The sequence below is a fragment of the Streptomyces sp. NPDC002206 genome (assembly GCF_053593595.1).
In genome coordinates this window covers 1-57,671 of sequence record NZ_JBSFCW010000033.1, presented here as the reverse complement: position 1 = coordinate 57,671, position 57,671 = coordinate 1, and the positions used below count along the sequence as shown (strand labels likewise).

Genomic DNA, 57,671 nt, shown 5'->3' with positions numbered 1-57,671 from the left:
GGAAGGCCTACACGCGGGCCGGAGCACGCTTGCTGATCGGAGCCCGCGCCTTCGTCGCCGCGAAGCCGATGGAGGTCTTGCCTGACGGGACCTATCTGACCCGGATGAATCTCGCCGGGCAGCGGCGTTCCCGTCGGGGCGGGGTGACAGTGAGGGTGATCGACTACCAGGTCGACGGCGGCGAGACAATCAGGCTGCTGACCGACCTGCTCGATCCCGAATTCTGGTCCGCCGAGGAGCTGGCAGCCGTGTATCACGAGCGCTGGGAGGTGGAATACGCCTGCCGGCAGCTGAAGACCTTTCAGCGGGGAAAGGCCGAGGTGTTGCGGTCGGTGTCGCCGGAACTGGTTCGGCAGGAGACCTGGGCTCAGCTGACCCTCCATCATAGATTGATCTGATGGGCATCTTTGACAAACTGACCGGCACCAAGCGCCCCAGTAGTGGTGTCGCACCGCGTTCCGCCGAGGAAGTCCGGGCCGCGCTTCTCGCGATCAACGGCCCGGACGTGCCGTACCGCGTGCGCAATGCCACCCCCAAGGAGGGTGACGGCCTGGTGGCGGAGTGGCGGATCCTGGAACCTGCCCTGCGCACGTTCTTCGTCCGTACGCGACTAGACCGGACCATCAAGACCCGGATGCGTCTGGTCCCGGAGAAGCACGAGGTCCGTACCTTCGACGAGCAGTGGGAGGTCACGTGGGTCGGGGATACGCCCAGCCTGCGGGCGTCGCGCGAGTACTCCCGTGACACCACGGCCCTGGCCGACTGGAGCCAGGAACGGTGGCGTGAGCTGCTGCGGGTGGGGCGGCCCGGCAGCACGGCAGGGGAGCTGGATTCCGCGTAACACGGCGCCGCGGAGCGCGATCTGCGCGAGGTGAGTGAGCGGAGTGGTACGTGAGGGTGGCGGGGTCCGCGTGCTGGGGGCTTTCGGAGCAGGTCCTGCCGCTCTTGGGCCGCCCTCAGAGATCTTGCGGGCGCGGTGAGCGGCCGCATCATCCGGAAGTGGCGGAACGTGGCAGCGAGCACCACGGTCATCGCGCCCGCCAACTCCCCCTTGGCCGCCGTCTGCGTCCTGGTACGCGCGCATGACCACCGTGACGCCGCGCAGACGCGGCGTCACCTCGGGCACTTCCGGACCAGTCGCCTCGGCGAGGGCACTGCCGATGGAGGAGTCGACCTCGCGGAGGCTACGAGTGCGCGGCCTCAGCCGGTACTGCCACAGTTGTCAGAGGGTGGACGAGTTCGCGCAGCTTCTCGCGCGTCTGCGCATCGGTGGAGTAGATCACCGTGCCGATCATGCCGCGGGTCAGCAGCACCTTGTAGGTATTACGAATGAGCCGATCCACGTCCGCATCCGACGTTGCACGCTTGAACACAGGGTCCTTGGACTTCGTACGGTCGACGGACCAGCCATCGGTCCGCCACACAAGATCCGGACCGAGGATCACACCGCTCCAGTCGTACTCGAAGCCCTGAGCTGTGTAGACGCAGCCGATCTGACCGAAACCCGCTGGGTCGGTCGCCCACAGGGCTGACGGGGGAGCGCCCATCACGGACCGGTCGCCCTTGAGATTCCAAGGGCGAGCCCAGTCTTCGATCTGTACGTCCGCGGGGAGTGGCTCGCCCGGTTTCGCGTCGGACCACTTCCAGCAGTAGCCGGCCGACATCCGAGCCCCGTAGCCCTTCGACTGGCGTTCCTGGAGGAACTTCTCCAGTTCCTCGGGGGAATCGACAACCTCCAACAGCATCCGATCGTCCGGCTCCCATTCCACCGGGCCTCCGTCGGCCAGCCCAAGCAATCGCACTACCCACCTCAGATAGGCGTCCGATCCCCCGCACCGGAACTGGGAGCCCAACGGCACAACACGGCAGTCAAGCCCCTTCTTTGCAGCGGCAGCGCGAATCTCTTCAACGGTGCCCATCTCCCCGGGGCGTACGACTTGGTGCTCGTCGAGCAGGAAGACCGGTACACGGGCCACGTCGATCAGTTCCTCGATCTGAGGTCTGCCGGTGCGGTTCTCGGCCCGCGTGTACCGATTCGCGGAGGACTCCCGGATACGGTGCGCCTCGTCGCAGATCAGCACGTCGAGGCTGTTCTTCCGGGCGGTCATGAAGCTGTTGAAGTACTTGAAAAGGTCCTGCACCGCTCGTTTCCGATTCCCGGCGACCCGACGCATGGTCGTGGTGAACGCACTCGACCCCGTGGCGTGCAGGGCGGGAATTCCTTGCCGGTAGAGCTCGCCGAGCAGTGACAGCGCGATGACGCTCTTGCCGGTACCGGGACCACCCGTGACGATCACGATTTCCTTGTGGTCGGAACCAGAGGCCCGCTGCACGGCGTTCATCACCAGGCGGTATGCCACCTGCTGTTCGTCGAGCAGTACGAACTGCTCCCGCTCGCGGACTTCTTCGGCGGCCACGGCCATCAGCTGCTTCGAGGGCACGGCTTTTCCGGCAAGCAGAGCGTCAGCAGCCTTGGCGCCGGACGTGGGCCCGAATCTTGTGCGAAGGAAGTCGATGAACTTGCCGCGGTTGTCCTCGGTGAACAACTGGCCGTACGGGCCGTCCTCCACGACACGGAGTCCGCCGGTGCCGAATTCAGTTGCGTTGTGGAGGTACGCCGCACCGGCGATACGTCCCGGGTGGTCCGCCAGAGACCCGTTGAAGTTGACCAGGTATTCGCAGTACCTGCGCACCTGCTCGATGGGATTGAGTACGGGATGGGAGTACGCGTCGACGTGGCACAGCGTCGGGTCGTCCTCGGACGGCAGGGCCTGACTCCATTGCTTCAGCTCGACGACGACGTAGGACGGCTCGCCGGTCTTCGGGTGGACACCAGCAAGTACGGCGTCGGCACGCTTGCTGTTCAGCGGCAGCGCGTACTCCAGCAGCACTTCCACGTCGTCGAGACCTGCTTGGATCAGAGCACTCATCAGCACAGGGATGCTGCGTTCCCAGGAGCGTGCCTCGGAGGCGCCGGGACGGTAGCCATGGTGGTGGACGAACTGCTCCGTCAGACGGAGAAAGAGCGAACCCTCATGGGCCATGGCGGCGACCGACGCGGCAGAGGCGCGGAACAGCAAGACTTGCTCCCAGGCAGCACGAAAGAACTCGTGCGGGTGGGGGCATGTCCTTCGATACTCCGCTGCGTGGAGACGGAAGCCCGGCGGGCCGCAGTGACAACAGGCGAATGGTATCCGCATACACGGTCGAATCCCTAAGATCATCGGTACCGGTTGCGGCCCGCCGGGCTTCCCCTGCGAGGACATGCCCCCACCCGCACGAGTCACTCGTGCTCTGGGGGAACCACCTCGTGTCCATGCTCCTGCTGAAGCTCTCTGCAAGGGACCTGCTCACCCTGAACTTACGGCGCCGGATGGTGCCTCACCTCGCGGCCAGATGGAAGTACTTCCGGGGAAGCGAGGCATCGCTCACCGAACGGTCCGCCTGGGCGGAGAGCGTGGTGGAACTGGCCAAGGACTTGGTGGCGGCCGGCCGCGGCAACGTGGAGATGGTTGTCGAGTGTTCGGCGACGGTCAACGAGCCGGACAACCCCGATGAGGCAAGGCGTATTGATGTCGTCCTGGTCGGGCGTCATCCGGAGACGCGACATCTCTCCCTGCAGTTCGTCGAGTTGAAGCGCTGGTCGACGGTGACCAGAATCGAAGCGGCGACGGCCGAAATGGTCCACGTGCCGGGCATGGGCCAGAAGAAGCACCCAGCGCTCCAGCTGCGCGAGTGCTACGACCTGTTCACCAGCGATGCGGGCCCGCTCAGTGGACTTTCCTTCGAGTGCGACGGCTTCACCTACCTGCACAATGCGACCGACGAATCCGTCAGACCTCTGATCGGTCTGGACGCCCCCACCGGTGTGCTCACCGCCGAGGACACCACCGATGAAGGCCACCGTGTCGCTCGGCAGAACGTCATTCATGAGATCGGCCTTTTCCAGGGGCGCCACGGATTCGACCGCGTTCTCGTGCTGGCCGAAGACGGCTGCGCGACCCTTCCCGAAACCGCCGACGCACGCACCGCGACCTTCCCGCACCACGCCATCGACAAGGCATTCTGGTCACTGGACCAGGCACTGCGCCGCTCCGGGTTCTCGCACGCCTGACGCTCGAACGGTCTCAGGCTTCAGTGCCGGACAGAGGAAATCCGGCCGGTCGAGGCTGATTGGCAGCGCTGCGTCGGCGCGCTCGGATTCGGGACGTGGGGTGGTGGACGTGGGTGTGGGCGTGGGCCGCCGCGCGGGGATTCGGTCCAGGCCCAGGCTGATGCGAAGGGCCTGATTACCTGGGACATCAACGTCGACTCCACCGTCTGCCGAGCCCGCCAGCACGCCGCCCCGCATCGGGCCGGGAAGGCCCCGCGTCCGGCCCGACCGCGTGCGCGCCGACAAGGCGTACGCCTCTCGGAAGAACCGGGCTTACCTGCGCAAACGCGGGATCCGCTGCACCATCCCTGACAAGGCCGATCACGTCCGAAACCGCAAGAGGCTCGGCTTCCGAGGCGGCCGTCCGCCGAAATTCGACAAGACCGACTACCGCCAGCGTCACGCAGTCGAGCGCGGCATCAACCGCCTCAAGAGGCACCGAGCCGTGGCGACGAGGTACGACAAACTCGCGGTCCCCTACGAGGCGACCGTTCGCATCGCGGCCATCAACGAGTGGCCGTGACCAGCAGTCATGCGAAACCGGACAGGATGGCGCGTGAGCTTCAGGAACTCATCGCGGCTCGGTCGGAATCGCTGCGAAGAACACAGAATTCGTTGCCTTCAGGGTCAGCAAGGACTGCCCAGCCAGAGCCATCAGGATTCCGGTGATCGGTGACAACGGTGGCACCGAGGCCCAGTAGCCGTTCCACCTCCTGCTCACGCGAGGTCTCAGGGCGCAAACATAGATGGATCCGGTTCTTGATCTTCTTGGACTCGGGCACCTGGTTGAAGTGCAGCACTGGGCCCTTCGCCAGCAGCACCTGAGTCTCCCGGTCACCCGGTTTGTCCTCCGGATGCAGTGGACGGCCAGTCACCCTGCTCCAGAACCGGGCCAGCTCGTAGGCATCCGCACAGTCAATCGCCACGTTCTGCAATACCGAAATCATGCGCGCAAGCCTTCCTGACTTCCACTCCAGACGCCACCGAGTTGCGCTCAGCCTTCGCGCACACAGCTCAGGCGCCCACGAAAGAGTGACGAGGGCGGTGCCGTAACTCGGGTCTCGTAACCCGGGTTTCGGGACCCGGAACATGGCGGCACGACACACTCTTCCGCCCCGCACCTATGGCTGCCCGCCCCATGGGAAGGTCCCCCGCACCGTCCTACCGTGGCGGACTCGAACCGCCGAGTCCGCCCCCCGGACGGGAGAGCCGCGATGCACAGAGCAACGAGCACTTTGCTCGGCCTGCTTCTCACGCTGCTGAGCCTCGGAGCAGCAACCACACCGGCCCACGCGGCCCCACCCAGCTACCTCACCCTCGAAGCCACCTACACCACCGTCGCCAACGGCTGGGACCGCGTCGACCGCTACCTCGACACCACCAGCGGCTTCCATGCCGAGCAGTACCCCCAGGACGGCCGTGGCGACCAGGACGGTCAGCGACGCACCTTCTTCGGCGGCGTCAAGCAGCCCTACTCCGGCCGCTTCCTCCTTTACTCCGCCCCCGGCTGGAACAGCGGCAGTCGCCAGACCCCAGTCCTCCTCGTCCACGGCGCCAACGACAACGCCGACCGCGCCTGGGCGAACCCCGGCGAAGCCGGTGGCTACGGCTGCGGTACGGCCTCCTGCCCCAGCACCGGACTCATGCAGTACCTCGCCGCCCGCGGCTACCGCGTCTTCGCCGTCAACTTCGCCCATAAGCAGGGCGACAACCTGATGCAGGCCCAGCAGGTCGGCGACGCCATCGCCGCCATCAAGGACCGGCTCGGCGTCAGTCAGGTAGACCTCGTCGGCTGGAGCAAGGGGGAGATGTCGACACGAGCCTACGTCTCCTCACTGCGCCCCGCCTGGGGACGCCCCTACGCCGGAGACGTACGCCGTCTCATCACCCTCGGCGGCCCCAACGGCGGCTACGACTACCCCTACGCCCACGGCTGGGCCCACGACTTCAGCATCTGGCCCCAGTGCGGCGGCAGCGTCAACGCACCCTCGCCCCACCTCTACATGACCTGCTACGGCACCTACACCGCCCACCCCGAATTCGCCTTCGCCCCCACCGACGGCTACGACGTCTACCCTGGACAGCGTCAGATGCTCGCCCGCTGGGACGCCACCTACGGCATCGACACAACCCAACAGGACTGGTACACCACCTACAACGGTGGCCAGGGCTTCTACACCTCCGGCAGCGGCATCCAGACCGCAATCGACGCCGGTTCCCTGATCACCCCCCTCCACAAGGCAGGCATCCCCGGCACCGTCGCCACCTACCTTCTCGCCGGTGGATCCCCCAACGTCCTCGGCATCTACAACGAGAACCGCGGCCCCAGCGACGGCGTGGTCTTCGTGAACAGTGCCCTCGACCGCACCGGCATCGCCAACGTTGCCGGCACCGCTCTCATCACCACCGCCAACCACCTCCAACTCGGCTGGCACTCCTCCGCCAGCGCCCAGATCGCCGCCTGGCTCGGCTGACCCCGCCACTCCCAAGGACGGACCATGACCTCGCCCGCACTTCTCCCCGGCATCCGCGCTCGACGGATCACCACCCCCCGGCTCACTCTCAACCTCCTCGAACTCCGCGACCGGACCGGCGAACCCGTCCTCTTCGTCCACGGCAACGTCTCCGCCGCCACCTTCTGGCAACAGACCATGCTCGACCTGCCCCACCCCTACCGCCCCCTCGCCGTCGACCTCCGCGGCTTCGGCGACACTGACGCCCTCCCCGTCGAGGCCACTCGCGGCGTCCGGGACTTCAGCGACGACCTCACCGCCCTTTGTGACACTCTCGCTCTCGACCGCGTGCACCTCGTCGGCTGGAGCATGGGCGGCGGCATCGCTCTCCAATACCTCCGCGATCAACCCGCTGCCGTCCGCAGCCTCACCCTCGTCAACCCCGTTTCCCCGTACGGCTTCGGCGGCACCCACGGCCCCGACGGCCGACTCAACCACCCCGACGGCGCCGGATCCGGCGCAGGCACCGTCAACCCCGAATTCGTCCAGCGCCTCAAAGACGGCGACCGCAGCGAGGACTCACCGCTCTCCCCCCGCGCCGTCCTTGCCTCCAGCTACGTCAAACCGCCGCTCCGCCCTGCACTTGAGGATGCCTTCGTCGACGCCATGCTCTCCACCCGCACCGGAGACGACCACTACCCCGGCGACACCCGTCCCAGCGACCAATGGCCCGGCACCGCCCCCGGCCCCCGAGGTGTCCTCAACGCCATGGCCCCCACCCACTTCCGCATCGACGACCTGCACCGGATCGATCCCAAACCGCCCATCGGCTGGATCCGCGGCACCGACGACCTCATCGTCTCCGACACCTCCCTCTTCGACCTCGCCCACCTCGGTGCACTCGGCGCCGTCCCCGGCTGGCCCGGCGCCGAGCACTGCCCCGCCCAGCCCATGGTCGCCCAGACCCGCCACGCACTCGATCACTACGCCGCCACCGGCGGCCCCGTCCGCGAAACCGCCATCCCGGACGCCGGCCACGCCGTACACATTGACAAACCCAAGGAGTTCACCGCCGCCCTCCTGGACACCCTCGCCGCGGGCCGGTGAAGCGGCCGGGCCGTCCACCCCGTACGGTCCTCTGTCGACGTCGAGGTCATTAAGCGCCATCCCGGCGCCAAGGGTCCTGGCCGGTACCCGAGCGCCGGCGGTCGAGCAGACCTGGGCTCATCCGCGGCCAGGCGCTGCCCGTCTGGCACCCCACCCGTCTCAACTCCTGCTACCACCACGCCCTCCACCTGGCCGGCGTCGTGCTCGACGGGGCTTCACCCGAGCATCAGGCCGGTGGGCTGCGTATCGACGGCTATCTGTTCAACATGAACAAGCTCTTGTGCCACGCCGCGCGCCTACGCCGCGGTCCGTGTTGCCGCGTCCTGCTCGCCAGGTACTGGGACCCACAGGCCGGGCAGCGCCGTACTGATCGGTGATCAGCTGTGTGGCTACCAGAAGGGACATGCTTTTCCGAGTACCCGGCGGCAGTGTCGGCGGCCACCGCGTCGAACGACCGGGGCGGTGCGGTGCTTGCGGCGCAGTCGGACCGGGGATTTTGCGTCGAGTAGCCGGACATTCCTAGATTGATCTGATGGGCATCTTCGACAGACTGACCGGCACCAAGCGCCCCAGCAGTGGTGTCGTACCGCGTTCCGCCGAGGAAGTCCGGGCCGCGCTGCTCGCGATCAACGGCCCGGACGTGCCGTACCGCGTGCGCAATGCCACCCCCAAGGAGGGTGACGGCCTGGTGGCGGAGTGGCGGATCCTGGAACCTGCTCTGCGCACGTTCTTCGTCCGTACGCGACTGGACCGGACCATCAAGACCCGGATGCGTCTGGTCCCGGAGAAGCACGAGGTCCGTACCTTCGACGAGCAGTGGGAGGTCACGTGGGTCGGGGACACGCCCAGCCTGCGGACGTCGCGCGAGTACTCCCGTGGACAGGTGACCGCGGTCTCCCGGAAGTGGGAGGTCGAGCGGGGGACCGACGGCCGCCTGCACAAGACCGAGGTGTTCCGCTTCGACCCGGGAGAGATGAAGGATCCCCTGCGGGCCGCGGTCCTCGACGCAGGATGGACATGGCGCGGAGTGATGTTCAAGCTGTGACCCGCCTGCGCCATGTGGTGCAGCGGATCAGCCGTTCGCAGAACGCCGCAACTGGGTCCTCCTGCGGAGCTGCCGGCCGGGTCGTGTCGATCACCAGGCGATGATCGGCGGCGCTGGGGGCGGGGTTCCGGGCCGGTGGGGTGGGGCGGTCGCGCGGTGGATGTGCGATTACGACAGGTCCACGTCCAGAACGGCCCACACCGTTTTGCCGGGCCCGTCGATGCACGGATACCAGCCCCAGCGGTCGGTGAGTGCGGCCACCAGGAGGAGGCCGCGGCGTCCGTCCAGTTCGTTGGACGGTTCGGCCAGGGCCGGGATGCTCTCGCCGCGCGAGTCGGTGACCTCCACGCGCAGGGTCGTGCCCTCGGCCGAGAGCCGGAGGCGGAAGTCGCGGCCGGGTACGCGCCCGTGACGTACGGCGTTCGCGCTGAGCTCCGCCACGATCAGCGTCAGCACATCGTGGGCGTCGCTGCCGTAAGGGATTCCCCAGGCGTCGAGGCGTTCCCCGGCCAGGCGTCGGGCGAGACGGGCGCCGCGTGGGGTGGAACTGAAGCGCATCGTGAAGTGGTGCCAGGGAAAAAGGGGTTGGCCGGTGCGGGTGAGACGTACGGGGAGTGGCTGCTTGCTCGTCATGCCTTCACGGTGACGCTCGGTGGCGTAGCGTGACCAGCAGTGACGTGCCGTCGGGTGTGGGTTGTACGCGACGGCGTGCGGTGTGTACGAGGCGCGCCGCGTGACGAAGTTCGGGGCGCGGCGTTGGGCCGGTGAGGTGGTGGGGCCGATGGACTCTTCGGAGTCGATGGAACAGGGCGAGCACGGCGTACGGGATGGCGCCGGGACCCGGCCGGAGGACGAACCGGGATCGGGCGTGGTGGCCGCGTTCGGGAAGCAGTTGAAGTTGCTGCGGATTCGAGCGGGGCTGGAGCGGTCCGAGTTCGGGAAGCTCGTGGGCTACGCGGGACAGTCGGTCGCGTCCTTCGAGCAGGGGAGGCGTATCCCGCCGCCGAGGTTCATCGACCGGGCGGATGAGGTGCTGGATGCCGGGGGCGTTCTCAAGGCGCTGAAGGAGGAGGTGGGGCGGGCGCAGTACCCGGCCTTCTTCCGGGACATGGCGCGCTTGGAGGCGGAGGCGGTCGAGCTGTGCGCCTATGACACGCACGTCGTCAAGGGGCTGTTGCAGACTGAGGAATACACGCGGGCGTTGCTCGCCATGCGGCGCCCGTTGCTGGACGAGGAGACGATTGAGCTGCGAGTGTCAGCCCGTCTCGCTCGGCAGGAAATCTTCAATCGCTGGCCCGCGCCACTGCTCAGCTTCGTGCTCGAAGAGACCGTTCTACGTAGGCCACTTGGCGGGAAAACAGTGTTGCGAGGGCAGCTCGAACAACTGTTGCTCATCGGTCAGAAGCGCAATGTCGAGATCCAGGTCATGCCCCTCGACCGTGAGGACAACGCGGGTGTGGACGGCCCATTCACCGTCATCACGCGCAAGGGTGGTGAGCAGCTCATGTACATGGAGGTCCAAGCGCGAAGTAGCCTGCTGACGGATCGTGAAGAGGTCCGTCTCGCCGCCGCGCGCTATGGGATCATCCGGTCCCAGGCTCTCAATCCGCGCGAGACCCAGGGATTCGTCGAGAAGTTGCTGGGAGAGCTATGAACATCGCAGAGACTTCGGTCGCAGCTCCGGAACTTGCCTGGTTCAAAAGCAGCTACAGCGGCGCCGAGGGGGGCGACTGCGTGGAGGTGGCCAACGCCACCGGAGCCGTACACATCCGGGACTCAAAGGTCGCCGCCGGACCGGTCCTGACCGTCTCCCCCCACGCGTGGGCCGGGTTCGTCGGATTGGCCGCCGACCGGTCGCTCTGAGTCCTGCGCGCCCCGTGGGACCTGCCGCGCGCCGCCGCGGCAGGTCCCACGCGTATGTCTGGCCCCAGGGGGTCAGGCCGCGTCGTCCCCCCTCGTCACGGCGGAGCATCCGCCACACGGCGCGGCGGGCGCTGCGGTCGAGGGAGGACTGGAGGCCCTTGGTCGGGCGAAACCGTGCTGCGCGTCGTTCGGGTCACAGCGGTAGAAGGTGTCGGCGAGGTCGATTCATTCGTCGATCCGGGTCTCACCGATGAACGTAAACAACTCGCATGGATCCAGGGTGAGTTGGGTCCGATGGCCCTGTGGCTTCGCCTCGCTTTTGCGGCGTGGGTGGCACATCGAACGCCACCGCCGGCATAACCGGATCAGACAGTCGGCCTTCTCCACAAGTAACTTGCAATTTCTTCACATTGTCTGACACCATCCCGCATCCGGCGTGCATTGAGCCGTCGCTGAGCTGGGGGGACCAGCCACGTGCAGATACGTACCTGCCTTCGTCGTGCCCTTAATGCCGTACTCGCGCTACTCATCGCATCGGCTGCCCTCTGGATTGGTGCGCCGTCCGCGGCCGCGCACCGGGACGGGTGCCACCGCTGGCACTCCTGTCCGTCCGACAGCGGGTCCTACATCTGTGGGGACCTTGGGTACTTCACCTATTGCGGCTACAGCTCTCTGCCGAGCTCCGGCTCCGGCTCCGGCTCCGGCTCCGGCTCCGGAGCCGAAGACGAAGACGAAGAAGCCGAGGACATCGAGGCGCCGGACCGGCCGAGGACCAAGAGCGCGAAGGCCGTGGCCGGTGGCCGCGTCACTGTCATCGTGACCGCCGAGAAGGGATCGCGGATCGAGGTGCGGGACGCCGAGGACTCGGTCGTGAGCAGAGCCACGGCCACCGGCTCCGCGCAGACGGTCACCTTCGCCGCGAAGGACGGTGACCACACCTACTCCGTCGTGGCCGTCGATTCGGCCGACAACGCGAGTGAGGCGAGCGAGGAGTTCTCCGTAACGGTCGACGCGAGCCGGCCCGAGGCGGGCAAGCCGGTCGTGACTGCGGCCGACGCGGTGACGGGTGCGGTCCAGGTCTCCTTCGAGGCCGAAGCGGGTGCACGGTACGAAGTGAGTGTCGAGGGCCGCAAGGAACAGCTCAGCGGCACGGTCGGTGACGACGGCATGGTGCGGGATTCGCTCTGGCTCCCCAACGGTTCGTACCGGCTCACTGCCGTGGTGCGGGACGAGGTGGGCAACCGGACGCGTATCGAGGTCGCCGCCACCGTGTCGCTGGACAAGCTCCGGCCCCAGGTGCATGTCGAGCCTCCGGTCGGCGGAGGAACGACGCAGGTCGAGGTCGCGGGGCCGCCCGGTGCGGCAGGCATCGTTTCCACCGGAGGCGAGTCCGAGCCCGTACGGCTCGACAGCGACGGGCGCGCCGCTGTGTCCATTTCGGTCGACGACGGCTCCCACCGTGTGCTGGTGAACCTGAATGACGCCTTCGGACGCTCGGGCACCGGGAGCTCGGGCACCTTCACTGTGGACACCATTCCGCCAGCACTGAGGCTTGTGTATGACGCCGAGCGTGCCAAGTACGGCGACGTAGTCCTCACCGTGACCGGCGAGCGGGGCGCCCGCCTGGCGCTGTCCGGCGCGGGCGAGAAGCGGACCGTCACCCTGGGTGCGGAGCGCCGGACGTTCCGCTGGCATGCAGCGCCCGGCAACCACAGGCTGGTCGCCCGACTCATCGACGCCCACGGCAACATCAACCGCACGGATCTCACCGTCCACGTCTCGGACGACTGGACCGCCGCACGGATCCGCAACACCCTGCTGTGGACGGCCGGCGTAGTGCTCGTCCTGGTTATCGGCGGGTTTCTGTTGTGGCGGCGGCGCAGAGCGGTCATCGCGTGGTGGGCCCGTCGGCGGGAGAACGCACGGATGGCCGCCGAGCAGCGTGCGGCTCGTGTCCGCGTGGCACGGCAGGAGGCCGATGCGCGCCGTCGCCGGGAAGCACTCCGGCGTGCTCGGGAGGCATATGAGCGCGAACTGGCCGGCTGGCAGCGAACCCGGGACAGGCTCGCGGCCGACCACGATTTTGTACGTCAACTACGGGGTACGGAGTACAGCGCGGCGGACTTCCGCTGGGGTGCCCGCAAACGGGACGAGAGGGTGCTCCTGATCGCGTCCGCGTCGCTGGTGGAGGTCCGCACGCGACAGGGCGTGAGCCACACGGAGAACACGTGGGCGGGCGAGATCGCCGTCACCGACAAGCGCGTTCTCTTCGCCGGTGTGGCCGGCCGACGTGAGTGGGCCTACGGCAAGTGGCTCCACCATGAACATCATGAGGGCGCGGCCCAGACGCTGATCACGGTGAGCAGCCGGCAGAAGACCTCCGGCGTTGCTTATGGCCACGGGGAGGCACCCAAGGTGCGGCTGGCGATCGACCTGGCGCTGGCGCAGGCCCAGGGTCGTCATGGCGAGGTGGTCCACGGGGCCCGCGCAGCACTGGAGGCTCATGACCGGAAGCGGCCCACGGCGCCGACGGGGGACTGACTGGACAGCTGTGGGAAGACGGCGTCTGGCGTTCCGGCAGGACTTCAGTGTCCGGATGTTGAGGGAACGCCTCTTCCACCGCCCCGGCGAGATCGTCGTCGGCGGTGCAGGCGGCATCCAGCTGGATCGGGAGGGTGAGCATCTGCTTGCCGAGCGCGTCCTCGATCAGCGGCGGCTGGTGGGCCCATCCGGCGGCGGAGGCGCCGGTACCAGCGCCGATTGCTCTCAAGGGAGGAGCGGACGTCCTTCGCGCGCGGCGGTGAAGTGCTCAGGGGTGAGCGCGTCCTCGCCGTGCTCGGCGGTGAACGCCCGGATGCGCCCGAGCGGGGACGACGGGTCCGGAGGTTCGTTGCTCACCGTGGCGCCCATGATCATCGCGCCGAAGGCGATGCCTATCTCTTGCGGATCTTGCATGTCCATTCGCGCACTGTAGAGCAGGGGACTGACCGAGCCAGTGTCGCCGGAGCCCCCTTGCGGGGGCACAAAGAGGGGGCGATCACGCATAGCGTCAGGGGCCCCACCCTGGAATCCTGGCCCTCTCCCGGTCCGCCCAACACCTTGCGGAGTTCCTCGGGGGCGGGCTGGAGCAGGTGAAGCTCGTGCAGTTCCATCCCTCGTACTCCTACGAGGACTTCTTCGAGGGCTTCAGGCCGCAGGAGGACCCCGAAACCCGGGAGGTGGCCTTCCGGCTGACCGCGGGGCCGCTGCGTGAGCTCGCAGATCTGGCGTCGCGCGGGGCAACCGGCACATCCCGCACTTCCTGATCATCGACGAGATCAACCGGGCCAATCTCGCCAAGGTCTTCGGCGAGCTGTACTTCCTGCTGGAGTACCGCAACAAGTCCGTACGGCTGACCTACTCCGGCGACGACTTCGCACTGCCGCCGAACCTCTTCGTCATCGGCACCATGAACACCGCCGACCGGTCCATCGCACTCGTCGATGCCGCGATGCGTCGGCGGTTCGCGTTCGTGGAGCTGTCCCCGCGCACCGAGCCGACCAGCGGGCTGCTGAGGCGCTGGCTCGCGAAGGAGGGCAGGGAGAGTGAGCCTGCAGACCTGCTCGACGCGCTCAACCACCGTATCGACGAAGCCGACTTCCGTATCGGGCCCTCGTACCTGATGAAGCGGGGCGTCTACCGCGAAGGCGGGCTGGAGCGCACCTGGCGCACAAAGATTTTGCCGTTGTTGGAGGAGCACCACTACGGCGAAGGTGTCGACATCGAGCAGCGGTACGGCCTGGCGGCGTTGCGGAAGGCCGCGGAAGGCCCCGCCTCCCCGTGACGACCGTCGAGCTTGTCGAGCATGCCCGGGCTGTGTCCGTTCCGCTGCCGGACGCAGCCGGCCGAGCGCTGGCCTCCTCGCGGATCGTGGACGCCGCCCCCGACCCGTACACGGAGGGGCGATGGGTCCTGCGGGCCGGTAGCAAGGTGGGAGCCGTACGCCTGGAGGTACCGGGAGGCGAGCCCGTCACCGTACGCATCGCACCCAAGGTGCCCATCGCCCGGCTCTTCTTCCTCCTCGGCTACAGCCTCGACCCGCGCGCCTGGCGCGACGGCGGGGTGGAGGTCGGGGATCACCGTGATTTGCTGCCTGCCCTGGCGCACGCCGTCGAACGCCAGGTGGACCGGGCGCTCCGGTGCGGGCTGCTCCAGGGCTACCGGGCCACGGAAGACACGTCCCTCGTCGTGCGGGGCCGCATCCGCGAGGCCGAGCAGATCCGGCGGCACTTCGGGGCGACTCTGCCCGTCGAGATTGCGTACGACGAATTCACCACCGACATTGCCGAGAACCGGATCCTGCGTGCCGCCGTCGAACGCCTGCTGCGGCTGCCCGGCGTCCCGCACGAGGTACGCCGCCGTCTGATGCACCAGCGGGCGAGGCTCGCGGACATCACCCCGCTCATCCGCGGCCAGGCGCTGCCCGTCTGGCACCCCACCCGCCTCAACTCCCGCTACCACCACGCCCTCCACCGGGCCGGCGTCGTGCTCGACGGGGCTTCACCCGAGCATCAGGCCGGTGGGCTGCGTATCGACGGCTATCTGTTCAACATGAACAAGCTCTTCGAGGACTTCCTGACGGTCGCGCTACGGGAGGCCCACCGGGGTAGCGACCGCAGCTGCCGGTTCCAGGATCCGCACCACCTCGACGAGGCGCACGAGATCCGGATGAAGCCGGACTTCGTCCTGTACGGGCCGGATGGCGAACCGCAAGCTGTGGTCGACGCCAAGTACAAGGCGGAGAAGCCGGACGGATACCCGGACGCCGACCTCTACCAGATGCTGGCTTACTGCACCGCGCTCGGGCTCTCCGAAGGGCACCTCGTCTACGCGAAGGGCAACGCCCCGCATGCCGCCCACCATGTGCGGCACGCAGGCATCGTCATCCACCAGCACGCACTGGACTTGGACCAGTCACAGGCTGATCTGATGGCCGCCGTGGGCGACTTGGCTCGGCTGATGGCCCGCGACCTGCCTGGGTGATCTTTGTCCTTCCCCGAGAGAACCGGTGAAATACCAGGGAGGTGAAGACCCAACCGGGCCCCGGGTGTGAGCCTCCCGGAGCGAAGCGGGACGAAGTCCCTTACCACTCCGTCAGGGTGGACTTTCGGTCAGTGCTCCGACATTCTGTGCGGACCTTGATCGCGGCTCGGCGTCGATCCGCGAGTCAGTCCGCGAGTCCGTCCTTCGTGCACAAGGGGAACTCTCATGAGCTCGTCCCGCCTGCCCTCCCGCCGGATCGCCGTGATCTGCGCGGCCGTCGCGCTTGCACTCCCGCTCAGTGCCTGTAGTAGCAGCAGTGACGGCGCGACCGTCAAAGGTGCGAAGCTGATCAAGTCCGGCCAGATAACCACCTGTACGCACTTGCCGTACGCGCCCTTCCAGTCCGAGAAGGACGGAAAGGTGGTCGGTTTCGATGTCTCGATGATCGATCTTGTCGCCGAGGACCTGGGCGTGAAGCAAGAAGTCGTGGACAAGTCGTTCGAGACGATCAAGACCGGTGCCGACCTCAATGCCAGTGTCTGTGATGTGGCCGCCGCCGGCATGACGATCACCGACGAGCGCAAGCAGAATCTCGACTTCTCCGTCCCGTATTTCGACGCCACCCAGGCGCTGTTGGCCCGCAAGGGCGTCAAGGCGGCGTCCGTCGAGGACATCACCAAGCAGAAGCTCAAGCTCGGTTCCCAGTCCTCCACCACCGGCGAGGACTTCGCCCATTCGCACGGCGCCGATCCGCAGTCCTTCGAGAGCTCCGATGCCGAGCTCAATGGACTGCGTACCGGCCAGGTCGATGTCATCGTGCAGGACTACCCGGTCGTGCAGAACTGGCTCAAGGACCCCGCCAACTCGGCCAAGTTCGAGATCGTGGGCAATCTCGACACCGGTGAGCAGTACGGCTTCGCGGTCCGCAAGGATGGCAACCCCAAGCTTCTCGCGGCGATCAACCAGGCCATCAAGGACGCGAAGTCCGACGGCACGTACAAGAAGCTGTACGAGCAGTGGATCGGGCCCATGCCGAAGGGTGCCGACGCCCAGTGACCGCCCTGATCACCGGTAAGGACCGGGAGGAGCCGGCTGCGCGGCCCCGGATGTCGCCACGACGCCGGCGCCGTATCTCCCGTGGGGTGCAGTACGCCGTCTTCGTGGTCGCGGTGGTGGTCGTGGGCGCGCTGGCCGACTGGCAGCAGCTCCAGGAGCAGTTTCTGGACCTGTCGGTCGCCCAGCGGCTTTTCCCCGAACTCATCACGGTCGCGCTGCTGAACACCGTGGTGTACACGCTGACGGGCTTCGGTGTCGGACTCGTGCTGGGCCTCGTGGTGGCCCTGATGCGGCTGTCGTCCGTTGCGCCGTACCGCTGGCTCGCGATGGCGTACATCGAGTTCTTCCGCGGCCTGCCCGCCCTGCTGATCTTCATCTTCGTCGGGGTGGGTGTCCCGCTGGCCTTCCCGGGGCTCGTCTTCCCCGGGGAGACCTACGGGCAGGTCGCCTGCGCCCTGGGTCTGGTCTCCGCCGCGTACATGGCGGAGACCATCCGGGCGGGCATCCAGGCCGTACCGCGCGGCCAGCTGGAGGCGGCGCGCACGCTGGGCATGTCGCACGCCACCGCGATGCGGTCGATCGTGATCCCTCAGGCCTTCCGGATCATCGTGCCGCCGCTCACCAACGAAATGGTCCTGCTCTTCAAGGACTCCTCGCTGGTGCTCTTCCTGGGCGTCACACTGCAGCAGCGTGAACTCACGAAGTTCGGGCGCGACTTGGCCAGTACGACGGCCAACACCACCCCCATTTTCGTCGCGGGCCTGTGCTACCTCCTGGTCACTGTCCCGCTCGGCTATCTCGTACGGCGCCTCGAGGCCCGTCACGCACAGGCGAGGTGATCACGGGATGGCGGACATGACTGCGGCGATCGAGATCCAGGGGCTGCACAAGTCGTTCGGCGACGTCGAAGTGCTGCGCGGTATCGACTTCACGGTCGCGCCAGGCGAGGTCGTATGCGTCGTCGGCCCCTCGGGGTCGGGGAAGTCGACCCTGCTGCGCTGTGTGAATCTGCTGGAGGAGCCGACCAGCGGCACAGTCACCGTCGGCGGTGTGGACATGACCGATCCGGACATCGATCTGGACGCGATGCGCCGGCGGATCGGCATGGTCTTCCAGCAGTTCAACCTGTTTCCTCATCTGAACGTCCTGGACAACCTGACGATCGCTCAGCGCCGGGTTCTCGGACGCGGCAGGGAGGAAGCCGGCCGCATCGCCCGGGAGAACCTGGCCAAAGTCGGCCTGGCCGACCGTGAGGACAGCTTCCCCTCCCAGCTCTCCGGCGGCCAGCAGCAGCGTGTGGCCATCGCGCGGGCCCTGTCGATGGGGCCAGGGCTGATGCTCTTCGACGAGCCGACCAGCGCGCTCGACCCCGAGCTGGTGGGCGACGTACTGGGGGTCATGCGCACCCTGGCCGACGAAGGCATGACGATGCTGGTCGTCACCCACGAGATGGGCTTCGCCCGCGACGTCGCCGACCGCGTGGTCTTCATGGACGACGGCCGAGTGGTGGAGGAGGGCGCCCCGGAGGATGTACTGGCCCGGCCGGAGCACCCCCGGACCAAGGCCTTCCTCGCCCGGGTCCTGCACCCGGACGCCGTGCAACCCGAGGCCTGACACATCCGTACGGGTCCGACGCCGGCGCCGCGGCTCACCGCCTCGTCATGGACAGGGGGCGAGCCGCGGCCGGCGGGACTGCAGCCGCGCCGGACAACGGCGAGCGGCACTGATCGCGGGTTGCCTCGCGCCGGACAGCGAGCCTGCCCGTACGTCGACCCCGGCTCCAGGACACGTCAGGAGTCCCTGGCTGCGGACGTGCGTCAGGGGCCGTCCGGAGACGGCCCCTGACCTCGTGCTTGCTACTTACGCAGCTCGACCGTGAAGCCGCGGCTCGTGGAGAGGGGCGGCGTCCTGATCTCCGTTATCCCGGTCGTGGGGTCCGTGTACCAGCCGGACTCGGCCGAGGTGTGCGCTGTTGCGGAGGTCAGTCGCTGGAGGCGGCTGCCGTTCATGACCACCTGTGACGGTGCGTCCTTGCCGTGCACGGTGAAGCGGTACGACCTGGCGGCAGGCTTCCCTTCGTAACTTCCCACGCTCGCACCGACCTTGATCGTGGTGCTCGCCCTTCCGTGGGTGGGTGCCTGCACGCGTACCTGTTGCGTCGCCGAGGCGCCCTCCGTGAACTTCCGGGTCACGCCGTCGTCCTCGTACAGGGTGTACGTGCTCGTGCCCTGCGGGTACAGGTCGTAGTCCAGCTCGCTCCGGTCCCGGGTCTGCCAGGACGTCGTGCCCTTGGGCCACATCGGCACGATGGAGCCGCCCTTGACGAACAGGGGCAGGGTGTCGAGTGGGGCGTGGTAGCCGTTGACCGTGGTCGGGCCCTGGTAGGTCCTGCCCGTCCAGTAGTCGGTCCAGGTGCCCTTGGGCAGGTAGATGCCGTTACGGGTATCGGAGTCCTCGTAGACCGGGGCGACCAGGAAGTCGGAGCCCGCCAGGTACTCGTACTTGGCGTTCGTGCCCAGGGTCTCGGGGTCGTCCGGGTACTCCAGCCACAGCGGGCGCACCGAGCCCACGCCGGTCTTCGCGGCCTCGGCGGAGAGGGTGTAGAGGTACGGCAGCAGCCGCTCCCGCAGCTGGAGGTACTTGCGGTTGATGGAGGTGTACGGCTCGCCGTCCACCCACGGCTGCTGGTTGATCTTCTTCTTGGTCGTCAGGTCCGTCGCCCAGCCGTCCATCGTCATCAGGGCCGGGAGGAACGACTTGGCCTGCAGGTCGCGGGCGTACATCTTGGCGTCGTGGCGGTAGATGCTACCGACGTCACCGGTGTTGTACGCGATACCGGACATGGTGGCGCCGGCATAGGTCGGGATCTGCCAGCGTACGAAGTCCCAGGACAGGGACTGGTCGCCGCTCCACAGAACGCCGCAGCGCTGCGCGCCGGCCCAGGAGACGGGCAGCCAGACGAAGCCTCGGGCGTCGCTGTTCTCCTCGATGCCGGCCTTGGCGTCGTCGCAGGCGTCCAGCGCCATGCCGTATCCCTGGCCGACCCAGGCGACGTCGAGCTTGGCGACCCGCTGGCCCGCCTTCACCTGGTCGGCGAGCTTGTCGAGGCCGTTCTGGGTCCAGAGCCCCAGCTGGGCGTTGTGGTCCTGGAGGCCCTTGGCGGTCTCCGGCAGGTTCTCGTAGCCGCAGCCGTAGCCGTCGTTGACGAGCATCCAGCCCAGCGGTATCTGGTTCTGCGTATAGCCGTCGGCGACCTTCAGGGCGTCCAGGGTGTGGCGCTCGCCCTGGTTGGCGTTGTGCAGATAGCAGTCGGCGTCGCCCGGTTCGAGGCCGTACACCGGCGGCATGAACGGCTTGCCGACCAGAGCGGTGTACTTGCCGATCACCTTCTTCGCGTCACCGATGAAGTAGTACGCGTCGAGGCGCCGCTCCTGCTGGCCGGTCTGGACCGGGGAGCCGAAGTGGTAGACGCCGGGCGCGAAGGTGTTGCGGTAGACGCCGTAGCCCGCACTGGAGAGGTAGAAGGGTTGGGAGTTGTTGTAACCCCCCTCGTTCCAGTTGGTGTTGTTGGCGACGTAAACCGTCTTGTCGCGGTGCGAGAAGCTGCCGTTCTGTTCGCCGCCGCCGAAGAACTGCTCGTCCGCGCCGCGCTCCAGGCTCTGCCGCATACCGCCGGTGGACCAGCGCAGGGGCTTGTCCTCCTGCCAGATACGGGTGCGGTTGTCGGCCTTGTAGAGGCCGAATCGCAGCGGCTTCTTGTAGACGCGCAGGACGGCGTCGGGGGAGCGGATGCCGTAGTAGTCGCCCTTGTCGAAGGTGCTGGTGTGCTTCTGCACCGCGGGCTGCTTACGGATGATCGCCGAGCCGGCCGGGTCGGTGAACTCACCCGAGGGGGACGCCTGGAGGCGGAGTTGGCCACCCGTCAGGAAGTCTGCCTTCGCCTTGAGCTCTCCGGCCTCGATGGAGTAGCTGCCGTGGCCTCCGCCGAAGGAGGTCAAGTTCCCCGAGTCGGTGGTCTCCGGCAGATAGGCCTTGCCCGTGAACGAGTTGTCGGTGACGTCGTACGGCACGACGATCACGTGGTAAGTCCCGTCGGCCCGGGGGATCACCGTGGCCTCGGGGTCGGCCGTGCCCGCACTTGAGGCGACCTGCTTGCCGGCGGAGTCGTAGATGTACATGTCGAAGTCCTCGGCGGGCTTCTGCCACTCGATGGAGATCGGCACACCACCCTCCGGGTTGTCGTCCCAGTAGCCGTCGGGAGTCGACACGGTGAGGTCGAAGCGGTCGCAGACCTTGTTGTCCGGGTCCTCCGCGGCGGGCGGACAGTCACTGGGGCCGCCGACCGTCCCCTTGGGATAGACGGGACTCTGCCACGTCACGCTCTTGTGGGCGTCATCGAGCACGGTGCTCGCGGGGGTCGCCGCGTGGGCGGGTTCGGCGGGGGCGCCGAGCAGAGCGGCGGTCAGAGTGGCGGCAAGTCCTACCGCGGCCAAGGCCGGCCGGCGGGCCCGGTGGTGAAGTCTTCGCACGGGATACATCCCTTCGAACCAAGCACTGGATGTTTGTAAATGCTTGAACATACGTCAGATCGTGCAACTTCTCGCACGAGGATTCACCATTATGCAGGTGCATGTCAACGGGTGGTTGTGGGGTCCGGTGCGACTCGGAGGTGCCGTGATCAGAGATGTGGAGAGAATGATCGCGATTGGCATCGGAAGTTTCACTCCGTATCCCTATAGTGGTGCCGCGTTGATCATGGGTACGCAACGCGAGTCGCCGCCGAAGGAGTCAGCTCGATGACGCGCCCCTCAACCGCCGATCCCACGCCCGCGGAACCACTGGGCGGTGGCTGCCCCGTTCAGCACGGCGCGGGCGCAGTGCCCCTCAGCGGCCCCGAGTTCCATACCGAGCCCCAGACCCTCTACCGCACCATGCGGCGCGATCACGGCCCCGTCGTGCCCGTCGAGCTGCCCGGCGGGTTCCCCGCCTGGCTGATCATCGGCTACCGGGAACTCCACCAGGTCACCAGCGACGGCGAGTTGTTCCCCCGGGACGTCGGGCTCTGGAACCAGTGGGAGCACATCCCCGAGGACTGGCCGCTGCTCCCGATGGTCGGGCGCCCGATGCCGTCGATCTACTTCACCGCGGGCGCCGAGCACCGCCGCCACGCCGAAATGGTGGGCGCCGCCCTGGAGGGCGCGGACCCCTTCGAAATCCGGCGCCACTGCGAGGAGTTGGCGGACGGGATCATCGACGGCATCTGCACGCGCGGCACGGCCGATCTGGTCGCGGATTTCGCCGAGCCGCTGCCCGTGCTGGTCCTCGCCCGGCTCGTCGGCTTCCCCGACGCGGAAGGGGCGGACATCGCCCGGGTGCTGAAGGACCTGGCCGACGGCGGGCCCGAGGCGCAGAGCGCGTATGCGAGGTTCGGCGAGCACATGCAGCGGCTGGTCGCGGCCAAGCGGGCGGTGCCCGGGGACGATGTGACCTCGCGGATGCTTGCGTACCACGAGCCGTTCACCGAGGAGGAGTTCGTCCTCGACCTGATGGCCATTACCGCCGCCGGGCATCTGACCACCGCCGACTGGATCAGTAACTCCCTGCGGCTGATGCTCACCGACGACCAGTTCGCCGACTCCCTTTCCGGCGGCCGGCACAGTGTCGCCGAAGCGATGAACGAGGTCCTCTGGGAGGAGAGCCCGACCCAGATCCTCGCCGGCCGCTGGGCGGCCCGGGACACCCGGCTCGCCGGCCGGTCGATCCGGGCCGGGGACATGCTGCTGCTCGGCCTGGGCGCGGCCAACTCCGATCCGCATGTACGGCAGCATCTCTCCACCGGCCACCCGTCCGGCCAGAGCGGCAACAGCGCACATCTGGCTTTCAGTTACGGCGAGTACCGCTGCCCGTTCCCCGCCCAGGAGATCGCCGAGACCATCGCCCGTACCGGGATCGAGGTGCTCCTCGACCGGCTGCCCGATCTCGCCCTGGCGGTTCCCGCGCAGACACTCGTCCGGCGGCGGTCCGCCTTCCTGCGTGGGATGGAATCGCTGCCCGTCCGGTTCAGCCCCGTACGTACGACAGGAGACTTCTCGTGAACTGCCCTCACGCCGCTGCCCACGAGGCCGCCCAGGCCGGCGGGACCGTGGTCATCGACCCCATGGTCCAGGACCTGGACGGTGAGACGGCGCGGCTGCGCGACGCCGGACCGCTCGCCAGGATCGAGCTGCTGGGTGTGCCGGCCTGGACCGTCACCCGGCACGCCGAGGCCCGCCAACTGCTTGTCGACCCACGCCTGGTGAAGGACCTCGACGCGTGGGGGCTCTGGCAGAGCGGAGCGGTGACCCACGCCTGGCCGCTGATCGGCATGATCGATGCCGGGCGCTCCATGTTCACCGTGGACGGCGAGGAGCATCGGCGGCTGCGCACCAAGACCTCCCAGGCGATCACACCCCGCCGCCTCGAAGCGATACGACCGGACATCGAGAAGTTCACCGAGGAGCTGCTGGACGCTCTGGCCGAACAGGGCAAGGACGGCGTGGTCGACCTCAAGTCCGTGTTCGCGCAGCCGCTGCCGATGCGGGTGGTCGGCATGCTGATGGGTGTCGAAGAGTCCCAGCACGCCATGCTGACGAAGAAGTACAAAGCCTTCTTCTCCATGCTCACCCCGCACGAGGAACGGATGGCCCTGCTCGCCGAGCTGGACGTCTTCTACGCCGGACTCGTCCGCGAGAAGACAGCTCGGCCGACGGACGATCTCACCAGTGCGCTCATCCTTGCCGAGGAGGGCGGGGACCCGCTCACCGAGGAAGAGGTGGTCGGCAATCTCAAGGCCATGGTGGCGGCGGGGCACGAGACCACCATCGGGCTGATCCTCAATGCGGTACGGGCCCTGCTCGCCCACCCCGACCAGCTGCGCAAGGTCCTCGACGGCGAGATCCCGTGGGAGACGGTGATCGAGGAGACGCTGCGCTGGGACACCCCCACCACGCATCTGCTGATGCGGTTCGCCACGGAGGACATTCAGGTCGGCGACAACGTGATTGCCAAGGGGGAGGGGGTCGTCATCTCCTACCGGGTCATCGGCCGTGACGTCGAGCAGCACGGACCGGACGCCGACGCCTTCGACATCACGCGGCCGACCCCGATCCGCCACATGACCTTCGGCCACGGCCCGCACATCTGCCCGGGAGCGGCACTCTCGCGGGTGGAGGCCGGGATCGCGCTGCCTGCGCTGTTCGGGCGCTTTCCCGGGCTGCGGCTTGCCGTGCCGGACGAGGAGATCCGCAAGCTGCCGGTGATGACGCAGAACGATATGGAGGCCTTCCCGGTGCTGCTGAACGGATGAGTGAGGACGGGGGCCGCGGCTTCGACATGGTGCCGCCGGCCCGCTCCTTTTGGCAGGCGAGGGCGCCCACCGGCGGCGGCTGAGGCCCGTCAGGGGATCAGCTTCCGTACGTCCGCCACGGCCGCCGGCAGCTCCGCCGGGTCCTCGGTGACGACAAGGGGCTTCCCGACACGCCGAGGGTGTCGACGGCCGCCCGGAGGGCGTCGGGAGTCGTACCCGACGGCCAGACCGGGTTCAGCCCGTACGGCTCCATCGCGCGGCGCTGTGCCACCCTGTCCGTGCTGACGGCCGCGGCCGCCGTGCCGATGCCCCGGACCCCGAAGTCCTCGGCGAGCCGCTCGGTGAGGCCGACGTGCCTGTCACCCCAGCAGGCGACGGCCGCTGGGGCCTCGTCGGGCGCCGCCCGGGCGGCTTGGTCCGCGAGCGGGGTGGTGCGGTCGAAGGAGCCCCGCTGCTCCGCGGGGAGTCCCGGCGTCCGTCCTCATCGCCGGGCGGACCCGGCCTCCTGGGCCGATCTGTGTCCGGTTGTGTCGAAGCGCTTCGACAAAACCTCTGGACTCGCTGTGCGAGTCAGTCTAGGCTCGAACTGTACGTGCATGTCGCAGGCGGGTAAGTCGGAATCGAAGCGCTTCGCCAAAACTGTCGGTACGTGTCAGAGTGTGTGCCGGAATCCGCCGTCGTCCTGTGATGGAGAGCCGAATGGTCACCCTTGCCGAGGTCGCCCAGCATGCCGGAGTCTCCGCGAGCACGGTGAGCTACGTCCTCAGTGGGAAGCGGTCCATCTCCATGTCCACCCGGGAGCGGGTGGAGCGAAGTATTCAGCAACTCGGATACCACCCCAACGCCGGAGCCCGCGCGCTCGCCAGTAGTCGGTCCAACATCATCGCACTCATGGTGCCGCTGCGCACCGACATGTATGTGCCCGTGATGATGGAGATCGCCATCGCCGTCGCCACCACCGCTCGTGCGCATGGCTATGACGTCCTGCTGCTGACCGGGGAGGAAGGCCCGGCGGCCGTTCGGCGGATCGCGGGCAGTTCGCTCGCCGATGCCATGATCCTGATGGATGTGGAGCTGCACGACGAACGCCTGCCGCTGCTCCTGGAGAACGACCGGATCGCCGTGCTGATCGGTCTGCCTGCCGAGACCGATGGGCTGACCTGCGTGGACCTCGACTTCGAGGCGACCGGGGCGCTCTGCGTGGAGCACCTCGCCGGGTTCGGCCACCGCGAGATCGCGGTGATCGGCGAGGCGGCCGCGGTGTACGAGCGGCACACCGGGTTTGCCGAGCGGACGATGGACGGCGTGCGGGCGAAGGCGCAGCAGGCCGGGGTGCGGGTGCTGCACCGGCCCTGCGAGGGCGGGTACGCGGCGATGGAGCGGACGCTGGCCCGGATCTTCGACGAGCGGCCGGGCACCACCGGGTTCATCGTGCAGAACGAGTCGGCGGTCGAGCCGCTGCTCAATCTGCTGCGCCAGCAGGGGCGTGCGGTGCCCGAGGACGTGTCGGTCGTCGCCATCTGTCCCCAGCAGCTTGCCTCCGAGGCTTCCGTGCGGCTCACCTCGGTCGCCATACCGGCACAGGAGATGGGGCGGCGCGCCGTCGAGCAGGTCGTCGCGAAGCTCGCCGGCCGCGGCACGGACGAAGTCGAGCTGCTGGCACCGGAGTTGACGGTGCGGGCGAGCAGCGGTCCCGCGCCTGTGGGTTGACGTCACGCAGCGAACGAGCCGGCCCCGCGAGGGGCCGGCTCCTTCCTGTGCGGGTCAGCTCGACGAGACGCTGAAGCTGTTCGTCCTGAAGTCCAGGCCGCCGGACGACGAGGTGATCTCGTAGCCGAACTGGACGTCACCGATGGTCTCGTTGCCCCACCAGCCCTTGGTGTCCTTGATCCACTTCAGGATCGGCAGGACGTCCACCGTGCCCGAGGTGGAGTCCGAGGTCCGCAGGAACGAGAACACCTGGTTGGCGCCGTTGTCACCCTTGTAGACGTTCCAGGTGTGGCCGCCGAGCGTCACCGTTCCCTGGGAGGTGCCGAGTGCGCCCACCGCACCGTTGTAGTTGACCCAGAGCATCACCTCGTAGTCGTAGTCGGTGTCCCAGATGTCGTACGACGTGTTGTAGGCACCGGACGAGGGGACGGTGACGTTGTAGCTGCTTTTGAGCGACGCCATCGAGGTGATGGACTTGCCGACGACCTTCTTGGCGTTGGGGTACGACTTGATGCCGCCGGTGTTCGGGTGGTCGGCCCACACGCCCCAGTTGCTGGAGGAGTTGACCCAGATGGTTTGGGCACCCGCGCCGGAACCCCAGATGTTGTTGTAGAGGGTGTAGCCGTCGGAGGTGGTGTAGTTGCCCCACTGGTCCGTCGACCACCAGACCGCGGCCTGGGCGGGGGCGGCGGCGAAGCCGATCAGGGCTGCCACTGCGGCTGCCGGTGCCAGTACGAACCTGCTGAGAGTGCGTCGTGCCATGGTCGTCCCTTCCATGGTGGGGGGATGCGCTACCGCGGCCTCATAGTGAGGACGCGGTCCACGCCGGCCGTCAGGTCCAGCAGGGCGACGGGAGTTCCGGCGGAGGTCTCGGCGGAGCTGTGCGTTGCGACTTCGGTGAGGGCGAGTCGTTCACCCGCGTGTACGCCGACGCGTGCGTCACGGGTGGGGTGCAGGACCGCTGTGGCGTTCCCGGCCGACCAGGCCAGATCCAGGTGGGCACCGAACCGGGTCCGCACACCGTGCAGTTCGCCGGACGGATACGCCGCGGGGAGCGCAGGCAGTAGGACCAGCCGGTCCGGTGTCGACTGGACGAGCATCTCGATGACCACCGCGGGCAGTGCATGGGCGGCGTCCGCGTTGTAGACATCGCGGGACGGGTAGTGGGCGCTCATCAGCGAGTTGTGGAAGAAGTCGCCTGCCAGTACCGCGCTCAGCGAGTTGGAGACCCGCGCCTCGTCCCGCAGCCGTGCAGCGATCAGCGCGTGGTGCAGATGGCCATGGGCGGAGTCGTTCTCCGCACCGCGCAGCTCCAGTGCGCGGTGTGCGGCGTCCGCGAGCTCCGGGGTGTCGTACGGGTTGATCGCACCCAGCGGCCACACCGGGTAGAGGTGGCTGAGGTGCCGGTGGTCGTACGTCTCCTGCAGGCCCGGCCAGGCCCATTCGGCGAGCGCCCCGTCCTCGCTGACGCGGTACCGGGGGAGCCGGTCGGCAAGGGCGCGCCAGCGGTCCGCGGCCGGGTGGCCGGGGGAGTGTCCGGCGGCGGTGGTCAGGGCGTGACGGGCCGCCGCGATGTCCATGGTGGCGTTGATCGTCCCCCAGCTTGCGTTGGCCGGACGGTTCTCCGGTGAGTACGAAGGGACGACGGCGAGGGTGCCGTCCGAGGCGTGCCGGGTGAGGAAGTCCTCGTAGAACTCCGCCACTTCGGTGAGCGCATCGGTCAGCCAGGGGTCCGTGACGCCGGTGGTCTCGGCGTGCTCCAGAAGGGGATGCAGCAGCCAGTCCGCACCAGCGGTCCACAGGTGCAGCGGATAGGCGCGCTGGAAGTGGCGGGTGTGGCCGGACTCGCCGTCCGTGTGGGTCGGGGCGACGATGCCCCGGGTGCCGAAGATCGCGCGGGCGTTGTCCCGCCAGTCGGCCAGCTGGCCGCGGACCAGACCGGCATGGGCTTCGGACACCTCCGGCAGCGCCGCCGCGGCGGCCGACGCGATCTGGAGATTGAGATTGGCGTTGGTGGTGAACGCACCGGACCAGGCGGTGTCCCAGTCGCCCGTCCAGAGACCGGTCAGCCGTGGCGGGAGCGCCCCGGCGGCGGAGAGCAGATGGTACCGGCCCGCTGCGAACAGCCGCTCCAGGAGCGCGGGGCTCTCGGAGTGGCGTATCAACTCGCTTCCCGGCATGGCGCGTTCGCTCGCCTCGGCGTGCAGGGTGAGGGCGGCGCGCTCGTAGGCGGTGCGATGCAGGGGCTGATGCCGGGCGAGCAGCGTCTCGTAGTCGGCGTACGGCAGGGCTCCCCACTCCTCGGCGAGGTCCAGGTCGCCCGTATGACGCCGCACCCGGGTCAGCAGCAGCAGAGTCCGCGCGCCGTCGATGCGGATACCCTCGCCCGACACGGTCACGGATCCGCGGTCCACCCGGGCCACGGTGACGCCCGTGTAGGCGAGATCGCTGTCCGGGTAGCCGGCCCGCAGGGCCAGCCGGGCGCCGTCGGCCGTCAGTGCGGTGCTGCGGCCGATGGCGAGACGCGGCGGTGCACCCGGCAGTGCGTGGTCCAGGGTGAACTCCGTGGTGAGTCCGAACCCGGTGATGCACTGGACGATGACGTCGTCGGCCCGTGAGACGAAGACCCGGCTCCGCCAGTCCTCGTGCGACGCGCAGATCTCACCGGTGGCGAAGTCGACGGAGCGGCGGTAACCGGCCGTCCCCGTGCGACGCTCGACGGGCGACGGCAGGCGGCGGACCCGGGTCTGGAGAGCGGGGTGGAACGGCTGGACCCACAGCAGCGGGTGTTCCGCCCCGAACTGCTCGGCCGCCGTCGTGTCCCCGGCGAGAAGCGCGTCCTGGAGGTGCTCCAGCCGGTCTGCGAGCTGGGGCGGGCGGGCGTGCTCGCTGCCGTTGGGGCGGACGAGGGTGTGATGGTTGACGATGACCCGGTCGTCGGCCGGATCTCCGTACACCATGGCTCCGTGCCGGCCGTTGCCCCCGAGGAAGGCGTCCTCCCAGCGGGCCGCGGGGCGTGGCTCCCACGTGCCGTCGCGGCCCGGGGCGCCGGCCGTCGTATCGGCGGCGGTCACAGGGTTGCGCCGCGTAGCACGGCCACGCCGTAACGGCCCAGCTCCACACTGCCGTTGACCGCCGCGCCGGTCAGCAGATCCACCTGCGCACCAGGTACCGGCACGGTGACGCTGCCCCGGCCGTGATGCAGCAGGAACAGCAGATCGCCGCGGCGGACCGCCTCCACACCCTCGGGCAGCCCGGCCAGCACCGGCCCCGCCCCCGCCTCGGCCGCCACCCGGCCGAGCAGAGCGCGCAGCGCCTCCGGTTCGGGCAGCGTCGATACGTAGTACGCGCGGTCGTTGCGCACCACGGCGGGCAGCCCGTCGAGCTCGCCGCCCTGGTACGCGGAGACGACCTGCGCACCCGGATCCGCTTCGAGCTCCTCCGACCAGACCGAGGCCCGGAAGCCGTCGCACTCCACCGTGGTGTCCGCGTCGAGCGGCCACCACTCGTGGAGCGTACGGATGCCGCACAGTTCACGCAGCCGCACATCCATTCCGCCCGGCCTGATCCGGTCGTCCGCGTCGGCGATCCCGCTGAAGAAGCCGCAGACCAGCGTCCCGCCGCCCCGTACATAGGCGACCAGGTTGTCGATCGCGGCATCCGTCAGCAGGTAGAGCTGGGGCACGACCACCATCCGGAACCGGCTCAAGTCGGCCTCCGGACGGGTGAACTCGGTGCAGATACCGGACTCCCACAGGGCCCGGTGCCAGCTCTGCACGATCTCCGTGTAGTCGAGGAGCTTGGACGGCCTGCCCTCCTGGGCGCCCGCCCACCAGGAGTCCCAGTCGTGCAGGATCGCCACCTCGGCCGGTACGTCCGCACCGCTCACCGCCGCCCCGATCGTGGCCAGTTCGACGCCGAGCTGCTTGACCTCCCGGAACGTGCGGCCGTTCTCGCCCGCGTGCGTGACCATCCCGGAGTGGAACTTCTCCGCGCCCTGACGGGACTGCCGCCACTGGAAGTAGCAGACGGCATCGGCGCCGCGCGCCACCGACTGGAGCGACCAGAGCCGGTTGAGGCCGGTCGGCTTGGGATGGTTCACGCCCCGCCAGTTCACCGGTCCCGCCGCCTGTTCCATCAGCATCCACGGTCCGGCCGCCTGGGAGCGCGTCATGTCGGCGAGCATCGCGTTGTACTGGGCGCCCTGCGGGTCCTTCGGGTCCGGATAGATGTCGACGGAGACAATGTCCTCCTGGGCCGACCACGCCCAGGCGTCCTGCCCCGACCACAACGGCATGAAGTTGGTGGTCACCGGGATATGAGGGGTGTGCCGGGCGACGATGTCGCGCTCGGCCAGGTAGCACTCCATCAGCGCGTCGGACGTGAACCGCTTGAAGTCCAGCACCTGCGTCGGGTTCTTCATGTACTGCGCCTTGCGCGGGGGCAGGATCTGCTCCCATGTGTCGTAGCGCTGGCTCCAGAACGCCGTTCCCCAGGCCTCGTTGAGCGCCTCGATGGTGCCGTAGCGGCCGCGCAGCCACCGGCGGAAGTGCGCGGCGGTCCCGTCGCACCAGCAGTGCGTGCAGTACTCGTTGTTGATGTGCCACACGGTCAGCGCCGGGTGATCGGCGTACCGCGCTGCCAGGTCCTCGGTGAGGGACGCCGCGTAACGCCGGTAGACCGGCGAACTCGCGCAGAACTGCTGCCGCGATCCGTACCAGACGACCGAGCCGTCCTCGCCGCGCGGCAGCGTCTCCGGGTGCTCCGCCCCCATCCACGGCGGCGGGGACGCGGTCGGTGTGGCGAGCACGACCCCGATGCCATGGGTATGCATCAGATCCATCAGACCGTCCAGCCAGCCGAATTCCCGTGCCCCTGGACGTGGTTCGATCTTCGCCCAGGAGAACACCCCGAGGGTGACGGAGTTGACCCCGGCGTCCTTCATCAGCCGTACGTCGTCCTCCCACACCTCCTCTGGCCACTGCTCGGGGTTGTAGTCGCCGCCGAAGAGGATGCGGCCACGGGCTGCGTCGCGCAGGGACGGCATGGACTTCTCGTTCCTCATTCCGGGTCTGCGTACTGGATGCCGCGGCCGTTGGTGCCCAGGTAGACACGGCCGTGGATGCGGGGGTCGCCGGTGATCACTTCGCCGGTCCAGCCCCACTGGTGGCTGTCGTCGTTGATCCGGACCCAGGTGGCGCCGGCATCGTCCGAGCGCAGCACCGCCACCCCGTCGAAGGTGGCGGAGACCCGCCCGGTCTGGAAAATCGCCGGGTAGGAGTCGCGGACCCGGCGGCCGGACTTCCTGGGGCCGGCCGGCGCGGCTGCGCCGAAGCCCAGCGCGTGCGAGGCCTGGCAGCCCGCCACGGCGCTGAAGGTCAGTCCGCCGTCCGTGGACCGGAACAGTCCGTTGTCCTTCGCCGACAGCCACAGGTCACCGCTGCGGCCGGGGGCGGCAGCAAGCTTGAACTGGACGTCACCGGAGGGGAGCTGAGTAGCGCCTTGGGTGAAGGTCGCGCCGGAGTCGGTGGAGCGGAACACCGCCCCGGTGTCCGTGTCGTACACATAGAACCGCGTCGGGTCGAGCGGATCGGCCAGCGGTGTGCCGCCCTTGGGGAACGTGGTCACCTCGGACCAGGTCGCGCCGTTGTCCGTGGAGCGATGGGCCGGATACTTCGTGCCGTCCCAGTGGATGAACGACCAGAGCAGAGTCGCCCCGTCCGCCCCGACCGCGACCGGACCGGGAGCCGATGCCGCGATCGCCGGCTGGGCGGCGAACGGCTGCCAGCTGCTGCCGCCGTCGTCGGAGTGGGCGCCTGCCGCACTCGAACCGGACGGCCAGCCCGTCCGTACGACGTACGACGGCTTGAGCGCGGCCAGCGCGAGACCGGTGGCGGTACCGAAGACCGGGTTCGATGCCATGCCGCGGGACGGGGACGCGGTCAGCGACTCGTGGTACATCACGCCGATGTCGCCCAGTCCGCTGAGCAGTCGGGCACCGTCCGTCGGCGGGGCGATGAGGAACCTCACCGCGGACTCCTCCAGGCCGCGGATCTGAGGCGCCCAGTGGACGAGATCGCGGGTCCCGAAGATCGTGGCGCCCGTGCCGAACACGATGTGCCGCGAGTCGTACGGGTCGATGGCAACGGCCTGGATCCACCAGCCGAACTTGGCCGCGTCCCCGTCCCAGCGCAGATACGGCGTCTCCGACACATCGAGGACCGCCGTGTCCTTCAGCGACGTCCAGGTGGCGCCGCCGTCGGTGGACCGGAACAGGGTGTCGATCTGCGCCCACCGGTTGTTGGTGGTGACGACCACCGTGCCGGCCCGCCCGGCATCGACGGCGACCCCGCCGTACCCGAAGCCGTCCCCGGCGCCGGTGTTCGGCGCCACCGGAGTGACGTCCGTCCAGCTGCCCGTGACCGTGTCGAGGCGGTGCACCGAGCCGTCGGACTGCCCGTTGGGGCCCGGTGCGTCCGCGTAAGTGACGTACAGAGCATGGGTGTTGGTGTCGTACGTCGCCCGGATCGGTACCTTCGACGCCGCGACACCGCCGGATGGCTGACCGGGCACCGCCTCCCAGCCGCCGGAGGTGTTCGTACGGTAGAGAGGCGTACCGCCGTCGCCCCAGCCCGCGTACACCGTGCGACCCGCGGCGACGAGGAACATGATGCCCTGGCCGTTCGCCGACGGTGTGGCAGGGAAGTCGGCCGACGACCAGGTGGCACCCCGGTCCGTGGAGCGCAGCAGCCCGTCGTGGCGGGTGCCGAGCCAGAGCTGCTCACTGTCGCACGGGTCGACGAGCAGCCGTTCGCCGGCGCCCCGGCCGTCCTCGTTCGCCCCGAGCCGCACCGTCAGATCCGTACGGGCCCAGGTCGCTCCCCGGTCCTCGGACCGCAGCACCGCACCGGGTCCGGCCCACGACTGGGCATACGTACCGAGCGCGAGATACAGCCGGTCGGGGTGGGCCCGGTCGACGGCCAGCGCCTCGACGCCCAGCAGGTTCCAGTCGTCCCAGCCCAGCTGGTCCGTGAGCGCGGTCCAGCGGGACTGCGTGTCGTCCCAGCGGTAGGCACCGCCGATGTCGGTACGGGCGTAGGCCAGTCCCTTGACGGACGGGTGGAACAGCAGACCGGTGACGAAGCCGGTGCCGCCGATCGCCGCCGTGCGCCAGCGGTGGGCCTGGGCCCCCTGCGCTCCATGGGGCGTCCGCCGGCTCGCCGCGTGGGCGGCAGCCGGAGCCGCGACCGGCAGAGCAACGGCCGCAGCCGCGACAGCTGCTCCCGCCAGCACGGTGCGACGACTGGGCGTGGGCGCGGACGAAGCGCGCATGGCGAACACCTTCCGGTGGAGGAAAGGAGAGGGAGAGAGCGAAGGAAGCGGTGGGGACCGGAGCGGGTGGTGCGTGTCAGCCCTTCACGGCGCCGGTGAGCATGCCCTTCTGGAAGTGCTTCTGGACGAACGGCGACAGCACCGCGACCGGGATCAGCGCCAGCACCATGACCGCCATCTGCACGGCGAGACTGTTGATCGCCCCGCTGCTGACCGCCGCGCCCATGGCGCCCGGCGGCACCTGGTGCTGGAGGACGAGCTGGCGCAGGATCATCTGGAGCGGGTACTTGTCGCTGTCCTGGATGTAGAGCATCGCGTTGAACCACTGGCTCCAGTAGCCGACCGCGTAGAACAGTGAGATCACGGCGATCACCGCTCGCGACAGTGGCATGACGATCTGCAGCAGGATCCGCCACTCGCCCGCGCCGTCGATCCGGGCCGCGTCGATCAGTTCGGGCGCGGTGTCCATGAAGAAGCCGCGCAGCACCAGGATGTTGAAGACGCTGATCGCGCTGGGCAGGATCATCGACCAGTAACTGTTGCCCAGTCCGATGCCGGTGACCAGCAGATAGGTGGGGATGAGCCCGGCGCCGAAGAACATCGTCGCCATCAGCGTCATCAGCAGTTTGCTGTGCGCGAAGGAGTCCCGGCGGCTCAGCCCGTACGCGCAGAGCACCGAGATGACCATGCTGAACGCCGTACCGACGAGGGTCAGGCCGACGCTCACCAGGGCGGCCCGGGTGACGGCGCCGCCGCCGAGCAGTTCCTTGTACGCGACGAAGGTGATGGTCCTCGGCCAGACGACCAGACCTCCCGCGTCGTTGATCGTCTTGGTGTCGGAGAGGCTGGTGACGACCACGACCCACAGAGGTACGAGCACGATCGCGCAGATCGTGACGAGACCGAAGCCCTTGAAGGCGAGACCTGCCTTGGTGGGCTCTTCCTCCCACACCGGGCGGGGCTCGATCCGCAGCGCGCGCTGGAGCGGTGACTCCTTGGGTGCCGTGGAGGGTTGCTCCGTCCGGCCGTTGCCCTTGTCCGTTTCCAGGAGAGTCGTCATTTCTTGGAGTACACCCCCTGCTCGCCCAGCATGTGAGCGACCTTGTTCGCACCCAGCACCATGGCGACGCTGAACAGTCCCTTGAAGATTCCTGCGGCGGCCGCGTAGCCGAAGTCGCCGGTCTTGATGCCCGTCCACCAGATGTAGGTGTCGAGGATTTCGGAAGCGCCCGGACCCACCTGGTCGCGCTGGAGCAGGATCTGCTCGAAGTCGAGGTTGAGCGCACTGCCGACCCGAAGAACGAGCAGCAGGGCGATGACCGGACGCAGCGCGGGCAGCGTGACGTGCCACATGCGGCGCCAGCGCCCCGCACCGTCGACGGCCGCCGCCTCGTACAGGTCGGTGTTGACGGCGGCGAGCGCCGCGAGGAAGACGATCACGCCCCACCCGGCGTCCTTCCACACGGCCTGTGCGGTGACCAGGAACTTGAAGAAGCTCGCATTGGTCATCAGGTCGAAGCCCTCATGGCCGTGTTCGCGCAGCCACTGCGCGACCAGGCCGGCCCCGCCGAACATCTGCTGGAAGACGGTGACGACGAGCACCCAGGAGAAGAAGTGCGGCAGATAGACGACGGCCTGAACCCAGGCCCGTACCCGCGCACTCATGATCGTGTTGAGCAGCAGGGCGATGGCGATCGGGATGGGGAAGAAGAGGAGCAGCTGGGTCAGGAAGATGACCAGCGTGTTGATGAGGACCTGCCAGAAGCGGTAGTCCTCGAAGATCCGGGTGAAGTTGTCGAAGCCGACGAAGGGGCTGCCGGTGATGCCCAGGTCGTACACGTCGTAGTCCTGGAAGGCCACGATGTTTCCGAGCAGCGGGATGTAGTTGAAGATCAGCAGCAGGGCGATGGCGGGCAGCGTCATCAAGACCAGCGTGCGGTCCCGGCGCAGACGCAGGCGCCAGGTGATGCCGCCCGCCGCCGGTCGAGTCCTGGTCGCGGCCCGGGTCTTCCTGCTGGTGTCCCTGTCGCCTGCGGTGCTGTTGCTGTCCGCGCTCCTGCTGTCCCCGCTCCCGCCGTCGCCGATCGGGCCCGTCGCCCGGTCGGCCGCTCGGTCCGTTTCGGTCGCAACCGTGGCCCGTGGCTTCACCGTGTGCTCCCCATGTCGTGCTCTCCGCTCTGGCCGCCGGGCGTCCCTGCGCCCGGCGGCCGTCTCGCTGTCGTACGTACGGGTCCGTGTCCGCCGTACGCGTCAGTTGCCGGAGCCGTTCTTCTCGAGAATGTCCTGGTACCAGGCGCGCAGCTTGTCGCCGCCGCTGTTCTTCCACGTCGTCACCGCGGCGTCGACGTCGCTGACCTTCTTGCGGCCCCGCCGGATGTCCTTCTGCAGGTCGTCGAAGGGTGTGTAGAGGGAGGCGTACCGCTGCGGTTCGACGATCTGCATGCCGAAGAAGAGCGGCTTCTTGACGTTCGGGGCCTGCCGGGCCATCCAGCCCGCGTAGTCCTTCACCAGCTGCGGCTCGTCCGGGAAGGCGATGGTGTGCGGAGGCGAGGCGAGGAACAGGAAGGTGGAGGGCTGGGCCTCCTGGATGCCCTGTGGGGTGAAGGTCGGCACCCCGTCCTTGATCGTGTAGTGGGTGTCCTGCACGCCGTAGTTGGTGAGCATGAACTCCTTGGTGCCGTACGGCGCCGCGGCGAAGTCGGCGATGCCGAGGAACTCCTCGATCTTCGCCTTCGGCAGCGTCTTGCTGAGGAAGGTGAAGATGCCGGCCGGGTCGTCCTGCCACAGGACCGGCTTTCCGCCGTCCTGGTTGAAGAAGTCCAGTGCCTGCATGTCGAACTTCGGGTTGGCGGCGGCCTGCTCGGTGACCATGCCCTTCCAGCCGCCGGTGCCGTCGTTGTACATCAGGACGTGTCCGCCGGTGAAGCGGATCTTGGAGTCGGCGTCCTTGCCGGCTTCGGCGTCGGGGTGGACGTAACCGCCTTCGTGGAGCTTGCGGGCGAAGGCGAGCGCCTCGCGGTACTCCTGTGTCTCGATCTTGTGGACGAGCTTGCCGTTCTCCAGCTTCCAGTAGTGCGGGGCGTCGGGCAGCAGCCCGAAGATCTTCTGGATGCAGGTCCACAGGTCGTCGAAGGCCCAGACCTTCTTCTTCGCGTCCGTGTACTCCTTGCCGAAGGCCAGCAGGTCGGCGGCGCTGCCCGGGACGGCGCCGGAGCCGATCAGGTCCTTGCGGTAGAAGATCGCGTTGCCGATGACGGGCGACGGCATGGGCAGACCGCGGAGCTTGCCGCCGAAGACGGAGTACTGCCAGGCGCCGGTCGGGATGTTCGCCAGGTTCGGGTACTTCTTGATCGCGTCACCGGCCAGGTACGGGCTCAGGTCGGCGAACTTGGCGGTGATCGCGTTGCGGATCTGGCCCTGCATGTTCCAGCCGGGGATGGTCACGACGTCCGGGATGTCGGAGCCGGCGAGGACCGCACCGATCTTGTCCTGGTACGTGTTGCCGTCCTGCGGGTCGAAGTTCAGCGTCGCGCCGACCGCCTTGTTCACGGCCGTGTAGTACGGGTTGTTCTTCTTCGGGACGGTGCCCCACAGCGGAGTCATGATCCGGAACGCGGAACCCTTGCCCGGCGCGGACTTCACCGAGGTGACCAGCGGGTCGGGCAGCGCGGTGAAGCCGGGGCTCGAACCGTTGACGCTCGCCACGTCGGGCTGGACCAGGTTCGACGGGACGTAGTTCGGCAGGACCTTCTTGAGCGCCTTGCCCGTCGTCGTACCTTCCTTGCTCCCGGAACCGGAGCCGCCGCCGCACGCGGCGAGCAGCGGTACTCCGCCGGCCACGGCGACCGCTGCGACGGCGCTGGAAGCGAGGAAGGTTCGTCGGCTCGGGGCGGTGGAGGCGGGGGAGGAATTCGGCGTCATTGCGTCAACCCTTCGAGGCGCACCAGGACGACACGCGGCGGGCGACCGCCGTTCGGCTCCTGTGTCTGAGGTGGGGCGTTACTGGCTGAGCCGGATGGGCCGGTGGAACCGGCTGAACCGGCCTAGGTGAAGCGGTTCAACAAGAAGGTGACACGGTGACAGAACGTGTCACCGTCCCGGGAGATCGAGGAGATTGCGGGCGACCGGCGCCCCATCGAAACTCTGTCGAAGCGCTTCGATGTTGCAGCGAGATTAAGTGAAGGGCCCCGGAGGCACAAGAGTCCGTTTCCAGATTCCTCCGACCTGTTTCCGAACCGTTTCCCGGCGTGATCGAGCCCAGTTGACCGTGAATGGCGAGGCTGCACCCTTGACATCCGCAAGGGTTGACGCAGAGCATCGAAGCGCTTCGAAGGATCTTCCGAGGCCTGGGCGTTCCTCAGCAGGCCCGGACATCGCAAAACCTCCCACCTCTCCAAGGGGACCCGCACGTGACGGAACAACCGCAGCCCTTCCGCGACCCGCAACTGCCCTTCGCCCGACGCATCGACGATCTGCTGCAGCGGCTCACCCTCGACGAGCGGATTGCGATGCTGCACCAGTTCGCGCCCGCGGTCGACCGGCTCGGGATCGGCGCCTTCCGTACCGGCCAGGAGGGGCTGCACGGTGTGGCCTGGATGGGCCCCGCAACCGTCTTCCCGCAGGCCGTCGGCCTGGGCGCCACCTGGAACGACGACCTGGTGCGCCGGGTCGGCGAGGCAGTCGGCAACGAGGTCCGGGCCAAGCGGGCCAAGGACGACCGGGTCGGCCTCAACGTCTGGGCCCCGACCGTGAATCTGCTGCGCCATCCGCTGTGGGGGCGCGGCGAGGAGGGGTACGCGGAGGACGCCGCCCTGACCTCCGCCATTGCCGTCGCATACACCCGGGGACTGCGCGGCGACCACCCGCACTACTGGCGTACCGCCCCGGTGCTCAAGCACTGGCTCGCCCACAACAACGAGACCGACCGGGACACCGCCTCCTCGTCGGTCCGCCCGAGGGTGCTGCACGAGTACGACCTCCGGGCGTTCCGCGACGCCGTGCGGGCCGGCGCGGTGGCAGGCGTCATGCCCGCCTACAACCTGGTCAACGGGCGGCCCAACCATGTTTCGCCGCTCCTGTCCCAGCAGCTGCGACGCTGGACCGAGCAGTCGCTCGTGGTCTGCTCCGACGCCGGGGCACCGTCCAACCTGGTCGACTCCGAGCACTACTTCGACACCCACGAAGAAGCCACGGCCGCCGCGCTGAAGGCCGGAGTCGACAGCTTCACCGACCACGGCCAGGACTCCACCGTCATGACCGGCCGCATCCGCCGCGCACTGGAGCAGGGCCTCCTCGACGAGACCGACATCGACACCGCCGTCCGCCGGCTGCTCGAACTGCGCTACTCGCTGGGAGAGTTCGACCCCGGCCTCGACCCGTACGCGGACACCACCGCCTTCGACACGGCCGAACACCGGGCGCTCGCCCAGGAGGCCGCCGAACAGGCCGTCGTCCTGCTGAAGAACGACGATCTGCTGCCGCTCGACCCCGGGGCCCCCGGGACGATCGCGGTCGTCGGCCTGCTCGCCGACGCCTGCAAGCTCGACTGGTACAGCGGCACGCTGATCCACCGGTCCACCCCGCTCGACGGAGTACGGAACCGGTTCGGCGCGGACCGGGTGACCTTCGCAGAGGGCGCCGACCTGGTCCGCCTGAAGTGCGCGGCGGGCTGGCTGCAGATCCCTGCCGAGGCCGAGGCCGACGCCGGCACCGGCCGTGGCGCAGAAGGCGCCCTCGACCCGGCGCTCCTCGCCGGCCGAACCGACCTTCCGCCGCTGACGTGCGGCGACACCCCGTCCGAGCTGGCGCTCGTCGACTGGGGCAACGGTGTGCTCACCCTGCGGGACCCCGACGGCCGCTATCTGTCCGTCGCCGAGGACGGTTACGTACGCGCGTCCGCGGACGAACCCGGCGGCTGGATCGTCCAGGAGACATTCCGCTGGGAGAAGGTGGAAGGTCACGCCGGGGGGCACCGCCTTGTGCACATCGGAACGGGTGGGTACGTCTCGGTTGCCGCCGACGGCGTAAAGGTTGCCGGGGCGGACGAAAAAATTTCCGGACACGCCGGGACGGTCACCGGACCGGCCGCCACCGTCTTCGAGATCGAGGTCGTCGAGCGCGGCGAGGACGCCGTCGCCCGCGCGGCCGCGGCCGCCGACACCGTGATCGTCGTCGTCGGCAACGACCCGCACATCAACGGCCGCGAGACCGAGGACCGCACCACCCTCGACCTGCCCGCCCACCAGGAACGCCTCTGGCGCGCCGCGCACGCCGCGAACCCGCGCACCGTGCTGGCGGTCACCTCCGCCTACCCGTACGCACTCACCGACGCGGCGGCCGCACTCCCCGCCCTGCTCTGGACCGCGCACGGCGGCCAGGCAGCCGGGACCGCGCTCGCCCGGATCCTGTGCGGCGACGTCTCCCCGGCGGGCCGGCTCCCGCAGACCTGGTACACCTCCGACGCGGAGCTGCCCGGCCTGCTCGACTACGACATCATCGGCTCACGGCAGACGTACCTCTACTACGAGGGCACGCCGCTCTACCCGTTCGGCCACGGACTGTCGTACACCACGTTCTCCTACTCCGGGCTGACGGCCGAGCGCGACGGCGACCGGCTGCGCGTGTCGGTGACCGTCACCAACACGGGCGTCGTCGCCGCCGACGAGGTCGCCCAGCTCTACGTACGAGCGCTGGCACCGTCCGTCGTCCGGCCCCTGCGTCAGCTCGTCGGCCACCGGCGTCTGTACCTCGCGCCGGGCGCCGGGCAGCGTATCGATTTCGTTGTCCCGGTGACCGAACTCGGCCATTGGGACGTGGCGCACAGCCGCTGGACCGTCGAACCCGGGGCGTACGAACTCCAGGCCGGAGCCTCCGCCGCGGACATCAGGCTCACCACCGCCGTCACGGTCGACGGCGAACCGTCCGGCCCCCGCCCCGTCCTGCACCACGGACTCGAAGCGGCCGACTACGACGAGCAGCTCGGCACCGAGATCGTCGACCGCACGAAGACGGACGGCGACGCCGTCGCCGCCATCGCCCCCGGAAACGAGCTCCTCTTCCGCCGCTGCGACTTCGCGGCCGGTACCCGCACCGTCGAGGTGTCCGCGGTGGGGGAGGGCTCCGTGGAGATCACGGTCGACGGCCGCACGACAACCGTCGACATCCCCGCCACCGGCGGGCCCTACGACTACCGAAGCCACGAGACGCCGCTGACCGCCTCCGGCGTGCGGGACGTACAGGTCACGCTGCGGGGCACGGTGCGTCTGGCCCGGATCGCTTTCACGGGAGCAACCGAGTGACCCCGCCGTACCCACGTCCTGACTCTCACCTCCGTCCAGTTGCCCCCGGCAAGGAGTCCTCATGAAGTTCACCGACGGCTTCTGGCTCATGCGAGAGGGCGTCCGCGCCTGCTACGCGACCGAGATCCGCGACCTGCGGGTCGACGCCGAACAGTTCACCGCCTACGCCGCGGTCAAGCAGGTCCAAGAGCGCGGCGACACCCTCAACACCCCTCTCATCACGGTCGATTGCTTCTCCCCGGCCGAAGGGATCATCGGCGTACGCACCACCCATCACGCCGGAAAGGTCAACCACGGACCGGACTTCGAGTTCCCCGGACTCGACACCGCGACCGCCGCCGCCCGCACTCTCCGGGACGGCGCGGTCACCGAACTGACCAGCGGCCCGCTGACGTTGCGCATGGACGGTGACGGACCGTGGGGCATGACGTTTCTCGACGCCCGGGGCCGCCGCCTGACGGGAGTGGACAGCAAGGGCACCGCCTTCGCCACCACCCCCGACGGTGCCCATCACATGATCGCCCAACTCGCCCTGGACGTCGGCGAGAACGTCTACGGACTCGGTGAGCGCTTCACCCCGTACGTCAAGAACGGCCAGACCGTCGACATCTGGCAGGCGGACGGCGGTACCAGCAGCGACCTGGCCTACAAGAACATCCCGTTCTATCTCTCCTCGCGCGGCTACGGCGTCTTCGTCAACCACCCCGGCAAGGTCTCCTTCGAGATCGGCTCGGAGTCGGTCGGCCAGGTGCAGTTCAGCGTCGAGGACCAGTCGCTGGAGTACTACATCGTCGCCGGGCCGACGCCGAAGGACATCCTGGCCCGCTACACCGCCCTCACCGGCCGGCCCGCGCTGCCCCCGGCCTGGTCGTTCGGCCTCTGGCTGACCACCTCGTTCTGCACGTCGTACGACGAGGAGACCGTCACCTCGTTCGTCGACGGCATGGCGGAGCGGGACATCCCGCTGTCGGTCTTCCACTTCGACTGCTTCTGGATGCGCGAATACCAGTGGTCGGACTTCCAGTGGGACCCGGACGTCTTCCCCGACCCGGTCGGCATGCTGGCCAGGCTCAAGGAACGCGGACTGCGCATCAGCATGTGGATCAACCCGTACATCGCTCAGAAGTCACCGCTCTTCGCGGAGGGCGCCGAGCACGGCTATCTGGTGCGCCGTCCCGGCGGCGACATCTGGCAGTGGGACCTGTGGCAGCCCGGCATGGCACTCGTCGACTTCACCAATCCGGCCGCCCGCGAGTGGTACAACGCCAAGTTGCGGGTCCTTCTCGACCAGGGCGTCGACTGCTTCAAGACGGACTTCGGCGAGCGGGTGCCGACGGATGTCGTCTGGCACGACGGCTCCGACCCGGAGCGGATGCACAACTACTACGCGCAGATCTACAACCGGACCGTCTTCGAACTCCTGGAGAAGGAGCGCGGGCACGGCGAAGCGGTGCTCTTCGCCCGCTCGGCGACGGCGGGCGGCCAGCAGTTCCCGGTCCACTGGGGCGGCGACTGCTTCGCCTCGTTCACCGCGATGGCGGAGTCGCTGCGCGGTGGTCTGTCGCTGTCGCTGTCCGGCTTCGGCTTCTGGAGCCATGACATCGGCGGCTTCGAGGGCACCCCCGACCCCGCGGTCTTCAAGCGGTGGCTCGCTTTCGGCCTGCTCTCCTCGCACAGCCGGCTGCACGGCAACGTGTCGTACCGCGTGCCGTGGGCGTTCGGCGACGAGGCCGTGGACGTGGCCCGGAAGTTCACCCTCCTCAAACACCGCCTCATGCCGTACCTGTACGGGGTGGCGGCCGAGGCCCACCGCACGGGCATCCCGATGATGCGGCCGATGCTGCTGGAGTTCCCGGGCGACCCGACCACCCGGATGCTGGACCGCCAGTACATGCTCGGCCCGGACCTGCTGGTGGCCCCCGTCTTCACGGAGGACGGCCAGGTCGAGTACTACGTACCCGAAGGCACCTGGACCCATCTCCTGACCGGCGAAACGGTCACCGGACCGGCCTGGCGCCACGAGACGCACGGCTTCGACAGCCTTCCGCTCCTGGTCCGCCCCGGCGCGGTACTCCCGTGGGGCGCGGACGACCAGCGGCCGGACGGCGACTGGCTGGACGGCCTGACGCTGCGGGCTTTCGGCCCGGCGCCCGCGACGACCGACACAGTTGTCACCTTGGTGGACCTGACGGGCGCCGCTGCGGCGGCCTTCCGGGTCGTACGGGACAGCGCCTCGGGCTCGACACGGGTCACCGCCGAGGGGACGGACCGTCCGTACCGCGTGATCGTGGAGGAGACCGGGGCGACAGGGCAGGGAGCGGGGACGGTGGAGGTGGCGGCGGTCTGAGGGCCGCGTCGACGTCCGCACGGACGTGCCCTCACTCCGCGCCACGGGGGCGGGGTGAGGGCACACCGGTATTGCGTCTAGAGTCCGCGCGTAGTATTCGCCGGCTCGGCACGGTCCCAGACGCTCTGGAAGGCCAGTTGCAAGCAGTGGGCGAGCGCCGGGTGTTCGATGTAGAGCGCGGTGGTGGCGCCGGTGCCGGCAACCGGATCCTGCATGTCGCAGAGCACGAGCGAGGCGTCGGCAATGATCAGCTTGAGCGGCAACTCGGCGGTGAGCCGCACCTCCTCCCCCGCCTCGCTGAAACACCGCACGTGCTCCAGCACTTCGGCGTCGTTGAGCGCGTCATGGGTGTAGATGGCCCGGGCCCGGCCGCCTGCCCTGCGCAGTCGGCGCACCGTCGCGATCCCCTCGGTGTTGGCGACCGGGGCGAGAAAGGGCCGTTGGCAGAAGCTCAACAGTTCGCGTCCGGCCTGTTCCTGGATGTCGGCGAATCGTTCGGCGATGACCTTGGGATCGCGCAGCACCTCGATGTAGTCGAGCGGGTCGGTCTTGTTGCGCCCGTCGGACCAGACGGGCAGCAGGGCAGTTACCAGTGCCGAAGACACGTGCTCGAGCCGTTCGAGGGATTCGCGTTGCAGCGCCATGAGCCGGGCGGTGGCAAGTTCGGGTGCGACCGCGCAGAACGTGGCCACCCGGCCTGGGCGGACGGTGGCGAGGCGACGCCGCACCAAGGCGTCCAATACGTCGTAGACGCGCTGGCGGGGCACATCCGCCTCACGCGCCACCTCGGCGGCGGTGTACGACTCGCGTCTGACCAGCGCGAGGTAGACCCGCGCCTCGTAGCGTGCCAGGCCCAGTGCTATGAGGTCGCTGACCGATGCGTCGTCCAGGTCCATGGCGTCACACGCTATAGCCGATCTGTTCCGATCCCCTCGTCGGGGGACGGACAAAGTCAACTCTGTCCTGATTCATAGCGGTTGGGTCTCCGCTGCATTCCTTACCGAGGCAAAGGCTTTGCCATTGACTGAAACTCCGTTGGGGTGGGCACTCAGTAGCATCACGGACAGCCACCACTGACCGGGGTGGCAGCTCACCCCGAAGAACGTGCGCTACTTGAAGCCCCCGGCAGCAGTTGATCCGTGTCCTGTCGAAGCATGACTGTTTTGTCATGACCTTGACATAGCGAGACTTCCCGCCGTAGGGCACCAACTCCCCATGAAGGGCAGTCTCTTGCGATCGCAGAACCCGGACTACGCGAGACCCAACCCGCTCCGACGATTCACCCGCCGCGGGGCCGCCGCCCTGGTGTCGGCCGCAGCCCTGGTAGCCGGCGGCATGCTGGCCGCCGCGCCCCAGGCGGTGGCCGCACCGGCCGCGCCCCAGGCGCCGGGCGGCTCCGTCGCCAACCCCTACAGCCCCGCGTACCACCACTCGTATCGGCACGGCGCCGTTCCGACCCTCAAGCAGAACGCAAAGATGAAGGCCTGGGCAGCCTCCCAGGCTTCCGCGAGCGTCGCGACCGGGCCGCAGACGCTGTCCTACGGCGGCGGCGTCGACGGCATCGGCGTCCAGAGCGGCCACTCGAAGGTTTATGTGGTGTTCTACGGCACCCAGTGGGGCACGCAGAGCACCAACAGCAACGGAGACATGACCTTCTCCGGCGACTCGGCGGGTGCCGCGCCCGTTGCCCAGGAGATGTTCAAGGACATCGGCACCGGTAACGAGCGGTGGTCGGCCGACCTGACCCAGTGGTGCGACGGTCCGAACGTGCCGACCGGCGCGACCAGTTGTCCCTCGAACGCCAACTTCATCCCCTACCAGAGCGGCGGCGTCCTGGCCGGCGCGTGGTACGACAATTCGGCGGCGTCGCCGAGTGCCGCCACAGGGCACCAGCTCGGCGTCGAGGCTGTGAAGGCAGCCAGCCACTTCGGCAACACCACGGCTGCATCCAACCGCGACGCGTACTACGTGATCCTGTCGCCCCACGGTACCAACCCCGACAGCTACCAGGGCCAGTACTGCGCGTGGCACGACTGGAACGGTGACACCACGCTGACGGGCGGTGCGGTCACATCGACCGTCGGCGACATCGCTTTCAGCAACCAGCCGTACAACATCGACTCGGGCGCGGGCTGCGGCGTCGGGTTCGTGAACTCCCCTGGCACCCTCGACGGCTGGACCATGACGCTCGGCCACGAGTGGCAAGAGATGATGTCGGACCAGAACCCGGCAGGTGGCTGGACGAACCACACCGGCAGCTCATACAACGGCCAGGAGAACTCCGACGAGTGTGCCTGGATCTCGCCGGGTAGCGCGGGCGGAGCGGCGAACGTCACGATGGGCACCGGCACCTTCGCCGAGCAGGCCAGCTGGTCCAACGACACCAATGCGTGCGCCATAACCCACGCCATCGTCGGCGGCAGCACAGGCAACACGGTCACCGTCAACAACCCCGGGAATCAGAGCAGCACCGTGGGCACTGCCGTGTCCCTGCAGATCACGGGTTCCGACTCCGACTCGGGCCAGACCCTCACCTACACTGCGGCCGGGCTGCCGGCCGGACTCAGCATCTCCTCCAGCGGCCGGATCAGTGGCACCCCGACCACGGCCGGCACCTCCTCCGTCACGGTCACTGCCAAGGACAGCACGGGAGCCTCCGGCAGCACCTCGTTCAGCTGGACCGTCAGCAGCACCGGCGGCTGCGCCAGCCCGGGTCAGAAGCTCGGCAATCCCGGCTTCGAGACGGGCACTGCTTCGCCATGGACGGCCAGCAGCGGCGTGATCGACAACTCCAGCGGTGAGCCTGCCCACTCCGGCAGCTGGAAGGCCTGGCTGGACGGCTACGGCAGCGCCCATACCGACACCGTGTCCCAGTCGGTGACCATCCCGGCCGGATGCAGCGCCACCTTCTCCTTCTACCTGCACGTCGACACCGCCGAGACCACCACAACGTCCGCTTACGACAAACTGACCGTCCAGGTCGGCACCACTACCTTGGCCACCTACTCCAACCTGAACGCGGCGAGTGGCTATGCACTCAAGTCGTTCAACCTGTCCAGCTACGCCGGTCAGACGGTGACGCTGAAGTTCACCGGCACGGAGGACTCCAGCCTCCAGACCAGCTTCGTGGTCGACGACACCGCCCTGAACGCCTCCTGACCCCACCAGGACTCCCTGGGCACAGCACGACACGTTCCGCCCCGGCAGGGAACCGCTGCCGGGGCGGAGTCATTGCGGGTGGCGGAGCGGATCACCACGTCCGCCGTGGTGCCCCCCAGCAGGGACGGTACGACGAGATGCGCCGCGTTCACCGTGGTGCCGAAGCCCGCATCGAGCACGGCCGACTGCTCATTGATCACCACCCGGGCGCCGCAGGGCAGGCCGCTCACACTGTTGGGCGCGCTCGGAACGGTGACCGGAGCCCCGGCGATGGTCGGGGTGAGGGTCGCGAAGCCGTGCGTGGCCGTGCAGGTGCTGGTCAGACATAAACCGCGTGGCTGCGGGAACCTGGTCGCTCCGGCAGCCGTCCAAGCCGGGAACGCACGACGACCGGTCGCCACAGCCCGTGACCTGACGAGGAGAATCGATGGCTCGACCAAGTCGTCTGCCCCGGCTCGGCGCCTGCGTCGTCATCGCTGCCACGCTGGCGCTGGCCGGATGCACGTCCGGCGGCGTGTCCGGCAGTCCGGCAACCACTCCGCCGACGTCCGGACCGACCGCCTCGGCCCCCGGCTCCGGACCGCCGACGCCAGCCACGCCGAGGAGCCCCGGCACACCGCCGCCGACCACTACGGCCGGCAGCCCGGGCGCGGTGTCGTTGTCGTTGTCCGACAACGGAAAGCCCGTTCACCTCACGGTCGGGGAACGACTCCACATTGCGCTGGACAGCCCGCACTGGACATTCCACCAGTCGGACGCGCCCCGGGTCCTGCGGCAGGACGCCACCGGGGTCGCCAGGCCGGCCGCCAGTTGCTCGGGGCCGACCCGCACGGCCGGCTGCGGCACGAGCACGGCCGACTTCACCGCGGTAGGTGCCGGCCGCACATCCGTGGTGGCCACACGGCGGGTCTGCGGCGAGGCGATGCGGTGCACCGGCTCCCGCGGGCGGTTCGTGGTGTACGCGGTGGTGGGATGAGGAGGGTTGAGGTGTGCCCCAGGGCACGGCTGCCCGGGACGCAGTCGCCGCCCCGTGGCCCGGCGGATCACACGGGACGGCGGCAGAGCAACACCCTCAGCGGGGCGAACACCGTCGGTGTCGGCGAGATGGAGGGCGAAGCCCCAAGTGGTGGCGTATCCGCCGTAGCGCAGGCGCACGACGTACTCGGCGCCGGTCCCGCTAGGGTGCGTATCTGGTTGTGATCAATCCGGCGGATTCGCCCCGCGCGGTGGGGCGGATCCGGTAGAGCGTCTTGCATGACGCGAGCGCAACTGACGGATGCGGAGTGGGAGTTCATCGTGCCCTACCTGCCGATCGGCGAGTTCGGCCCGTACCCGTACCCGTACCCGTACCCGTACCCGGAGCGGCTACGGCAGCAGTTCGAGGGCGTGATCCGGCGGTTCGGGACGGGTGGGCAGCGGCGGGAGGTGCCGGCCGGACGTCCGCGGGCGGTCCGTGGTGAGCGCAGTGCTCGGCGAAGGGCTGCGCTACGAAGGACGGCAATCCTGTGGTTGCGGCAAGGAGCCGAAGTTCCGACCACGTGTCCGTGCCCAACTGCGGGCGCGGCGCGTTGCCGCCCGCGTCGACCCTCCGACGCCGACGGCCGGTTGACCCGGCGTGCCCGGTGGCGCCGCGCCGCACGGACGGGTCGTCACTGGGTGAACCGCGGCAGCCACTTCGCCTGGTAGTCGGGGTGCCCGGCGTCCTCCGCGGCCATCTGCCGTACGACGAAGCCCAGTCCGACCGCGCGGCCGGAGGCGAAGTCGTGGTGGGGGCGGTCGGCGTCCAGGGCGGCGACCTCTTCGTACTCGTCCAGCAGGACCCTGCTCGTCTCGATGCGTCGGAGCGAGCGCGCGGGATCCTGCAGGGCGATGTGATCGTCGTAACCATGTGTCCGCAGGCTGAACGCGATGGCGCCGGTCCGGTCATGGACCTCCCCCGGTGTCTCGGCCGGGCACCGCCAACTCTGGCCGCCGGCCGCTCGCGCAACCTGTTCCTCCTCGGCCAGGCGCGCCCGCACAAAGGCCACCATCTCGGAGTTGTCAGTCATCGGGTTCCGCATCCTCCGCCGTCAGGTGCGGCCCCGCACCGGCGTGATCACCCACCGGGTCCGGGGCCGGACTACTCGTTCAGCACGAGGATGCCGTACGGCGGATGGTGGTTGCACATCGCGCACGTGGCCGTTCCGCCATCCGGACACGCTCCCGGCGGACTACCGGGCCCGTACCGTCGCCATGACGTCCCGGTCCGGCTGGAGTGTCAGCGTGGGCACGGGGTTGACGTCGCCCGCGTCCACCTCCATTTCGAACCGGCGCGCCAGCACCGCGAGGATCAGCACCGCCTCGACCATTGCGAACCGCGTACCGAGGCAGACCCGGGGGCCGCCGCCGAACGGGAACCAGGCGTACTCCGCGATGTCGTCGCCGCTCTCGGCGTCCCAGCGCTCCGGGCGGAACTCCTCCGGCTCCGGGAACCACCGCTCGTCGCGGTGCGTCGCCCATTGGCTCGTCCACACCCTGGTGCCCTTCGGCATGTCCACGCCGCCGATCCGCGCCCCCTCCTTGGCGACCCCGGTCACCAGCCAGATCGTCGGGTACAGCCGCAGCGTCTCCTTGACCACGGCCTGGGTGTACGTCAGTCGCGCGTAGTCGTCGAACTCCGGCTCCCGGTCGCCGAGCACCCGGTCCAGCTCCTCGGTGAGCGCGGCGCGCGCCTGCGGATTGCGGGACAGCAGGTACCACGCCCAGACCAGGGTGGAGCTGGTGGTCTCGTGCCCACCGATGTAGAGGGTGACGGTCTCGTCGCGGATCTCCTTGTCCGTGAGCTGCGCGCCGTTCTCGTCCACCGCGGTCAGCAGTCGGCTCAGCAGGTCGGGGCGCTCACCGTCCCCGTCGCGGTGCCGGGCGACGACCCGGCCCACCTCGGCGTCGATGACCGCGGCGGCCTTCTTGATCCTGGCCCGGCCCGGTGTCGGCACCCAGTCGGGGAGCAGCGCGCCGATGCCGCTGAACTCCTTGCCGATCTCCTGCTGGGCGACGTCCATCGCCCGGCCCATCGCCTCGGCGTCCGCCGGGGTGTCCACCCCGAAGATGGTGCGGACGGCGATCCTCTGCGTCAGCGCGGCCATCTCCCGCTTGATGTCGATGCGTTCACCGCCGGACCAGGTGTCCGCCAGTTCCACTGTGCTGCCCGCCATCGTCGCCGCGTACGACCGCACCTGCTTCGGCCGTACGGACGGCTGGACCAGTGACCGCTTCCGCCGCCAGTCCGGACCGCGCGCCACCACCACGCCGTTGCCCATCACGGTGCGGAACGCGATGCCCAGCGCCGGCTGGTCGAAGGTGCGTTCCGTCTCGGTGAGCAGTTCGCCTATGCACTCCGGATCGGCTATGAACACAGAGGAGTTGGGGCCGAAGCGCCAGCTGACCATGTCCCCGTACCCGCGCAGCCGCTCGAAGAACGCCAGCGGGTTCTTCCCGAACTGCGGCAGATTCCCGAGAAACGGCAGCCCCTTGGGGCCCGGTACGGGCACGTGGCCGCTCGGCTCGGCGTCGACGGCGGGGCCGGTCTCCGTGGACATGAAAGGTCTCCGCTCGCTGGTGGCGTACCCGGATCCGGTACGCGGCGACATGGCTGGACTCCACGATGTCCCGATGGATAGAAGAGGTCATCGGCCTTGTGGAGTACGTGAGTTGTCGAGGGTAACCGTGCCGCGTTACGGGAGTGCGGTCGGGCGTGCCGTGCTCGTCCTTGCGCCGGGACGCCCTACGCGGACTTCGCCGGCTGCAACCCCGCGTACACCCCGCCCCGCCGCACCAGCTCCTCATGGGTCCCCACCTCGGCTATCCGGCCCCGGTCCATGGCCACGATGCGGTCCGCCGCCCGGATGGTGGAGAGCCGGTGGGCGACGACGAAGACCGTGCGGCCGTGGATCAGCCGGGCGAGCGCCTCCTGGACCAGGGCCTCCGAGCGGGTGTCCAGGGCCGAGGTCGCCTCGTCCAGGATCAGTACCCGTGGGTTGCGGATCAGCGCACGGGCGATGGCGAGCCGCTGCTTCTGGCCGCCCGACAGCCGCGCCCCGCGCTCTCCGACGACCGTCGAGAGGCCGTCGGGCAGGTCTTCGACGAAGTCGAGCGCGTTCGCGTCACGCAGAGCCTGACGGACAGTCTGTTCATCGGTTTCGCCCATGCCATAGGTGACGTTCTCCCTGATGCTGCCCTCGAACAGGATGGACTCCTGCGGTACGACGGACAGGAACCGGCGGTAGCTGCGCAGATCCAGGGTGGCCATGTCGGTGCCGTCCAGCAGGATGCGGCCCGACGTCGGGCGGATGAAGCCGATGAGGAGGTTCAGCACGGTCGACTTGCCTGCCCCCGAGGCGCCGACCAGGGCGACCGTCTCGCCGGGGCGCGCCGACAGGGTGAAGTCCTCGACGGCGGGGCTGTCCACTCCGTCGTAACCGAAGCCGACCCGCTCGAAGTCGATACGGCCCTGCACCTCGTCGACCCGGTCCTTGCCCGCGTTGCTCTCCAGGTCCGGAGCCTGAAGGACCTCGCCGGCCGAACGCACCGACTCCAGGCCCTTGCTGATGATCGGCGCGAGGCTGAGCAGCGTGCTCATCGATCCGGTGAGCGTGGTGAAGAAGGCGCTCAGCATCACCACGTCGCCCGCCGTGATGGGAAGCCAGCCGTGGTACGCGACCAGGGCCGATCCTGCCAGGCAGGCCACGCCGAGCGAGTTCAGCAGGATCCAGGCGAGTGCTCCGAAGCGGCCGTTGAGCAGATCGAGGCGCAGGCCGGCCGTGAAGACCTGGCGCAGTGAACCGTCGACGCGGCCGAGCGCCGTGCGTTCCAGGCCGTGGGCGCGGGTGATGGGGATCAGGCTGGTCATCTCGCTGACCCGCGCGGAGAGCTGTTCCACCTCCTGGCGGAACGACTCGTTGTGGCTCCGCAGCCGGGCCCGCAGCCGCATCACCAGCAGGGCGGCCGCCGGGACGACCACCAGGAACACCGGCAGGAACGACGGAACACGGATGGCGATGACGGTGAGCCCGCCGATCAGCGTGATGACGGCGGCCAGCCCCATGTCGGCGGACTGCTGCACCATCTGCTCGACGCTCTCCACATCCCTGACCACCTTGGCCTGGAGAACGCCCGCGCTCGTCCGCGAGTGGTAGCCGATGGACAGCTGCTGCATGCGGCGGCAGAGCGCGTCGCGCAGTGCGGTGCCCATCCGGCGGACGCTGCCGCCGAGGCAGCGTACGTAGAGCAGATGCATCGGGTAGTTGAGGACGAGCACGCACAGCAGTGCGCCCGCGTTGAGCCACAGTTCCCGTTCGGGGCGGTGCTGGACGACTACGTCGATGATGTTCGCCGTGATCAGCGGAAGCAGCCACACGGGGCTGTGCTTGACGACGAAGGCGGCTGCGGCGATCGCGATGCGTCGACGGTCGGGGCGCAGAAGATAGCCGAGCGTGCGCACCGGGTGCTCGCCCCGGTAACGGTGATCGAGCGTGCCCGGTCGGTGGGATGCGTGGTCATGCGCATGGTGGTACGAAGAGACCGTTCGCTGCATGGGACAAGCGAATCCCGGCGGATCGAACAGCACAAGCCCCTTTCCACCAGCTGGATCCGACCGTCCCCGGCCCCGTCCGTGAGCCGGTGAGATCGTGGTCGTCCGGCGCGCATGATGAGGGGCGTCCCGCCCGACCCGGCCTCCGGAGCATGTGATGGCGTCGCGCAGTCTTCCGAAGATCCTCGTCTTCACCCGCACCACCGCCTACCGGCACGACTCGATCCCCGACGCAGTCACCGCGTTCCGTGAACTCGGTGCCGGGCACGGCTTCGCCGTCGACGCGACAGAGGCGCCGGACGTCTTCGAGAGCGGGCTCGCCGCCTACGCCGCCGTGGTGTTCCTCTCCACCAGCGGGGAAGTCCTCACCCCTGCCGGGCGCACCGGACTCCAGGCGTACTGCGCCGGGGGCGGCGGGTTCATGGGGGTGCATGCCGCGGCCTGCACGGAGTACGACTGGCCGTTCTACGGCGAACTCCTCGGAGCCCGGTTCGACCGCCATCCCGCCCTCCAGCCGGGAACGGTGATCGTCGAGGACCACGGTCACCCGGCGACCGCGCATCTGGGCGCCACCTGGGAGTTCACCGACGAGTGGTACGACTTCCGGGCGAACCCGCGGGGCAGTGTGCGGGTGCTCGCCCGCGCCGACGAGTCCTCGTACGAAGGCGGCGGCATGGGAAGCGACCATCCCCTTGTCTGGGCCCATGAACATGCCGGCGCCCGGGTCTTCTACACCGCGCTCGGGCACACCCGCGAGGCGTACCTCGACCCCGTGTTCCGCGCCCATCTCCTCGGCGGACTCCGTCATGTCGGCCTGTCGCGCCACGGCGCCCCCGCCCCGGGAGTGAGGGGCGAAGGCGCCGTGGAGGGGGCCGGAGTGCGGCCGAAGGACGGTCAGACGCCCGGCGGGACCCGGGACGGGCGGCCGCTGCCGCGGGTCAGGGAGTAGCCGAACACGGCCGCGAGCGCACCGAGGATGCCACCGCCGACGGTCCAGATCCAGCGGTCCGTCCACCAGCCTGAGGCCCAGCCGTCGTCCGGCTCGCTGCCGAGCGACACCCGGGTCGTGGACTCGTCGCCCGAGGACGCGTCGTCGGACGTCTGCTGCACGGAGGACGCCCCGGGCACCAGCGGCTCGCTCAGTGCGCCGTCGACGTCGTGGGCTCCGCCCTTGTCGGCTGCCGTCACCTCGACCTCGGTCCGCACCGGCTGCCCCAGATCGGCCGACGGCAGATCGACGACGGTGAGGCGTACGTAGTAGCTGCCCGGCAGCGGGTCGTCGGCCCACGGCTCGGACCAGGCACGGACGGTCCGCAGGACGCAGGAGAGTTCGACCGTCGACGCGTCCGCGGCCGCCTTCCTGGTCTGGTGGCCGTACATGCAGGCCTGCCGGCGCCGCAGCCCGTCGTACACATCGACCTGCCAGGTCGACACGCCGTGCCGGGTGGCGCTCTCGGGCAGGGTGACCGTCGCCTTGACGGTGGCTCGCTGGCCCGCGTCGGCGGGGAACACCCAGTACAGGTAGTCACCCGTGGACGCCCCGGCGGTGGCGCGCTGGTTCTGCTGGATCGCCGTGGCGGTACGGAATGTGGTACCCGCCTCGGTGGGACCCGTACTGCCGTCGGACGCGCTCGGGCTCGGGCTCGCGGACGGGTCGTCGGCCGAGGCCGCCCCCGCCGATGTCAGCAGGGCGAACCCGGCCAGCAGCGCACCCGCGAGTACTCGTCTTGTACGCACCATCAGTTGGTCCTCCATACGGCGATGCGCCAGCGCGAGATCCAGCCGAGGAGCAGCCCCGCGATCAGTCCGGTCAGGACGAGTACGCCCAGCAGCCACCAGCCGCGGCCGAGACCGAACGCGGCCGCGTCGGCCGCGTCGTCCGGCGCGTCCACCACGTCGACGGTGAGCTCGACCGGCATGCCCGGCGAGGTCTTCACGGAGGCAGGGGCCGAGAAGGAGTTGCTGAGCTGGAGGCAGACGGTCTCCGCGGCCGGCTTGTCCTCGCCGTCCGCGCTGTCCGTGTCGTCCTGCTCGGGCTTGGGGTAGCGCAGACCGGACGAGATCGCGTCGGTGCGGCCGGTGCCGGACTCCGATCCTCTGACGATCTCGCGGCCGTGCACGGTGACGGCGCGCAGCAGCACGCCGTAGTCGTTGTTGACGGCTCGGTCCGCCGACACACTCACCGAGGCGCGCAGCTCCTGACCCGGCAGCACATCCACCCGGTACCAGCGGTGTTCGCCGAACTTCTGCCGGTCCGTGTAGAGACCCGCCTTGAGCTGCGGGGCGGCGGAGCAGCTGTCCGCGCCCTCGGTCGCCACCGGGGTGACGACGGGCTCGGCCGCCCGGTCCACCAACTGGGTGACGCGGTCGGAGAGTTCATCGGTGTGCTGGACGGCCGTGTACGTCCCGCCGGTCGCCTCGGCGATGCAGGTGAGCTGCTGGCGGATCTTCGCGTTCGGCACCAGGCCCAGTGTGTCGATGACGAGGTGGATGCCGCGGGCCGCGATGTCGCGTGCCACCTCGCACGGGTCGAGCGGGCCGCAGGTGTCCTCGCCGTCGCTGATCAGCACGATCCGGCGGGTGGAGTCGCCGCCCTCGAGGTCGTCGGCCGCGCCCAGCAGGGCGGGGCCGATCGGGGTCCAGCCGGTAGGGGCCAGGGTCGCGACCGCGGTCTTCGCCTCGGTGCGGTCGAGCGGGCCGACCGGGTAGAGCTGCTTGGTGTCCTTGCAGCCGACCTTCCGGTCGTCGCCCGGGTAGTCGGCGCCGAGGGTCCGGATGCCGAGCTGCACCTGCTCGGGCACCGCGTCCAGGACCTCGTTGAACGCCTGCTTCGCGGCGGTCATCCGGGACTGGCCGTCGATGTCACGGGTCCGCATGGAGCCGCTGACGTCGAGTACCAGCTCGACCTTGGGGGAGGCTTTGGTGGGGGCTTCGTCGGCAGCGGCGGGGAGGGCCGTGCCGAGCCCGGCGGTCAGGGTGGCAAGCAGAATGCCCACCCCGACCGTCAGCCTTCTTCTTATGATCATCGCCGGATACTAGTGAAGATCACATGGCTTCCCCAAACCGGCGATCGAGCCCGTCAGGCGATTGACGACAAATGCGTGAACGGGGGCTGCACCACCCGGTGAACGCGCGAGGTCACCGCGCTACTTGACACCGCCCAGCAGCGGCTCCGCGGCCCGCTCCAGGACGGAGCCGACCCGCTCCCAGGTCTCCGTGTCCCTTTCGACGGGCGGCAGTTGGGTGTCGTCACCGGTGTCCCAGGAGGTGGCGATCGCGACCGGGTCCTGTCCGGTGGCCGCCGCCTGGGCGAGTGCGGCCGCGCCCAGCGCCACCAGTTCGCCGCTGCCGGGCACGATGACGGGCCGTCCGGAGAGCCGTCGTACCGTCTCCACCCAGGCGTGTCCCTGCGCGCCGCCGCCGATCAGGCGCAGCGGTCGGGCGGCCACCTCGGGGTCGGCCGGGTCGAGCCCGCAGGCCCTCAGCAGTTCGTCGAGGGCGCGCAGCACGGTGACGACCGCGCCTTCGTAGGCGGCGCCGAGGAGTTGCTGCGGGGTGGTGTCGTGCCGGAGGCCGGTGAGCAGGCCGGAGGCCGTGGGCAGGTCGGGGGTGCGTTCGCCGTCGAGGTAGGGGAGGAGCACCGCCTCACCGCCGGGTGCCGTGTCGTTGCGGTCCAGGCCGAGCAGGGTGGCGACCTTGTCCACGGCGAGCGTGCAGTTGAGCGTGCAGGCCAGCGGGAGGTACGTACCGTCCGCCGCGGCGAAACCGGAGAGCGCCGCCGACGCGGGCCGGGTCCCGGAGGCGGCGAAGACCGTACCCGAGGTGCCGAGGCTGAGTACGGGGTGGTCCAGCAGCCCGGCGCCACCGAGACCGAGGCCGACCGCGGCGCTCATGTTGTCCCCGGTGCCCGCCGCCACGGCGATCCCGGCCGGCAGGCCCAGCGTCTGTGCCGCTTCGGCGGTCAGCGAACCGGCCCGGGCCGCTCCGGTCGTGGCCACCTCGGGCAGCAAGGCGGGGTCCAGGCCCAGCAGTTCGAGAAGCTCGGGGTCGTACGCACCGGTGGCGGTGGAGTACCAGCAGGTGCCCGACGCGTCGCCGGGGTCGGTGACGGCCACGCCCGTCAGCCGTTCGGTGAGGAAGTCGTGCGGGAGGCGGATCGCCGCGGTCGCGGCGGCGGTCTCCGGCTCGTTCTCGCGCAGCCACTGCCACTTCGACGCGGTCATGGAGGCCACCGGCACCGATCCGGTGCGGGCGGTCCAGGCGGCCGCACCACCCAGTGCGGCGGTGAGGGCGGCGGCCTGCGGGGCGGAGCGGGTGTCGTTCCACAGCAGGGCGGGGCGCAGCGGCCGGCCCTCACGGTCGAGGACGACCAGGCCGTGCTGCTGGCCGGCCACCGCGATGCCGGTGACGTCCGCGGCGGGTACGCCGGACTCCTTCAGCCCGGCGGCGACGGCGGCGCGCAGCGCTTGCCACCACACTTCGGGGTCGGTCTCGCGGGCCCCCGCCTCACCCGTGACGACATGCGGGGCACGTCCGACGGCGAGCAGTTGACCGGTGGCGGCGTCGACGAAGGCCGCCTTGGTGGACTGGGTGGAGCTGTCCACGCCGATGACGACGGTACGCGGCGGCATGGGTTACCTCATTCTCGCGGTGCGGGTGTGCAGGTGTGCGGGTGTGCAGGTGTGCGGGTGTGTGGATGCACTGGTGTGCTGGTGGGCACAGGTGCGATCGATTTGATCGTGCTGAAAACAAATTACGCGATCGCGTGCGTTCGGACCAGGGGCGTCCCCGGATTCGCGGAGGCGATGGGTGACGAGGGGTTACGGCGCACAGGAGTGCCGTGCAAGATTAATCATGACACTGAACAAATAGGGGTTCGGCGACCTCGATCGGTTGTGGACCCGACTGCACCGAAGGTGGTCAGACGATGACGGAACGCTTCACGCCCACCCCGGGAGACCGATTCACGTTCGGTCTGTGGACGGTGGGCTGGCAGGGACGTGACCCGTTCGGCGACGCGACCCGCGCGGCGCTCGACCCGGTCGAGTCCGTCCAGCGGCTCGCGGAGCTCGGTGCGTACGGTGTGACCTTTCACGACGACGACCTGATCCCGTTCGGCTCCACGGACACCGAGCGCGAAGGCCTCGTGAAGCGGTTCCGGCAGGCGCTGGACGCGACCGGTCTCGTGGTGCCCATGGCGACGACGAACCTGTTCACGCACCCGGTGTTCAAGGACGGCGCGTTCACTGCCAACGATCGTGACGTGCGCCGGTACGCGCTGCGCAAGGTCATCCGCAACATCGACCTCGCCGTCGAGCTCGGCGCCACCACCTATGTGGCCTGGGGCGGCCGTGAGGGCGCCGAATCCGGTGGCGCGAAGGACGTGCGGGTGGCGCTGGACCGGATGAAGGAGGCCTTCGACCTGCTCGGCGAGTACGTCGTCGAGCAGGGCTACGACCTGCGGTTCGCGATCGAGCCGAAGCCGAACGAGCCGCGCGGCGACATCCTGCTGCCCACCGTCGGCCACGCCCTGGCGTTCATCGAGCGCCTGGAGCGCCCGCAGATGTACGGCGTGAACCCCGAGGTCGGCCACGAGCAGATGGCCGGACTGAACTTCCCGCATGGCATCGCCCAGGCCCTGTGGGCCGGCAAGCTCTACCACATCGACCTCAACGGCCAGTCCGGCATCAAGTACGACCAGGACCTCCGTTTCGGCGCCGGCGACCTGCGCCAGGCCTTCTGGCTCGTCGACCTCCTGGAGACCTCCGACTACAACGGCCCGCGCCACTTCGACTTCAAGCCGCCGCGGACCGAGGGCTACGACGGTGTCTGGGCGTCGGCCGCCGGCTGCATGCGCAACTACCTGATCCTCAAGGAGCGCGCCGCCGCCTTCCGCGCCGACCCGGCCGTGCAGGAGGCGCTGCGCGCGTCCCGGCTCGACGAGCTGGCCCTGCCCACCGCCGAGGACGGCGTGGCGGGGCTGCTGGCCGACCGGTCGGCGTACGAGGACTTCGATGTGACCGCCGCGGCGGAGCGCAGCATGGCCTTCGAGGCGTTGGACCAGCTGGCGCTGGACCACCTGCTCGGGGTCCGCTGACGCCGGGGTGCGGCCGCCGGACCGGTCCGCGCACAACCCCACCGGCACCGTCCTGACCCGCGAGGAGCTGGCGGCGATCGCCGAACTCGCCTGCGAGCGGGACCTGCTCGTCGTC

42 protein-coding genes and 6 pseudogenes (1 of these 48 running past the window's edge) are annotated in these 57,671 nt (G+C 69.0%); 27 read left to right on the top strand and 21 right to left on the bottom strand.

What is annotated here, in order from left to right:
- On the top strand, positions 1-398 hold the 3' portion of the coding sequence (locus ACWCP8_RS34330) for a hypothetical protein (RefSeq protein WP_451120172.1). It extends 43 nt beyond the left edge of the window; the window shows 398 of its 441 coding nt (coding positions 44-441); its start codon lies off the left edge, out of view; the stop codon is at positions 396-398.
- Positions 398-841 (top strand): hypothetical protein, encoded by a 444-nt coding sequence (locus tag ACWCP8_RS34325; RefSeq protein ID WP_451120170.1) that lies wholly within the window; start codon positions 398-400, stop codon positions 839-841. The genes ACWCP8_RS34330 and ACWCP8_RS34325 overlap by 1 nt, the downstream gene beginning before the upstream one ends.
- Before the next feature lie 343 nt (positions 842-1,184).
- Here the strand turns inward: ACWCP8_RS34325 and ACWCP8_RS34320 are convergent, their stop codons facing one another.
- Positions 1,185-3,080, bottom strand: coding sequence for a DNA/RNA helicase domain-containing protein (locus ACWCP8_RS34320; protein ID WP_451120198.1), 1,896 nt, complete (start codon positions 3,078-3,080; stop codon positions 1,185-1,187).
- 236 nt (positions 3,081-3,316) lie between these two features.
- On the opposite strand from ACWCP8_RS34320, the gene ACWCP8_RS34315 reads away from it, so the two are divergent.
- Positions 3,317-4,114, top strand: coding sequence for a TIR domain-containing protein (locus ACWCP8_RS34315; protein WP_451120196.1), 798 nt, complete (start codon positions 3,317-3,319; stop codon positions 4,112-4,114).
- Between the two features lie 144 nt (positions 4,115-4,258).
- Positions 4,259-4,676: pseudogene (locus ACWCP8_RS34310) on the top strand (transposase); the annotation flags it as partial.
- Between the two features lie 40 nt (positions 4,677-4,716).
- Here ACWCP8_RS34310 and ACWCP8_RS34305 read toward each other — a convergent pair.
- Complete coding sequence (locus ACWCP8_RS34305; protein WP_451120169.1) at positions 4,717-5,100, bottom strand: VOC family protein; 384 nt, start codon at positions 5,098-5,100, stop codon at positions 4,717-4,719.
- A gap of 267 nt (positions 5,101-5,367) precedes the next feature.
- Between ACWCP8_RS34305 and ACWCP8_RS34300 the strand changes: the two genes are divergently transcribed.
- The 4 genes from ACWCP8_RS34300 to ACWCP8_RS34285 all read left to right on the top strand — a co-directional run bounded on the left by ACWCP8_RS34300 (position 5,368) and on the right by ACWCP8_RS34285 (position 8,758).
- The gene (locus tag ACWCP8_RS34300; protein ID WP_451120167.1) at positions 5,368-6,627 is read left to right on the top strand and encodes an esterase/lipase family protein; all 1,260 of its coding nucleotides are present in this window, start codon (positions 5,368-5,370) and stop codon (positions 6,625-6,627) included.
- A 24-nt stretch (positions 6,628-6,651) separates the two neighbouring features.
- Positions 6,652-7,713 (top strand): alpha/beta fold hydrolase, encoded by a 1,062-nt coding sequence (locus ACWCP8_RS34295; protein WP_451120165.1) that lies wholly within the window; start codon positions 6,652-6,654, stop codon positions 7,711-7,713.
- Positions 7,714-7,832: 119 nt separating this feature from the next.
- On the top strand, positions 7,833-8,090 hold the full coding sequence (locus ACWCP8_RS34290) for a 5-methylcytosine restriction system specificity protein McrC (RefSeq protein ID WP_451120194.1): 258 nt from the start codon (positions 7,833-7,835) through the stop codon (positions 8,088-8,090).
- 155 nt (positions 8,091-8,245) lie between these two features.
- Positions 8,246-8,758, top strand: a complete 513-nt coding sequence (locus ACWCP8_RS34285) for a hypothetical protein (RefSeq protein WP_451120163.1) — start codon at positions 8,246-8,248, stop codon at positions 8,756-8,758.
- 168 nt (positions 8,759-8,926) lie between these two features.
- On the opposite strand, the gene ACWCP8_RS34280 is transcribed toward ACWCP8_RS34285, so the two are convergent.
- Entirely contained in the window at positions 8,927-9,391 is a 465-nt protein-coding gene (locus tag ACWCP8_RS34280) for an ATP-binding protein (RefSeq protein WP_451120161.1), read from the bottom strand.
- A gap of 166 nt (positions 9,392-9,557) precedes the next feature.
- On the opposite strand from ACWCP8_RS34280, the gene ACWCP8_RS34275 reads away from it, so the two are divergent.
- The 3 genes from ACWCP8_RS34275 to ACWCP8_RS34265 all read left to right on the top strand — a co-directional run bounded on the left by ACWCP8_RS34275 (position 9,558) and on the right by ACWCP8_RS34265 (position 13,162).
- Entirely contained in the window at positions 9,558-10,412 is an 855-nt protein-coding gene (locus tag ACWCP8_RS34275) for a helix-turn-helix domain-containing protein (RefSeq protein WP_451120192.1), read from the top strand.
- The gene (locus ACWCP8_RS34270) at positions 10,409-10,621 is read left to right on the top strand and encodes a DUF397 domain-containing protein (RefSeq protein ID WP_451120159.1); all 213 of its coding nucleotides are present in this window, start codon (positions 10,409-10,411) and stop codon (positions 10,619-10,621) included. The genes ACWCP8_RS34275 and ACWCP8_RS34270 overlap by 4 nt, the downstream gene beginning before the upstream one ends.
- Positions 10,622-11,095: 474 nt before the next feature.
- Positions 11,096-13,162, top strand: a complete 2,067-nt coding sequence (locus tag ACWCP8_RS34265; protein WP_451120157.1) for a hypothetical protein — start codon at positions 11,096-11,098, stop codon at positions 13,160-13,162.
- A gap of 37 nt (positions 13,163-13,199) precedes the next feature.
- On the opposite strand, the pseudogene ACWCP8_RS34260 reads toward ACWCP8_RS34265, so the two are convergent.
- Positions 13,200-13,355, bottom strand: a pseudogene (locus ACWCP8_RS34260) (IS110 family transposase); the annotation flags it as partial.
- A 32-nt stretch (positions 13,356-13,387) separates the two neighbouring features.
- A complete protein-coding gene (locus ACWCP8_RS34255) occupies positions 13,388-13,582 on the bottom strand; it encodes a hypothetical protein (protein ID WP_352270160.1) in 195 nt (64 codons plus the stop codon).
- A 128-nt stretch (positions 13,583-13,710) separates the two neighbouring features.
- Between ACWCP8_RS34255 and ACWCP8_RS34250 the strand changes: the two are divergent.
- The 5 genes and pseudogenes from ACWCP8_RS34250 to ACWCP8_RS34230 all read left to right on the top strand — a co-directional run.
- Positions 13,711-14,444: pseudogene (locus tag ACWCP8_RS34250) on the top strand (McrB family protein); the annotation flags it as partial.
- A complete protein-coding gene (locus tag ACWCP8_RS34245) occupies positions 14,441-15,643 on the top strand; it encodes an McrC family protein (protein ID WP_451120155.1) in 1,203 nt (400 codons plus the stop codon). The pseudogene ACWCP8_RS34250 and the gene ACWCP8_RS34245, both read left to right, overlap by 4 nt.
- Before the next feature lie 225 nt (positions 15,644-15,868).
- Positions 15,869-16,699 carry a transporter substrate-binding domain-containing protein gene (locus ACWCP8_RS34240; protein ID WP_451120153.1) on the top strand — a complete coding sequence of 277 codons (831 nt, stop codon included), beginning with the start codon at positions 15,869-15,871 and terminating at the stop codon, positions 16,697-16,699.
- A gap of 50 nt (positions 16,700-16,749) precedes the next feature.
- Positions 16,750-17,538: an amino acid ABC transporter permease gene (locus ACWCP8_RS34235; protein WP_329167476.1), complete on the top strand. Its 789-nt coding sequence runs from the start codon at positions 16,750-16,752 to the stop codon at positions 17,536-17,538.
- A gap of 7 nt (positions 17,539-17,545) precedes the next feature.
- Positions 17,546-18,313, top strand: a complete 768-nt coding sequence (locus ACWCP8_RS34230) for an amino acid ABC transporter ATP-binding protein (protein ID WP_352270155.1) — start codon at positions 17,546-17,548, stop codon at positions 18,311-18,313.
- A gap of 242 nt (positions 18,314-18,555) precedes the next feature.
- Here the strand turns inward: ACWCP8_RS34230 and ACWCP8_RS34225 are convergent, their stop codons facing one another.
- Positions 18,556-21,228, bottom strand: a complete 2,673-nt coding sequence (locus ACWCP8_RS34225) for a TIM-barrel domain-containing protein (protein WP_451120150.1) — start codon at positions 21,226-21,228, stop codon at positions 18,556-18,558.
- Positions 21,229-21,495: 267 nt separating this feature from the next.
- Here ACWCP8_RS34225 and ACWCP8_RS34220 point away from each other — a divergent pair, with 267 nt between their 5' ends.
- The 3 genes from ACWCP8_RS34220 to ACWCP8_RS34210 all read left to right on the top strand — a co-directional run bounded on the left by ACWCP8_RS34220 (position 21,496) and on the right by ACWCP8_RS34210 (position 25,754).
- Positions 21,496-22,794 carry a cytochrome P450 gene (locus ACWCP8_RS34220; protein ID WP_356002720.1) on the top strand — a complete coding sequence of 433 codons (1,299 nt, stop codon included), beginning with the start codon at positions 21,496-21,498 and terminating at the stop codon, positions 22,792-22,794.
- Positions 22,791-24,044, top strand: a complete 1,254-nt coding sequence (locus ACWCP8_RS34215; RefSeq protein ID WP_451120147.1) for a cytochrome P450 family protein — start codon at positions 22,791-22,793, stop codon at positions 24,042-24,044. The genes ACWCP8_RS34220 and ACWCP8_RS34215 overlap by 4 nt, the downstream gene beginning before the upstream one ends.
- A 699-nt stretch (positions 24,045-24,743) precedes the next feature.
- Positions 24,744-25,754, top strand: coding sequence for a LacI family DNA-binding transcriptional regulator (locus ACWCP8_RS34210; RefSeq protein WP_352270150.1), 1,011 nt, complete (start codon positions 24,744-24,746; stop codon positions 25,752-25,754).
- A 54-nt stretch (positions 25,755-25,808) separates the two neighbouring features.
- Here ACWCP8_RS34210 and ACWCP8_RS34205 read toward each other — a convergent pair whose 3' ends face one another.
- The 7 genes from ACWCP8_RS34205 to ACWCP8_RS34175 all read right to left on the bottom strand — a co-directional run bounded on the left by ACWCP8_RS34205 (position 25,809) and on the right by ACWCP8_RS34175 (position 37,007).
- Positions 25,809-26,516 (bottom strand): GH12 family glycosyl hydrolase domain-containing protein, encoded by a 708-nt coding sequence (locus ACWCP8_RS34205; RefSeq protein ID WP_451120145.1) that lies wholly within the window; start codon positions 26,514-26,516, stop codon positions 25,809-25,811.
- A 29-nt stretch (positions 26,517-26,545) separates the two neighbouring features.
- Positions 26,546-28,828 (bottom strand): glycosyl hydrolase family 95 catalytic domain-containing protein, encoded by a 2,283-nt coding sequence (locus ACWCP8_RS34200; RefSeq protein ID WP_451120143.1) that lies wholly within the window; start codon positions 28,826-28,828, stop codon positions 26,546-26,548.
- Positions 28,825-30,801 carry a beta-galactosidase gene (locus ACWCP8_RS34195; protein WP_451120190.1) on the bottom strand — a complete coding sequence of 659 codons (1,977 nt, stop codon included), beginning with the start codon at positions 30,799-30,801 and terminating at the stop codon, positions 28,825-28,827. Before ACWCP8_RS34195 ends, ACWCP8_RS34200 begins: the two co-directional genes overlap by 4 nt.
- A gap of 14 nt (positions 30,802-30,815) precedes the next feature.
- Positions 30,816-33,086, bottom strand: a complete 2,271-nt coding sequence (locus ACWCP8_RS34190; RefSeq protein ID WP_451120142.1) for a WD40/YVTN/BNR-like repeat-containing protein — start codon at positions 33,084-33,086, stop codon at positions 30,816-30,818.
- A gap of 76 nt (positions 33,087-33,162) precedes the next feature.
- Positions 33,163-34,146 carry a carbohydrate ABC transporter permease gene (locus tag ACWCP8_RS34185; protein ID WP_352270145.1) on the bottom strand — a complete coding sequence of 328 codons (984 nt, stop codon included), beginning with the start codon at positions 34,144-34,146 and terminating at the stop codon, positions 33,163-33,165.
- Entirely contained in the window at positions 34,143-35,234 is a 1,092-nt protein-coding gene (locus tag ACWCP8_RS34180; RefSeq protein WP_451120140.1) for an ABC transporter permease, read from the bottom strand. Before ACWCP8_RS34180 ends, ACWCP8_RS34185 begins: the two co-directional genes overlap by 4 nt.
- A gap of 102 nt (positions 35,235-35,336) precedes the next feature.
- Positions 35,337-37,007 carry an extracellular solute-binding protein gene (locus ACWCP8_RS34175; RefSeq protein WP_451120138.1) on the bottom strand — a complete coding sequence of 557 codons (1,671 nt, stop codon included), beginning with the start codon at positions 37,005-37,007 and terminating at the stop codon, positions 35,337-35,339.
- Between the two features lie 488 nt (positions 37,008-37,495).
- Here ACWCP8_RS34175 and ACWCP8_RS34170 point away from each other — a divergent pair, with 488 nt between their 5' ends.
- Positions 37,496-40,384 (top strand): glycoside hydrolase family 3 C-terminal domain-containing protein, encoded by a 2,889-nt coding sequence (locus tag ACWCP8_RS34170; RefSeq protein WP_451120136.1) that lies wholly within the window; start codon positions 37,496-37,498, stop codon positions 40,382-40,384.
- A 61-nt stretch (positions 40,385-40,445) separates the two neighbouring features.
- Positions 40,446-42,731 (top strand): alpha-xylosidase, encoded by a 2,286-nt coding sequence (gene yicI, locus ACWCP8_RS34165; protein ID WP_451120134.1) that lies wholly within the window; start codon positions 40,446-40,448, stop codon positions 42,729-42,731.
- Between the two features lie 77 nt (positions 42,732-42,808).
- Here yicI and ACWCP8_RS34160 read toward each other — a convergent pair whose 3' ends face one another.
- Positions 42,809-43,627, bottom strand: a complete 819-nt coding sequence (locus tag ACWCP8_RS34160) for a TrmB family transcriptional regulator (RefSeq protein WP_451120132.1) — start codon at positions 43,625-43,627, stop codon at positions 42,809-42,811.
- A gap of 319 nt (positions 43,628-43,946) precedes the next feature.
- On the opposite strand from ACWCP8_RS34160, the gene ACWCP8_RS34155 reads away from it, so the two are divergent.
- Positions 43,947-45,890 carry a putative Ig domain-containing protein gene (locus ACWCP8_RS34155; RefSeq protein ID WP_451120130.1) on the top strand — a complete coding sequence of 648 codons (1,944 nt, stop codon included), beginning with the start codon at positions 43,947-43,949 and terminating at the stop codon, positions 45,888-45,890.
- Here ACWCP8_RS34155 and ACWCP8_RS34150 read toward each other — a convergent pair.
- On the bottom strand, positions 45,800-46,291 hold the full coding sequence (locus ACWCP8_RS34150) for a choice-of-anchor P family protein (protein ID WP_451120128.1): 492 nt from the start codon (positions 46,289-46,291) through the stop codon (positions 45,800-45,802). The genes ACWCP8_RS34155 and ACWCP8_RS34150 overlap by 91 nt on opposite strands.
- A 26-nt stretch (positions 46,292-46,317) precedes the next feature.
- On the opposite strand from ACWCP8_RS34150, the gene ACWCP8_RS34145 reads away from it, so the two are divergent.
- Both ACWCP8_RS34145 and ACWCP8_RS34140 read left to right on the top strand, forming a co-directional pair.
- Positions 46,318-46,866, top strand: a complete 549-nt coding sequence (locus ACWCP8_RS34145) for a hypothetical protein (protein ID WP_451120126.1) — start codon at positions 46,318-46,320, stop codon at positions 46,864-46,866.
- A gap of 278 nt (positions 46,867-47,144) precedes the next feature.
- A pseudogene (locus ACWCP8_RS34140) lies at positions 47,145-47,324 on the top strand (hypothetical protein); the annotation flags it as partial.
- A gap of 215 nt (positions 47,325-47,539) precedes the next feature.
- Here ACWCP8_RS34140 and ACWCP8_RS34135 read toward each other — a convergent pair.
- The 3 genes from ACWCP8_RS34135 to ACWCP8_RS34125 all read right to left on the bottom strand — a co-directional run bounded on the left by ACWCP8_RS34135 (position 47,540) and on the right by ACWCP8_RS34125 (position 51,462).
- A complete protein-coding gene (locus ACWCP8_RS34135; RefSeq protein ID WP_326606730.1) occupies positions 47,540-47,938 on the bottom strand; it encodes a DUF6221 family protein in 399 nt (132 codons plus the stop codon).
- Positions 47,939-48,100: 162 nt separating this feature from the next.
- Positions 48,101-49,468, bottom strand: coding sequence for a cytochrome P450 (locus ACWCP8_RS34130; protein WP_451120123.1), 1,368 nt, complete (start codon positions 49,466-49,468; stop codon positions 48,101-48,103).
- A 185-nt stretch (positions 49,469-49,653) separates the two neighbouring features.
- Complete coding sequence (locus ACWCP8_RS34125) at positions 49,654-51,462, bottom strand: ABC transporter ATP-binding protein (RefSeq protein ID WP_451120121.1); 1,809 nt, start codon at positions 51,460-51,462, stop codon at positions 49,654-49,656.
- Between the two features lie 154 nt (positions 51,463-51,616).
- On the opposite strand from ACWCP8_RS34125, the pseudogene ACWCP8_RS34120 reads away from it, so the two are divergent.
- A pseudogene (locus ACWCP8_RS34120) lies at positions 51,617-52,264 on the top strand (ThuA domain-containing protein); the annotation flags it as partial.
- Positions 52,265-52,353: 89 nt separating this feature from the next.
- On the opposite strand, the gene ACWCP8_RS34115 reads toward ACWCP8_RS34120, so the two are convergent.
- The 3 genes from ACWCP8_RS34115 to xylB form a co-directional block, all read right to left on the bottom strand.
- Positions 52,354-53,199, bottom strand: a complete 846-nt coding sequence (locus ACWCP8_RS34115; protein WP_451120119.1) for a hypothetical protein — start codon at positions 53,197-53,199, stop codon at positions 52,354-52,356.
- A complete protein-coding gene (locus tag ACWCP8_RS34110) occupies positions 53,199-54,485 on the bottom strand; it encodes a VWA domain-containing protein (protein WP_352270128.1) in 1,287 nt (428 codons plus the stop codon). The genes ACWCP8_RS34115 and ACWCP8_RS34110 overlap by 1 nt, the downstream gene beginning before the upstream one ends.
- Before the next feature lie 120 nt (positions 54,486-54,605).
- Complete coding sequence (xylB, locus tag ACWCP8_RS34105) at positions 54,606-56,090, bottom strand: xylulokinase (protein WP_328625343.1); 1,485 nt, start codon at positions 56,088-56,090, stop codon at positions 54,606-54,608.
- Between the two features lie 296 nt (positions 56,091-56,386).
- Between xylB and xylA the strand changes: the two genes are divergently transcribed.
- Positions 56,387-57,556, top strand: coding sequence for a xylose isomerase (gene xylA / locus ACWCP8_RS34100; protein WP_451120116.1), 1,170 nt, complete (start codon positions 56,387-56,389; stop codon positions 57,554-57,556).
- 31 nt (positions 57,557-57,587) lie between these two features.
- A pseudogene (locus ACWCP8_RS34095) lies at positions 57,588-57,671 on the top strand (aminotransferase class I/II-fold pyridoxal phosphate-dependent enzyme); the annotation flags it as partial.

What these genes read in the sequence shown, in the direction of transcription:
- ACWCP8_RS34325 (WP_451120170.1), top strand. Translation starts at nt 398, where the DNA reads ATGGGCATCTTTGACAAACTGACCGGCACCAAGCGCCCCAGTAGTGGT.
- ACWCP8_RS34315 (WP_451120196.1), top strand. Translation starts at nt 3,317, where the DNA reads ATGCTCCTGCTGAAGCTCTCTGCAAGGGACCTGCTCACCCTGAACTTA.
- ACWCP8_RS34305 (WP_451120169.1), bottom strand. Translation starts at nt 5,100, where the DNA reads ATGATTTCGGTATTGCAGAACGTGGCGATTGACTGTGCGGATGCCTAC.
- ACWCP8_RS34300 (WP_451120167.1), top strand. Translation starts at nt 5,368, where the DNA reads ATGCACAGAGCAACGAGCACTTTGCTCGGCCTGCTTCTCACGCTGCTG.
- ACWCP8_RS34295 (WP_451120165.1), top strand. Translation starts at nt 6,652, where the DNA reads ATGACCTCGCCCGCACTTCTCCCCGGCATCCGCGCTCGACGGATCACC.
- ACWCP8_RS34285 (WP_451120163.1), top strand. Translation starts at nt 8,246, where the DNA reads ATGGGCATCTTCGACAGACTGACCGGCACCAAGCGCCCCAGCAGTGGT.
- ACWCP8_RS34280 (WP_451120161.1), bottom strand. Translation starts at nt 9,391, where the DNA reads ATGACGAGCAAGCAGCCACTCCCCGTACGTCTCACCCGCACCGGCCAA.
- ACWCP8_RS34275 (WP_451120192.1), top strand. Translation starts at nt 9,558, where the DNA reads ATGGAACAGGGCGAGCACGGCGTACGGGATGGCGCCGGGACCCGGCCG.
- ACWCP8_RS34270 (WP_451120159.1), top strand. Translation starts at nt 10,409, where the DNA reads ATGAACATCGCAGAGACTTCGGTCGCAGCTCCGGAACTTGCCTGGTTC.
- ACWCP8_RS34255 (WP_352270160.1), bottom strand. Translation starts at nt 13,582, where the DNA reads ATGGACATGCAAGATCCGCAAGAGATAGGCATCGCCTTCGGCGCGATG.
- ACWCP8_RS34240 (WP_451120153.1), top strand. Translation starts at nt 15,869, where the DNA reads ATGAGCTCGTCCCGCCTGCCCTCCCGCCGGATCGCCGTGATCTGCGCG.
- ACWCP8_RS34235 (WP_329167476.1), top strand. Translation starts at nt 16,750, where the DNA reads ATGTCGCCACGACGCCGGCGCCGTATCTCCCGTGGGGTGCAGTACGCC.
- ACWCP8_RS34230 (WP_352270155.1), top strand. Translation starts at nt 17,546, where the DNA reads ATGGCGGACATGACTGCGGCGATCGAGATCCAGGGGCTGCACAAGTCG.
- ACWCP8_RS34220 (WP_356002720.1), top strand. Translation starts at nt 21,496, where the DNA reads ATGACGCGCCCCTCAACCGCCGATCCCACGCCCGCGGAACCACTGGGC.
- ACWCP8_RS34210 (WP_352270150.1), top strand. Translation starts at nt 24,744, where the DNA reads ATGGTCACCCTTGCCGAGGTCGCCCAGCATGCCGGAGTCTCCGCGAGC.
- ACWCP8_RS34205 (WP_451120145.1), bottom strand. Translation starts at nt 26,516, where the DNA reads ATGGCACGACGCACTCTCAGCAGGTTCGTACTGGCACCGGCAGCCGCA.
- ACWCP8_RS34195 (WP_451120190.1), bottom strand. Translation starts at nt 30,801, where the DNA reads ATGCCGTCCCTGCGCGACGCAGCCCGTGGCCGCATCCTCTTCGGCGGC.
- ACWCP8_RS34190 (WP_451120142.1), bottom strand. Translation starts at nt 33,086, where the DNA reads ATGCGCGCTTCGTCCGCGCCCACGCCCAGTCGTCGCACCGTGCTGGCG.
- ACWCP8_RS34185 (WP_352270145.1), bottom strand. Translation starts at nt 34,146, where the DNA reads ATGACGACTCTCCTGGAAACGGACAAGGGCAACGGCCGGACGGAGCAA.
- ACWCP8_RS34175 (WP_451120138.1), bottom strand. Translation starts at nt 37,007, where the DNA reads ATGACGCCGAATTCCTCCCCCGCCTCCACCGCCCCGAGCCGACGAACC.
- yicI (WP_451120134.1), top strand. Translation starts at nt 40,446, where the DNA reads ATGAAGTTCACCGACGGCTTCTGGCTCATGCGAGAGGGCGTCCGCGCC.
- ACWCP8_RS34160 (WP_451120132.1), bottom strand. Translation starts at nt 43,627, where the DNA reads ATGGACCTGGACGACGCATCGGTCAGCGACCTCATAGCACTGGGCCTG.
- ACWCP8_RS34155 (WP_451120130.1), top strand. Translation starts at nt 43,947, where the DNA reads ATGAAGGGCAGTCTCTTGCGATCGCAGAACCCGGACTACGCGAGACCC.
- ACWCP8_RS34145 (WP_451120126.1), top strand. Translation starts at nt 46,318, where the DNA reads ATGGCTCGACCAAGTCGTCTGCCCCGGCTCGGCGCCTGCGTCGTCATC.
- ACWCP8_RS34135 (WP_326606730.1), bottom strand. Translation starts at nt 47,938, where the DNA reads ATGACTGACAACTCCGAGATGGTGGCCTTTGTGCGGGCGCGCCTGGCC.
- ACWCP8_RS34130 (WP_451120123.1), bottom strand. Translation starts at nt 49,468, where the DNA reads ATGTCCACGGAGACCGGCCCCGCCGTCGACGCCGAGCCGAGCGGCCAC.
- ACWCP8_RS34125 (WP_451120121.1), bottom strand. Translation starts at nt 51,462, where the DNA reads ATGCAGCGAACGGTCTCTTCGTACCACCATGCGCATGACCACGCATCC.
- ACWCP8_RS34115 (WP_451120119.1), bottom strand. Translation starts at nt 53,199, where the DNA reads ATGGTGCGTACAAGACGAGTACTCGCGGGTGCGCTGCTGGCCGGGTTC.
- ACWCP8_RS34110 (WP_352270128.1), bottom strand. Translation starts at nt 54,485, where the DNA reads ATGATCATAAGAAGAAGGCTGACGGTCGGGGTGGGCATTCTGCTTGCC.
- xylB (WP_328625343.1), bottom strand. Translation starts at nt 56,090, where the DNA reads ATGCCGCCGCGTACCGTCGTCATCGGCGTGGACAGCTCCACCCAGTCC.
- xylA (WP_451120116.1), top strand. Translation starts at nt 56,387, where the DNA reads ATGACGGAACGCTTCACGCCCACCCCGGGAGACCGATTCACGTTCGGT.